Consider the following 56,321-nt stretch of genomic DNA (forward strand, 5'->3'; position numbering starts at 1 on the left):
ACAACACGAGGGTGAATCCACCCCCCTCCGCCAGTCAGAGACACAGACGCACACCCATGTGCCAGACGCTCACCCAGGTGCTAGCACCTGGCCGTGCACGTGACACAACGGCGAGCGTTTGAGGCGCAGGTCGAGCGAGGTCCTTTTGATACTCGTTCGTCCCGTTCTTCATCGCTGTTCACGTCGGCTTCATCGTCAAGTCGATCGTGTGCGTCGGTAAGTATTCTTTGCAGCGGAACAGTCGGGGTATGCCGATGAATCCGCGAGGAGAAACCGTTGCCGCCGGAGTTCCGGAGGCTCTTGCTTCTGATATGACCATGGCGGAGCAGCACGATTGGATTCGTTCGTTTCTGAAGCGGAATCCTGTATCCCGGAGACGCTTTCTGGTTGGCTCGGCTGCTACTGCTGCGGCGGCTGCCGTTGGGAATGCAGCGTGGTCCGGTCGTGCGTATGCGCAGGATGCGCCGCTTGCGGTGGGGGGTCGTCACACGTCGTTCGGTGTGGATTCGGCCACGCAGCTTCGATTCTCGGCTCAGTTGTCGCGAAATCCCGGGGTGACGGGGGTGTTCCTCGATCATGGGCCGACTCCGGTGCTGGGGGCGACAACTGCAGCGGAGGTTCGTAATCTGGTCAGTCAGGTGCCGCAGACTGACGGCGGCATCCTCGGTGCCGAGCAGTTCTACGTTCACGTGCCCGTCGACGGTCTGGCTCCCAAGAGTCCGCATTTCTATCGCTGGCGTACAAACGACGGCTACGTCAGTGACGTGCAGACGGTGTGGACAGCGTTGCCTCCGGGACGGAGTGCTCCGTTCCGCTTCACGATGATGGGCGATCAAGGTGTCGATGAAACACCCTCTCGGCCGCCGGGTCTGAAGGCAGGGGATTACGACGATCTGTACTACAAAGCCGACAACGAGCCATCTGTTCGTCATGCGGCGAACATCGTCGGGCAGATTGCGGCGCGCAGACCGGACTTTCATGTTTTGGCGGGCGACATCGCGTACGCGGATCCGTCGGGCGCCGGCCTCCCTGCTCAGTTCGCTCCCAGCGGGGTGACTCAGCCGAAAGGCTTCGACAAGTACAACCCTTTCGTGTGGGACGGCTACTTCGCTGCCATCGAGCGAAGTGCGGCGAGCACACCCTGGTTCTTCGCCACGGGTAACCACGACATGGAAGCGTTGTACGGTGCGAACGGGTACGGGGGACATGCGGCCAGGCTCGATCAACCCGAGAACGGTCCTGCAGGCTGCCCTTCGGTCTATTCGTTCGTGTACGGCAATGTCGCCGTGCTGTCGCTCGACGCCAACGATGTGTCGTACGAGATCAAGGCCAACACCGGCTACAGCGGCGGCAGGCAGAACACATGGGTGGAAAGGTCCCTCGAACGCTTCAGGGCGGATCCGAACATCGATTTCGTGGTGTGCTTCTTCCACCACTGTGCCTACTCGACTACCGAAGCCCATGCGTCCGACGGTGGTGTTCGCGACGCATGGACGAAGTTGTTCGACCGCTACGAGGTGGATGTGGTTCTGCAAGGGCACAATCACGTGTTCGAACGAACCGACCCCATCCGGGCCGGACGCCCGACACGGACGGCGGCCGACCACGCCGTCGTGTATCCGAAATCCGACGGGACGGTGTATTACACGGTAGGGGGTGGCGGCCGTCCTCGGTACACATTTCAACCCTCCGAGCAGGAGACATACAGAGGAAACGAGTTGCCGGACAACGCTGTTCCGAACAGCTACGTCTGGACGCCCGATGGCGAGAAGGCCACTGAAGCCGTCGGGTGGTCTCGGGTTCGCTTCAGAAACTACTCGTTCGTCTCCGTCGACGTCGCTCCCGGGATTGCCGGAATCACACCGAGCGAGATGACGATTTCCGCGATCGACGAGTACGGCCGCGAGTTCGATCGCGTCACCTATCGGCGAGATGTCCCGATGAGCGGTGTGTTCGGTTCGTCCTGATCGGAGTTGTGGTTCGATTCCATCCGTTCGAGCACCCACAATGCTGCGCTCGGAACGGGTTCGACGATCACTACGTCGGTACGGAGGGCGAGTTGCCGAGCTGAGTCGCTGAGCGGACCACCGCCGATGATCACGGCTTCGGCGCCCGCTGCGGCGGCGTCGTCGACGGCTGTGCCGAGTTCGAACACACTGGCGTCGTGGTCTCGGGCGAGTACGAGCGGGTCGGAGTCCGTCAGAAAGATTCCTGCGAAATCGGCATCGGGGCTGCAGTGTCGGACCAGCTCCCGCAACGACGGTTCCAACAGCGATGTGGTGGTCGCGATGGCGAAGCGTCGACCTCCACGAGCTGCCGTCGACACTGCGGCCTGCCCGATTCCGACGACGGGGATGTCGACGAGCTGCCGAAGGGCCGCGACTCCAGGATCGCCGAAAGCGCCGATGATCACTGCACACGGCCTGTGTACGTCGATACCGGAGAGCGCTGCAGCAACCGTATGTTCGGCCGCTTCCGCAAGAGCCTCGGCGTCGACGATCATGCGCGGACCCGACGCTGCGGTGACTCCGACGACGTCGTATCTCGATCCGTCCATGGCCTTCTCGGCAACCGCGACGAGCATGTCGGTGGTCGAGGCGTTGGTGTTGGGGTTGACCACCAGAATCGTGGGCACGCTGCTCATGAATCAATCATCCTCTGGCATGGGGTGTCCGAAGGTTTCTCGGGGGAACTGAACTGCGACCGCGCATACGACGAAGAGTGCGGTGAGAACGGCGAACATCGCGGGGACTCCTGAGCTGTCCAGTACTGCTCCGGCGATCAAGGGGAACAAGCCACCCGAGAGAGAGCCGATGGCAAGGATGACGGAGGTGGCAAGTCCGCGAATGCGAGTGGGGTACTGCTCAGGGGCGAACAGCCAGATGGTGGTGTTCAGAACGATCACCGAGAAGTTGAAGAGTGCACCGAAGAACAGCACCAGTCCGATGTCGGTGGCGAAGAATCCGAAACCGAGTGCCGCGGCGGTACCGAGGCTTGCGCCTGCCGTCAGGGTGATCTTGCGGGGAAGCTTCCGGGCGATCAGGGCCGCGGTGATCGCGCCGATCAAGGATCCCGACTGCATGACGAGCGTGTACCAGAGTGCGCTGGTGATCGACATCCCGCGTTCGGTGAGGATGATGGGAATGAGTGTCAGCATGGAAATTTGCGCGGCGTAGGACATGCAGACTGCGACACCCAAGGCGAGCGTGCTTCGGCGATAGCGTGCACCGAACATCTCGGTCCACCGAACCTTGGGTGCAGCCGTGTCCGCTGCGAGTGTTGCCTTGTCCAGATAGACCTTCTCGGAGTCGAGAGTTCCTCGGAGCTTGCCCTGAGCAAGGCGGTTGATGACGGTGTTCGCCTCGTCGATTCGTCCGGTGGCTGCGAGGTATCGGGGAGTCTCCGGCAGTGACCTCCGATAGAACACCACTGCGAGTGCGGGTAGGACCAGCATTCCGAACAGCCACCGCCAGCGATCCTCGCCGGTGAAGATCGCGAACACGATGACGCCGAAGAGCGGGGCGAGCATGTTGCCCAGTCCTGCCGCAGCGACGTTGATGAGGCCGACGGCTGTACCTCGGTGCCGAGCCGAGAAGAACTCCGACAGCATGATGACCGCAACGGCTATCTCTCCGCCGAGTCCCAGGCCGACGAGGAATCGCGCGGCGACGAGAACTTCGTAGTTGGGCGCGACCGCGCACAGGAGCGATCCGAACGCGAACACCAGAAGGTTGGCGCCCAGCAGAGTTCGGCGCCCGAGGCGGTCCATGACGACACCCGCGAGAATGCGACCGAGGGCAACCGCTGTGAACGTAGCGGTGTTGAGCAACCCGATTTCGGTGCCCCCGAGGCCCCAGTCGGCGCGGAGGACCGGTCCGGAGATGCCGACGGCGTTCTGCTCGATGGCGTCGAAGAAGACGCCGAACAACACCATGGCGACGATCCCGATGTGGGCGGAGGTGAGGCCGATACGTGAGTACGCGGATTCGATCTGTGTGCCGAGTGTCGTTCGTTCGGCGGGTGAATCCTGTGGAGAGTTCATCGACGAGGGCAGGGTGCTCATCCCGGTGTGCCTTTCGCGGCTGGTGGTCGATGGATACCGTCGTTGGTATACCAAGTGATCAGCGAGAATTTACGGCCGGATGTCCGCTGTTGGGTTTCCGTTCTGTTAAACACATGTAAGAGCCATGAACTGGTGGCGTAACACGGACTCGCCGGCATCGTGGGCTGGCGGGGCTACATCGTCGAGTTGGGCTCTTGGTATACCTAGGGTGGTGTTGCTGTCGGTGCTGGTACACATGGGCGAACGACGATGGAGGACAGTGCATGGAACAGGGTGCAGCGTCGGCGAGTCTGTCACGCCGTGTGTTCGACGAAATTCGCGCGCGCATTCTCGATGGACGCATACCGGCCGGTGAACCATTGCGCGAGAGAGATCTCAGCGCTGAACTCGATGTGTCCCGGGTGCCGATCCGTGAGGCGCTTCCTATGCTCGAGGCCGCGGGGCTCGTCGCGTTGTCTCCGCGTCGACCGGCCGTCGTGACGATGGTAACGCGGAGCGGGGTGAACGAACTCTACGATCTGCGCTCGGCGCTGGAGCCGCTCGCGGCCCGTAAGGCGGCGTCCGCGGTCGCGGTGGGCGCCGACGCGTCGGCGCTCGTCGATGCGGTGACGCGCGCCGGAGATGCGTTGCACGCAGGCGACCTACCGTCGTTCCACCGCGAGAGCGGCGGCGTTCACGCCACGATCGAATCGCTGGCAGACAACCGGCTTTTCGTCGTCATCATGGAGCCCCTACGGGAACGCAGCAACCGGCTCAACGTCGCGAACATGGAGCGCGACCCCAGCATCAGACACCGCGAACACGTCTCGTTGGTCGATGCAATAGCCGAAGGTAATCCCGAACTTGCTGCGGCCGTTGCGTACTCCCATGTCGAATGGGGAAGGCAACGCACGTTCGAGACACTGTCCTCGGTTCCGGGATTCGCTCCGACTGCATGATGCCAGTGGGGCGGCACGGCCACCTCTCGACGACCGCATCGAGGTGTCAGGTTGCGACGAATCTTGCGTGAACTTCGGCGCGAATGACGATGTCCTGTGGTTTGAGTTCGAATCCGTCGTCGGTTGCTGCGTAGGCTCGAGATGCGACCACATAGTCCTGATGGGATGCGGTTGCAACACCGAGAAGTCCCGGGTCCGCTATCGCACGGGCACTGACCGTCGATCGGCCCACGCTGTGCGCGAATACCTCTGCCTTGCTCAGTGCGTCCTGGACGGCACTCGCGCGGACCTGACGGGTGTTCTCGGCCGACGTCGCTTCGGTCAGCGACCAATCGAAGTGGCCGATGTCCACGCCGTCGAGTGCCGACACCGCATAGACGAACGCGTCGACCACGTCGATCTGGCTGAACTTCACCTCGATCGACGCAAGCGCCTGATAGACGTACGGCAACTGTTCCCCGTTGTGGTTGAACGGCCTGGACCGCGAGTGCCGCACCTGATCGAGAACCCATGCGTCGATCGGGCCGCTCGAAGGGTTGTACAGCGGATCGATCAAGCCGGTCAGCTCTCTGACCAGGCGGTGAGCGGGTTCGGCCGCAGCCTCGGCCGTGCGGCCGTCGGTTCGGACCGACAGGGACACCGTGCATCGCTCCGGCGGGTACGTCGCCTGGCCTCGGCCGACGACCGTGATCTCGACAGCGTTCGACTCCATGATGGGAGTGTGGCACACAAGGGGTAGCGCTTCGTTCGAGCGAACGACGCGTGTCTGTCCGGCCCGCGGCGACATCCCCGACCGGGGATCGACGCGCGGCGCGGGGGTGGCGCAGAATGGGCGGCATGACCGCATCTGTGCGCCGACGGTGGGTGTTGCATGTGGACATGGATCAGTTCATTGCGGCAGTGGAGGTGCTGCGCAACCCCGAGCTGGCGGGAAAGCAGGTGGTGGTCGGCGGTAGGGGCGATCCGACGGAACGGGGAGTGGTGTCGACGGCCTCCTACGAGGCGCGGGCGTTCGGCGTCGGATCGGGGATGCCGTTGAGGGTCGCTTTCAAGAAGCTGCCCGACGCGATCTTCCTGCCGGTCGACGGGGAGGCATATGCGGCGGCGTCGAACATCGTGATGGACGCACTCCGAAGCTTGAACGTGGTGGTCGAAGTGATGGGTTGGGACGAGGCGTTTCTCGGCGTCGAGACCGAGGATCCGGTGTCCTTCGCACGCGGGGTCCACGACACGGTGTTGGATGCGTCCGGGCTGCATTGTTCAGTCGGCATCGGGGACAACAAGTTACGCGCGAAGATTGCAACGGATTTCGGCAAGCCGCAGGGTATCTACACCTTGACGTCCGCCAACTGGTTCGAGGTGATGGGAGACCGCCCGACGGATGCGTTGTGGGGAATCGGGAAGAAGACCGCGAAGAAGCTTGCGAGTCTCGGTATCACCACGGTGTCGGAGTTGGCGGCGACCGACGATTCGGCCCTGGCGGCTGCGTTCGGTCCGAAAACCGGGCCGTGGATCGGAACCAAAGGGCGAGGGGTCGACCTGTCCCCGGTGTCCGCAGCGCCGTGGATCGCTCGTTCTCACAGCCGGGAAACCACGTTTCAGGAAAACCTGGAGGATTGGGAGGCCATCACTGCCGAGGTGAGGTCTCTGGCGCTGAAGGTGCGTGAGGATCTCGTCGCAGAGGACAGACCTGCCGTGCGAGTGACGCTGAAGGTGCGTTACGCGCCTTTCGAAACCCACACCACCACAGCTGCACTCGACGGACCGCCTACCTTCGATCCTCGGATCATTTCCGACGCGGCGGCAGCATTGGTGCAGAGGTTGGACCACTCTCGCAAGGTTCGGCTCATGGGCGTCCGCCTCGAGATGACGCCTCCCGCTGCGTCAGATTCGGGCGAAGAGCGCGGGTGACGAGCCGGGGACCTGGGCAACCTGATTGCGAGACACCAGGCTTCGAAGGTGCGCGGCGGCTTCGGACAGTGCGAGGGTCTTGTGGAACGGGGAGATATCGCTCCAGGGTTTGTACCACTTCATGCGTTCGGCGACCTCCCAGACGGTGATCTCGTCGTCGGCGAAAGCCTCGTACAGATGGTCCAATCGTTCTTCGTGGTGCTCGATGAGTTCGCCCGCGCGCACTCCGACGTCGTCGATACCGATTCCGTGAGAACCCAGTCCGCGCGTCACGTTCATGGACTGCACGTGACGCAGCGAGTCGAAGAACTCTGCAAGTGCGTCTCTCTCCTCGAGCGGGTAGACGAAGTTGCCGACGTGAGGTGTCGTCTTCTGCAGGACGTGGTCGCCGGTGAACATGACGTCGGCGTCGGGCAGGTGGAAGCACACGTGACCAGGCGTGTGACCGGGGGTGAAGACAGCGCGCAGTCCTCGTCCGGTCAGGTCGATCGTGTCTCCGTCGCGCAGTATGCGATCGGGCGCCGAATCCGGTCCGGTCGGCGGCTGTAGATCGAGTTCCTGCCAGGCGGCTATGTCGGCGTTCGGTGCACCGGCAGCGATCATGTTCGCTCGCTGACGATCGAGCCATTCGGGGCCCCGCGGTGCGGTCATCTTGTGGAACTCGGCGTGATCGGCCTCGTGCATCGCGACCCACGCTCCCGACGCCGCGCGGACTCGACCGCACAGCCCGGTGTGATCGGGATGGAAGTGCGTCAGCACTACGCCCTCGACGTCGGTGATGGAGTGTCCGACGGCTTCCAATCCGGAGGTGAGGCCGGCCCATGCGTTGTCGTCGTCCCATCCCGCGTCGACCAGGACGAGGCCGCCGGGCGACTCCATGGCGTACACCAGCGTGTGGCCGAGCGGACTGTCGGTGATGGGGACGGGGATCTGGAGGATCCCGTCGCCGATCGCTGCTGCGTCGCTCATGCCTACCTCGTTGCTTGGTCCAAGTAATCAGTTCCTTCCTTCATACTGACCCCGGCGAGAAGCACAAGGGAATTCGGGGTGCCGATCAGTAGATCAGCGGCGACGCCACTCGATGGCCGGGCAGGTGTCCATCACCATCGGAACTCCGGCAGCGAGAGTCCGGGTGAAGGCGGCTTCGTCGATGACGCCCAGTTGAAACCACACGCCCTTCGCGCCCACGGCGACAGCCTCGTCGGCGAACTGGCCTGCTTGCTCTGATCGACGGAACACGTCGACGACATCGATTGGAAACGGCACCTCGGCGAGCGTCGCGTATCCCTGTTCCCCGAGAACCGTCGGCGCGTTCGGGTGAATCGGGACGATGCGTTTGCCCCTGCGTTGAAGGAGGGAGGCAATGTCGTAGGCGGTGCGCTGCGGATTACCGGACAGTCCCACAACGGCCCAGGTCTCGAGCTCGTCGAGCATGAGATTCACCGACTCGGAGTCTCGCCAGGACGTCATGATCGCGACGCTACTCTTCGGTGTCGTCCTATCGCATCGGTACACCACAGCGCCCACACGATCAGCAGGGGCTGAAACAGCAACCGGATTCCGCGTGCGGCGTCGGTATCGAGGCCGAATGCATCGGTGTGTGTCAGGAACTGGCTGATGTTGCCTGGAAACACCGCCACGAAAAATGCTGCGACGATCCAGCCCACTGCCGGCCTGCGGACGAACACGAGCGCAAGCCCCAGGGCAATCTCGACGACGCCCGACGCGAGAACGACGAAGTCGGTGTCCAGAGGAACCCAGGTCGGTACCTGTGCGGCGAATTCTGTGCGCGCCCAGAACAGATGGCTGAAGCCTGCGAACATGAGGAATGCGCCGAGCAGTAGTCGAGCGATGGCCTTCATGACCACATGGTGCCAGGGTTCGTTCAGTTCGTGTGCAGTCGCGCGGCGAGGACGGCTCCCGCCGTACCCAGTGCCAGCACGACCGCCGCCACCACGAACGCGATGGAGTAGGAGTCACCGAGCGCTGGGGCGACGACGAGTGGACCCATGACCTGTCCGATGCCGTAGACGGTCGTCAGTGTTGCTGCAGTTCTCCCGATGGGCAGGCCGCCGGCCATGCCCATGGTCAGCATGGTGATGCCCATGAACGTGCCGCCGAAGAGAACTGCGGCGACGAGTGCGACCGCGGGACTGTCGCTGACTGCAGGCAGGATCGCGGACACGGTCTGTAGGCCGAATGCGGCGACGAGTGCTCGCGACGGTGTGACGCGTTGGGCGACCGCGTGCCACAGCACGGTTGCCGGAACTGCGGCGCAACCGACGACGATCCATACCGCGGGACCGACCGACGAGCTTCCGTGTCCGCCGACGGCGGCGACGAGGAAGGTACCGACGATGATGTATCCGAGTCCTTCGAGGAAGTACGCAGCGAGCAGCACTCGCCAGATTCGGCGTTCCTGCGGCGAGGGCCCGACGTTTCCGTCGGTCCGCCTGGACTCGGCGTGAATATCGAGCGCGAGCGTGGGGGCGATGACGACGGCCGTCAGTACAGCGGACGCGATCCACAATGCCTGCCACGAAAGGTGAGGTGCTGCAACGAGAGTGAGAATGCCGGACGCGGCGATTCCCGCTCCGACACCGCCGAACGCGATGCCGGGTGACGCGCCGACGTGCCGCGCGACGGTGCTCGCGCAGCCGAGGAACACGGCGGCGCTCGCCAGACCGGCGACGAACCGGAGCATCGAGAACGCGAAGGTGCCGTCGGCGAACGCCATCGCAATTTCGCTGACGACGAGCAGAGCGACCCAGGTGCGGAACGCTGTTGTGCTGTTGAGGGTGGGTCGGAGCGACAGAAGTATCGCGCCGACGAGGTAGCCGGTGTAGTTGGCCGTCGCGATGACCGCACCGCTGCTCGGCGTGACTCCAGCCGAATCGACCATGATCGGTAGGAGCGGGGTGAAGACGAACCGGCCGACGCCCATAGCAGCGGCAAGACCCGCGGCTGCCGTGAGTGAGACGCGGCGGCCACCTGCGATTCCGTTCACTCGGCTAACTATACGTGGGGGTGCAGTTCACTCCGACGGCACGATGATGCCCTCCCTGAGCAGCCGTTTCGCCACCACCAGCGCGCTGTCGGGGTCGAGACCGCGCATGTCCGCGACACGGCGGGGTTGTCCGCTGCGGAGATCGTCGAGTGCATCGGCGCACTCGTCGGGTAGGGAGATCGTCTTGTCGCGAAGGCCGACGTGGACCCGTCCGTTGCTGCGGGTGATGCGAGGGGACAGCCCCTGCCTCCATGTGACTACGGAAGCAGCGTCGAGGGAGGCGATGAACGCGACCGTGCGCAGCGGATCGATCGGTGCCGGTCGAGTGATCGCGACCAGGCGCGCGGCCAATTCGTCGGCGATCGAGCGTCGTTCCTCCGGATCCGATCGGATGCGTTCCAATGCCGCTGCGACGTCGTCGAGTACTCGGTCCACGTGAGGTGCGGTTGCGTCCGGATCCGTCAGGTCGAGCCCAGCGGGCAATGGCTCGCGAATGCGCGCGTCGTCCTGGAGAGCGCCGAGAACGCGATGTGCGATGTCGTAGTTGTTGAACGACGCCACGCCGATGGTGAGGTGGATCGTCGTGTCGCCCAATGCTTCCGCGGAATGAATCCATCCCCGCGGCAGATAGAGGACGTCACCGGGCGTCAGGACGGTGTCGAGGTACGGCGTGTTGCTTACCTGCTTCTCGACGGCTTCGCGCCGGTCGGACCACGGTTGGTTCGACAATGGATGCGTGTGGACGGGAGGGTGAATCATCCACCGCTTCTCGCCACTGATCTGTAGGACGAACACGTCGTGCACGTCGTAGTGCGGCGAGAATCCCGTCGAGGCGGCGGGGGTGATGTACGCGTTGACTTGACTGGGATGGCCGAGATCGTCGACCAGATCACGGGTGAAGTCGATCAGGGGCGGCCACAGCCGATGAAGTCCTTGCAACACCAGCGTGTGTCCGTCGGCGAACGCGGACAACACAGCGGACGAGTCGAGCTGATCGGGCATCTCGGCCCCGAAGCCGGCCGACGACGTGAACTCGGACTTGTCCAGGAGCGCTCCGTCTTTGGCCATCCGCGCAAAGGGCGTACGGACGCCGCGGTGGGACACCAGTTCGTCGACGTCGGAGGGCGTTAGTAGATCCTCGAACGTGCGATTCAGTTCCGAGGCGCGGGTGAGCAACGGCGTGCGCCCCCATACCTCGTCGGCGAAAGCACGCTCGGGAATGGAGATCAGACGACCGAGCGCGGACCGGAATTCCGGTCCGCGCTGGTCTGCGTGCATGTCGCTCAAGCCGAGCCGTCCGCACCGCCGTCGTGTCCGTTCGGGTTGGAACCGCCGTCTGCGGGTCCTTCGCCGGGGCCTGCCGTGCCGTCGGCTCCGCCGTCGTGGCCGTTGGGGTTGGATCCGCCGTCTGCGGGTCCTTCACCCGGGCCTGCGGTGCCGTCGGCTCCGCCGTCGTGGCCGTTGGGGTTGGATCCACCGTCAGCGGGGCCTTCTCCGCCGGATCCGCTGGTGGTGATGTCGTCGTCGTTGATGCTCATCGAAAACCTTCCGGTCGACCTGACTTCTGGGAGCGAGGGGCTGTCCCCGCTCGAAACCGTGGATTGACGGTTCGACGGGCTTCTAAACACGGTGAGGTGAGCGTTCCCGCTGCGCGTGGAAATGTAGGCCAAGGCCTACATTTCCACGCACGTGCGACGGAGTCGGCTATTCGCCCGGTGCGTCGCCCACGACTGCGGGCCGGGCGATGGCCCAGGCGCCGAAGATCAGTGCGATTGCGAGCATCACCAGTCCGACCCACAGGTTGGCGCTGGTACCGACGCTCATGTCGACGACGTTGTTGGACGGCGACGAGTGGGTCTTGTTACCGAAAACCGACGGAAACAGGCCGGCGAGGGTCAGCAGGATCCCGTAGATGCCGAGCAGTGCGCCGATGACGGAACGGATGTCGAACAACCGCGCCACCAGGCCGGGGTTCTTGTCGGGTGTAGTCATTTCCGGTTCTCCTCTAGTGGAAGACGATGTTGAGGACGACGACGAGGCCGAGCGCGAAGCCCGCCAATGGAACCGGCCGCTTGTACCAGGGGCTCGTGGCATCTTCGGGGTCGGTGAACATGTCGCGCGGAGTCTCCGAGTAGACGAATCCCACGAGTTCCTTCGCCGGTTTCGGCTGTGTCACCATACTGACGCCGATGCTGACCACGATGTCGACGACGAATGCAGCCGACGCCGCGACGAACGGCATGCCCTGTCCTGGAAGGTTGATCACGCCGACTTCCGACAGAATGAACACCAGGACCGCTGCGGACGTGCCCGAGACGAGTCCGATCCATCCCGCTGCGGGCGTCATCTTCTTCCAGAACATACCGAGGATGAATGTGGCGAACAGGGGAGCGTTGAAGAAACCGAACAGCGTCTGCAGGTAGTCCATCAAGTTGGAGTAACCCGACGCGATGAGCGCGGTGAAGATCGCGAGAATCGTTGCGGCGACAGTCGCGACGCGACCGACGGTTATGTAGTAACCGTCCTCGCGATTCTTGACGATGTACTGCTGCCACAGGTCGTAACTGAAGACGGTGTTGAACGCGGAGATGTTCGCCGCCATACCTGCCATGAATGCAGCCATCAAGCCGGCGACGGCCACGCCCAGCAGGCCGTTGGGGAGGATGTCTCGCATCATCAACAGCATCGCGTCGTTGTACGTGATGTCGCCGGTCCCGTTTTCCTTCAGGTTGATCATGTCTCCGATCGCGGCGGCGGCGATCATGCCGGGGACCACGACTACGAAGGGCACCAGCATCTTCGGGATCGCACCGATGATCGGTGCGCGGCGCGCCGCGGACATCGAACTCGACGCCATCGCGCGCTGGACCTCGACGAAGTTGGTCGTCCAGTATCCGAAGGACAGGACGAATCCGAGACCGAACACGATGCCGATCACGGACAGGATCGGTGAGTCGAACCCGCTCAGCGCTTGCCCCGGCCACGACGAGAGTTGTTCTCCCGTCGAGGCAGTGACGGTGCCGTCGGTGACCGTCGGTACGACCTTGTCCTTGAGGCCGGACCACCCGCCGATCTTGATCAAACCGATCACCGTCAGCGGAACCAGGGCGGCGAGGATGACGAAGAACTGCAGCACCTCGTTGTAGATCGCTGCGGAGAGGCCACCGAGGACGGTGTAGGTGAGCACGATGGCTGCGGCCACGATGAGCGAGACCCACAGTGACCATCCGAGAAGGACTTTCACGACGGTGGCCAGAAGGAACAGGTTGACGCCCGCGATCAGGATCTGTGCGACGGCGAAACTGATGGCGTTGACGAGGTGGGCTTTGGTGTCGAATCGTTTGCGCATGAACTCGGGGACGCTGCGCACCTTGGAGCCGTAGTAGAACGGCATCATCACGATGCCGAGGAACAGCATCGCAGGGATAGCACCGATCCAGTAGTAATGCATGGTGGCGAGGCCCAGCTGGGCGCCGTTCGCGGACATGCCCATGATCTCGACGGCGCCGAGGTTCGCCGACACGAAGGCGATGCCGGTGACCCACGCGGGAAGTCTGCGTCCCGAGAGAAAGAAGTCCAAGCTGGTGGAGAGCTGTCGGCGGGCTACGTAGCCGATCCCGAGAACGAACACGAAATACACGGCGATGAGCACGTAGTCCAGCGCGTTCGTGTTGAACGAAAGCACGCCTTCTGCCGCAAGAGTCGACGTCACGCGTCAACCTCCCTGGTTGAGTGAGCTGGCTCACTGGTGTGAGCGATGTGAACACAAAGTAACAGGTTCAAACAATTGCGTACATCCGTTCCCGCATTTGTGTCCGGTTCTGTTTGGTAATGTTCGATTCATCAAGGTCGCTGGTGCACCGATTCAGTCGTGCCCCGAATCAGAGGTAGGTGCCGATGCTGGCAGCGGAACGCCACTCCGCGATCCTGGCGGCGCTGCATACCGACGGCGCAGTCAAGGTGGTCGACCTGGCAGATCTCCTGGGTGTCTCGGAGATGACGATCCGGCGTGATCTTGACGTTCTGGACGAGCGTCAAGTGCTCCGCAAGGTCCACGGCGGAGCAATCGTGCGGGGGAACCGAGGAATCGAACCACCGTCGACGGCGAAGGCAGCTCGGCAGCACGCCGAGAAGGTCGCTATCGGCCGTGCAGCCCTCGGTGCAGTCGAGGACGGAATGACCATCGCCGTCAGTGCCGGCACCACGACGCTGGAACTCGCGAAACTGCTCAGGGGTCGTGACGCCATCACCGTTGTCACCAACTCGATTTCGATCTTTCAGGAGCTCACCGGACATCCCGACGAGCCCAATCCTGTCGTGTATCTCACCGGGGGCTCGCGCACCCCGTCGGACGCGCTCGTCGGGCCGATCGCCAATGCGGCTCTCAACGTGTTCCGCGTCGACGCAGTGTTCCTCGGTGTGCACGGTTTCGACATCGAATCCGGCTTGACCACACCGAACATCGCCGAGGCCGAGACCAATCGTCGGCTCATCGCAACCAGTCGACGGTTGTTCGTGTTGGCCGACAACACCAAATATCGAGAAGTGGGCACCAACGTGTTCGGGCGGATGTCGGACATCGACACACTCGTCGTCGACGACGGTCTCGCCGTGGCCGACAGGGCCGCGTTGGCACCGCACGTGGAGAACATCCTGGTAGCCGAGACGGAGAAATCATGACCACGCAGCACCCCGTTCGTGCCGAGCTCGCCGACGGCCGGGAGATCCTCTTCTTCTCGTTGCCCGGCAACGTCGCTCACCCTGTTCCGGATGTTCGGCCTTTGGCCGCACGACCGAACGGGGCGCAGTCGGAGGTACGGCGTGACCGTCAGACCGGCGACTGGGTTGCGATCGCGGCGTTGCGGCAGGACCGTACGTACAAGCCGCCCGCGGATCAGTGCCCTCTGTGTCCGTCGCCGGGCGGAGACAGAAGTGAAGTTCCTGCAGCGGATTACGACGTGGTCGTGTTCGAGAATCGCTTTCCGAGTCTGTCGCACGCAGGACTCGATGCACCGATTCTGCACGACGGTGATCTGCAGGCCCTCGGAATCGGGCGCTGCGAGGTCATCTGTTTCTCCAGCAACCACACGGCGTCCTTCGCTGATCTCCCTCACGACCATGCTCGTCTCGTCGTCGACGTGTGGCGCGAGCGAACCGCAGATCTGTTGGGACGCGACGGCATCGAGCAGGTCTTCTGTTTCGAGAACCGAGGGGAGGACATCGGCGTCACGCTGTCTCATCCGCACGGGCAGATCTACGGGTACCCGTACCTGACGCCGCGGACGACGTCGATGCTGCGTCAGGCTCGCGAGTTCGCCGCGGTCCACGGACGAAACTTGTTCGGCGATATCCTCGCGCAGGAGATCGCCGACGGCCGTAGGGTGCTGGTGTCCGGCGAGCACTTCACGGCATTCGTCCCGTTCGCGGCTCGCTGGCCCGTCGAGGTGCACATCTACCCGAATCGACACGTCCACAGTCTGGTGGATCTGACCGAGGACGAACTCGACTCGCTGACCGACGTCTACCTCGACGTTCTGGGCCGTTTCGACCGGATGTATCCGGCACCGCTGCCGTACATCTCGGCCTTGCATCAGTATCGGTCCGACGGAATCCAGGCGGACGGGTACTTTCACATCGAGCTTATGTCGGTGCGACGGTCGGAGACCAAACTCAAGTACTTGGCCGGATCCGAATCGGCAATGGACGCGTTCATCACCGACGTCACCCCCGAGCAGATGGCCGACAGATTGAAGGCATTGTGACCACGTACACGGCGTACGCGCCAGGGCGGATCAACCTGATCGGCGAGCACACCGATTACAACCTCGGTTTCGCGATGCCCATCGCACTCGAGGAACGCACCACGGTGACGTTCGAGCCGGACGGGTCGGACCGAATCACGCTGAGCAGCGACGAAGAGGGCGCCGGTTCCGCGTTCGACGTGACTGCGCAGCCCGGTGACGTCGACGGCTGGGCGTCCTACGCGGCCGGTGTGGTCTGGGCGCTCGCGCAGGCAGGACACCCCGTCGTCGGAGGCGCGATGAGCGTTCACAGCGACGTGCCCATCGGAGCGGGTCTGTCCTCCTCGGCGGCCCTCGAATGTGCCGTGCTCCTAATCATGAACGCGGCCACCGGAACCGAACTCGAACCTCTGGACGTCGCACGGCTCGCGCAGCGCGGTGAGAACGATTTCGTGGGTGCGCCGACGGGGCTGATGGATCAGCTGGCGTCGTTGGGCGGCGAGGTCGACCGGGCGCTGCTCATCGATTTCGAAACCTCGTCCGTCGAACCGGTTGCGTTCGAGCTCGACGCGCACGATCTGGCGCTGTTGGTCGTCAATTCCAATGCGGCGCATCAGCACTCGACAGGGGAGTACCGGGCACGTCGCGAGTCGTGTACCCGCGCGGCGCGGGAGCTGGGCGTCGAAACTCTGCGAGAGGTACAGGGCGAGGACGTTCTGGATCGGATCGAGGATGCAGTCGATCGGGCGAGAGCCCGCCATGTCCTCAGCGAGAATCAACGTGTACTCGAGTGCGCGAAAGCCATGGCGAGTGGTGACTTTCGTCGGGTCGGTGCTCTGATGGACCAATCGCACGCCTCGATGCGCGACGACTTCGAGATCACCACACCCCACATCGATCTCATCGCCGAATCGCTCGGTGCGCACGGAGCTCTCGGCGCACGCATGACCGGAGGCGGTTTCGGGGGATGCGTGATCGCACTCGTTCCGGCACCCGACGTCGACCGCATCACCGCAGCGGTCGAGAGCGACATCGAGGACGGCGGCTTCCCTGCGCCGACGGTCTTCACCGCCCGGGCCGGAGCGGGCGCGTCGCTGGCAAGCTGGAACTTCTAGCTTTTCATCTCGGCTCCACGAGGTGGTCCCGCCAGCTGTGAACGGGTTTCCAGCCGAACAACCTGCGCGCCTTGGTGATGTCGTATCCACCTGCATCCGCGCGTTCGATTCGATCGATGGTGACGTCGGGATACGCCGTTTCGATTGCGTTCCGGATGTCACGTCCGCCGATGTTGTCCTCGGCGGCGGCGAAGACGACTTCGTGTCCGGAGACAGGCTGCTCGGTGGCGAGGACTATCAGGTCGGCGAGGTCGCGAACGTCGATGTAGGACCAGAAGACCGCACTGCCGATCGTTGGATCTGCGGTGATGGGTCCGAGGTTGGCGGCGTAGGTCTCGGGTGTGATCACCCAGGTTGCGCGGATGGAGACGGCATCGATTTCGGCTCGCCTGCATGCGGCGTCGCACAGTTGCTCGCCGAACAGTTTGGACAGTGCGTACGGGTCGATGGGTGAATTCGCATGCGTCTCGTCGATGGGGTACCTCGACGGCGTGATTCGGCCCCCCGACCAGGTGTATCCAGGGACACTGTCGCTCGAGATGTTGACAAGGCGTGACACCCCAGCGGCGACGCAGGCTTCGATTACGTTGAAGGTCCCCATCGTGTTGGTAGAGAAAACCTTGTGCGCAACGTCTTTGGTCGGCTCCGGGATTCCCGCTGCATGTACCACTGCGTCTACGTTTCGGATGACTGCGAACATGTCGGCGGCTTCGGTGACGTCAGCTCGAACGTAGGGCAAGGGGTCGTCGTAGTTCGGAGACGCCAGGTCGACGCCGTGGACGTCATGGCCTGCGTCGCTGAGCGCCTTCACTGCTGCACGACCGACTTTTCCTCGCGAACCGGTAACCATCACTCTCATACGAACGAGCCTTCGTCGAAGGCGGACTGGAGGAGAGTGACCCCGAGTCCCGGTCCGTCCGGCAGAGCGAGGCATCCGTCGTCTATCGCGGCGATTCCCAAATCGTCGCTCCCGGATTGGGTGCGCAGCACTGTGTCCAGATGTATCGGGTACTCGAGCAGATCGACGTCGGGTGCCGAGGCCGCGACCTGGAGCACTGCGCCCAGACCGATAAGGCCCGCGTGGTAATGCAAGACGGCCCGAACGCCGAATGCTGCGGCCATCGCGGCGATCTGCCGTGCCTCGGCGATACCGCCGGAGATGCATGGATCGGGTTGAACGACGGAAATCTCACCCGCGCTCAGCGCTGCCGAAGCTTCCTCCGCGCTGAACAGATGTTCGCCCGAGGCGATCGGAATGCGGCTGCGAGTCGCGGCCACCGCGAGTGCCCGGTGCCGAGACTGCAGTAGCGGCTCCTCCAACCACCGAATGTCCAGCTCGGCCATCCTGTCCGACAGCCTCGCAGTGGTCGGCAGGTCGAGAGACTCGCTGGCATCGACCATCATCTCGATGTCATGCCCGAGGAGCCGACGCAGGTCTGCGAGCGTGTCGACGGCTGCGTCGGGGCGGGGCCCGGTGCGCAGCTTGACGTGGCGCACTCCGCGGTCGAGCATGGGCTCGAGTTGCTTCAAGTGGAACTCCGCGGGGTGGTCGTCGAGGAACGGACTGCTGCCTGCGTACACGGGGATTCGATCCCGCACACGGCCGAGCAGTGAGGAGACCGATCTCCTCTGTTCCTGGCCGACGAGATCCCATAGCGCAATTTCGATTGCGCTTCGAGCCTGCGCGCTCGCCCAACTCTCGCCCAGTTCTCGGCGGGTAGCGCGCCTGATCTTGGTGATCAGCGGTTCGACGGCATCGAGTGTCTCCCCGATGATCAACGGAGCGAATGCATCTCGGATCACAGCAGCGTGCACAGTGGGGTAGGAGATGCCGAAGCAGTCGCAACTTTCGCCGAATCCGACGAGCCCTGTATCGGTCTCGATCCTGACGACGAAGAATGTCATCGGACCGTTGGCGGACAAGCAGCGCATCGGCAGCGGGGTGACCGAGGTGATCTTCACGGGCGTTCAGTCCTGTCTTCCGTGCGCGGATCGCGCTTCGAGATCGGCGTCGTCGTGGGGTCCCGCCTGCACCACCAGTGCGCGTGCAGGCCACTTCCCAGTGATTCGCCAGCGGTGATTCAATCCGCCGGGAACGTAGAGCGAGTCGCCTGTTGCCAGCACGTGGGTGCCCTCGGTGTCGAGGTCGACCATCAGCGAACCCGACAGAATGTGGATGAACTCGGCGACGGAGTGCGTCCAATAGGTCTGCTCGTAGATGTCGGACGTTATGTGGAACTCGAGCGGATTGAGGCTGCGCGTGCCGCGAACCAAAGGCCTGGTGTATCCCATTTCGTGGGTGCTGACGAGTGGATCGTCGGCGCGCACGATGCATATTTCCGATTCTGCGCTCGACGAGTGGGCGCTGGCTGTGAGCATGGGGATGGTGGTGCCGAGGGCGTCGGCGATGCGTCGCAGGGAATCCATGCTCGGTTGTGCCTTACCCCGTTCGACCTGACTGAGGAACGGATTGGACAGTCCGGACAGCTCGGCCAGACGAACCAGCGTGAGTCCCTGCACCTGCCGCACGGCCCGGATGGTCTGTCCCATCTTGGTGCGTTCGGCCATGTCCGACGGCTCGGGGCTCATGCGTTGACCTTTCTGGCGGGGACCTGAACAGCTGTGGGCGTTGCGACGCTTCCGGAGTACATTCTGGCCGAGAGCTTCTCGAGTATCCCGACCGCTGCATAGACGGCGAACGTCATTGCGGTGACGAGAACGACCTCCGCCCACAGCATGTCGTACCGGGCTGTCGTCATGGACAGGATCATGTCGTAACCCAGGCCATCGCCGGTGGCGAGCCACTCTGCCAGCAATGCTCCGGTGAACGCGAGCGGCGCTGCAATCCGAAGTGAGGAGATCAACCCCGACGTGGCCATGGGGACCTGGACCGTCACGAACGTGCGCCAGCGAGACGCGTGCAACGACGCCATCAGGTCGGCTGCGTCCTTGGGGATTCGCTCGAGCGACAGGAGCACTGTCACCAGCGTCGGGAAGAAGGTGACGAGACCACCGATGACTGCGACGCTCCAGGCGCCGCGGCCGACGACAAGCACGATCAGCGGTGCCATCGCTATCAGCGGCACAGTGCGAACCGCAAGAACGACTCCCATGAACGCGCTCTTGACCGAGGGGGACAACGCGAACAGTGCGGCGACGACGATGGCAGCCGACATTCCGGCACCGAGCCCGACGACGGCATCGCGAAGGGTCTGTGAGGCCAGTGGCAGGAGGTCCGATCGAGTGTCTGCGCCGGTCGCCGGTCCGTCGAGGAGGAATTGTGCGACGTCCGTCGGAGACCGGCCGATGAACGACGAGACACCGGTGACGGCGAGAAAGCCGCTCCAGACGATGCACACAGCGAGTACTCCGATGATCGCGCTCGACACGGCGCGCGCCGCGGCCTTCGGCCCGGTGCCGGTCGCTCGATTCGGATCGAGCGGTGAGGCCGCCATGGCACGAGCGCTGAGGTCGGACGACCACGGAACAGCTAGGCGCGCCAGCACTCCGATCAGCACATACGCGACCCCTGCGATGAGAGCCCCGGCGAGCGCAACTGCCCATGTTCGCGGTATCTGCATGGACTGTTGCGAACTGATCATGAGCACACCGAGTCCATTGTCGGCGCCGATGTATTCACCGATGATCGCGCCGAGGAGTGCTGCAGGCGCCGCGATCTGGAGGCCGGTGAACAGCGCGGGTAGTGCAGAGACGAAACGAACCTTCCGCAGAGCCATCCAGGCACCACCGCCTTGTGCGGTGACGACGTCGATGCTGGCCGAGTCCGCGGCGCGCAGACCCGTCGCCACTCCGACGAGAGTGGTGAAGAAGACGGACATCCCGGCGAGCACCACGCGGGACATGCCTTCCTCGAACACGATGGCGAAGAGCGGTCCGATCGCAACGATCGGCAGACAGTACGAGAACACGCCGATCTGCATGATGGGCTTGGCGAACGGGGGAACCACGAGGGCGACCACGGCCAGCGCGACTGCACAGAGATTTCCCCATAGATAACCCTGCGCCGCCGCGCCGACCGTGACCAGTGAATTGTCGACATAGAGACCCAGTCCGTCGTCGAACACCTGAGACACGATTTCGATCGGTCCGGGAACGGTGCCTCCAGCCCTCAGCAACGTCAGCGACAGAAGCTGCCAGACGACGAGGACCGAGATCATGCCGACGAGGGCGGTCGAACGCGGACGGCGCAGCACCGTCATGGCATGGAGTCCAGAGCGTCGTCGATCGATTCGCCCGGGTACGGTGACGAATACCCGCCCTCTGCGGCCGGATCGTGCCCGTCACCTCCGAGAAGGCTGCGCACGTAGGCCGACCACGGCGAACCGTCGGGATCGATCTCGTCGACCAGCTTGTAACCACCTGCCGCCCACCAGAAATCGGTGTCGCGACCGGCCTTCACACCGCGCCGGGTGTGGTGGTCGACGTGCATGTCGAGAATTTCCACGGACCGTTCCCCGCTGTCGATCTGTACCGACGCCCAGAACGCCAACTCCATGGTGCTGCGATCTTTCGGAGCCGAAGCCAACAGTTTGACTGCGTGCGCCGAATACATCCACCGTTCGAGGTCGGTTGTCTGGCGGACACGCTGCTCGTTCATGGCGTGCAGCAGCGACGGGGCTGCGGGTAGTCCGGCGCCGACGTCCTCGACTGCGATGATCTCCAACCGTCGCCACAGCAACTCTTCGGTTTGGACTCCGGTGCGGAACAGCTCGTAGGCAGCGAGCGCGGCTTCCTCGACGAGTCCGCGTCGTATCGATTTCTGTAGGACGGAGCGGACTTCGTCCACTCGGAAACCACCGACCGTGACTGCGCGGCTCCAGATGTCGTCGTTCTGTTCGGGTTGAGGCATTGCAGGCGTGTCCTTCTTGTGAGGGTGGCGTGTATCAGGAAACGGTGGGGCCGTCGGCGTAGATCTCGTCGAGGATGCTCATGTCGAACAAGGTCTCCGAGGCAGTGATGCCACCGGCTCCCAAGGTGCGGACGGACTGCGCGATCAGATCCGGGGTCATCGTGAACAAGCCGTTCGCCGTGGTGTCGGGCGTGACCATGAGATCGTTCGAGGCAACGCAGGACGCAGTCTGGGCGGACAGGTCCAGGCCGTTGTCCTTCCCGTAGACCTCGACTGCGAGCTTCGCCCCCGCGGCGGGATCGGCGATCGCGTCCTGCCATCCCCGGATGTCCGCCTTCATGAATGCGATCACTCGTGCCCGCTTGTCCGGATCCGTCAGTGAATCGGATCGCACGGTGTACGTGCCCGTCGGCAGGAGGTATCCGTGATCGGCGAGCAGCATGATCGTGATCGCGTTCCCCTTCTCGCGCAACTGAACTGCATCGTCGTTGGAGTAACCCCAGAATCCGTCGACTTCCCCGGAGATCAGTGGGGTGAGATCGTGCTGGACCGGAACTTGGGTGAAGGTGCTCGAGTCGATCTCGTTGAGTCGCAAAAACGCATCCCACGCAGTTTGGTTCACTGCCTGGATGCCGATCGTCTTTCCCGCGAGGTCTGCGGGTGAAGTAATGGGAGTGGCCATCGAGATGATCGAGAACGGGCTTTTCTGGTAGCTCGCACCGATGATCTTCAGGTCTGCACCGGCCCCGACCGCGTTGGCGGTGAAGTCGGGGGAGCTCTGCGTGACCAGGGCCTTGCCGGATTCGGCGACCGCGTCTACCGCGACGTTCGGTCCACCGGCGAGCAGATCGACGGTCAATCCTGCGTCGCGGTAGTAACCCTTGTCGTCGGCGATGTATTCGCCGGCGAATTGGAAGTTCTTGATCCAGCTGAGTTGATATGCGATGTCGCCCGATGCTGCGGACGATCCGGCGCTCGAACTGCTGCCGCACGCAGCGAGGACGGGGCCTGCGGCGATGAGGCCGGCGCCGGCGGCACCGATACGTAGGAAGGCGCGACGATCCATGAGGTCTCCTATGAGAGTCGCTTATCTGCGCGTCCCTGAGCAGAAGCGGCGAGTGGAGTCGAAGAATTTAATCTTGACCAGAGCAAGATTGGCAGTGAATCGTTTCCATGATGTTTCGTCGCGTAAACCTTGATTGAACTGCGTATGAGCCGTAGCTTCACGTCAATGCTGGGCGTAGGGTTCGTGATCGGAGCAAGATTATGTTTGCCGCACGGCGAACCAACCACAAGGACACAACCATGGAGAATTCCGTCGCGAAGTCCGTCGTACCGCTGCGCCCTCCCGGTACCGGAATCGATATCAGCGGCCTCACCAAAACGTTTTCCCTCGGCCGCGAGCAGGTACACGCACTCGACGACGTGAACATCAAAACATCGGAGGGGCAATTCTTGTCGCTTCTCGGACCGTCAGGATGCGGCAAGTCGACTGTGCTTCGAATCCTGGCAGGACTGGACACTCCTACAGCAGGTGTCGCCCTGATCGACGGCCGCTCGCCGAAGGAGCTGCAGCGTGACCACGAACTGGGTATCGCGTTTCAGGATTCCGCGCTGTTGCCCTGGCGCTCGGTCGAATCCAACATCCGCCTACCGCTCGAAGTTGCCGGACGCGACGTGGACGCCACGGCCATCGCCGACCTGATCGGGCTCGTGGGATTGGGCGGTTTCGAGAAGGCCAAGCCTGCCCAGCTGTCGGGTGGAATGAGGCAGCGGGTGTCGATTGCTCGAGCTCTTGTTCTGCGGCCGTCCGTCCTGCTGCTCGACGAGCCGTTCGGCGCGCTCGACGACATGACGCGGCAACGTCTCAACATCGAGCTTCTCCGCATCTGGACGGAGAAGCCCGCCACCACCTTGATGGTCACGCACGGCATTGCCGAAGCAGTGTTCCTGTCCGACGTCGTCGCGGTGATGGGTGCGCGCCCCGGCCGTGTCGTCGAGATGGTGCCGATCGATCTTCCTCGCCCACGGACGCCGGAGATGATGCGTTCTCCGGAATTCCATCGGCTGCACGATCATTTGTCGGATCTTCTCTTCGGTGCCGGGGATCGCTTGTCCGCCTGACGCTGCCGTGCGGAATGCGCCGCTGTATATCCATCTCGGGAGAACTAGGGTTGCGGTCATGCTTACCGCTGTCGAGGAGTCCGTTCGCGAGCGAATTGCGGCTTTGGACGTGGATGCGCTGGCGTTGCTGCTGCGGCGCCGGCATGTGGCGCGGACGGATGCTCCCGAGGATCTCGACGAGCTGGCACGTCATCTGGTCGGGGGCGATTCGTTCGCAGATGTCTACCTGACGCTTCCGCGGCCGGCGGTGGAGGTGCTGTCCGCTGTTGCGCTGTGCAAACAGCTGCGGATGCCGGCGACGGTCGATGCCGTCCGTCGGTTGCTGGGCCATCCGGAGTCGGGCTTCGCGGTTGTACTGGAGGATCTGTCCGAGCTGCAGATCGCGTGGGTGTCGGATGGCGTGCTGACGGCGGTGCATCCTCTCCCGGTGTACGCGAATCGGAGTTACGGCACGGATGTTCGTCGGTCCTTCGATGCGGCTCCGCTGCCGGTGTTGCGTTCGGTCTCGACGAGGTTGGGTGTTCGCGGAGACGGGGCCCGGCCCGAGGTGGTGGAACAACTCGTGTCGTTGTTCGACGACCCCGATGCGCTGCGGAGCGTGGTGGAGACTGCGCCGGATGCCGAGAAAGAGTTTCTGTACGAAGCTGCGCGCCGAGACTCGATCCTCTACGCGGATCCGGTGTATCTGACGGCCGCGCGTCCCGGCGCATGGGCAGTGCAGCGGGGATTGGCATGGCAGGTCGCGAACGGACCGGTGTCGATGCCGGTGCAGGTGACTCGGGCGCTTCTCGGTGCCGATTTCGTTCTACCGTTCAGCCCGACTCCGCCCGAGTTCGACTCCGAACCGGTCGATGCAGGGCACGTGCAGGCGGAAGCGTCGGCGCGCGTTCTTCGCATGGTGGAGGTGGTGACCGGGGTGATCGAATCCGCATCGACCACGCCGATTCAGTTACTCAAATCCGGTGCCGTCGGCGTGCGTACAGTGCGCGCGATAGCCAAGGACCTGCACGCCGAGGTCGACGCCGTCGAAGTAGCTCTGGAATTGGCGTTGAGCGCTCTTCTGCTTGGCTTCGAAGCTCTGCCGACGCCGAAAGGCCGAAGACGCGTTCCGGCCGGGCACGTTCTGGTCGCGACGGACCGAGCGGCGCAGTGGTTGGCAAGTGATCCCGGAACCCAGGCAGCATCACTGCTGCAGACATGGTGGAACGCCGACGCCGTGTATCTCGCGACGTACGAAGGCATCGCCGACGACTCGCGCCAGATCCCGCCGAGATTGCTGCGCCGCGCGGTCGTGTCGGCACACGACCTCGTTCAGGAGGGACACGCCTTCGCCGACGACGGCGCAGTGGTGACAATGCTCGGATGGACGTTCCCGTGCTTTCCCGTCGAGGAGGGCCTGGACATACTGCAGATGACGCAGCGTGAGGCGGAACTCGTCGGCGCCCGGGCGCTGGGCGCCGGCACCGATCTGGGTCGAGCTTTGTTGTCCGAGAACGTGTTCGACGCAGTGGAGCGGGCGGTGTCCACGGCGCACACGCGTGCGACCGTCGGCGCAGATCTGACGGCTGTGGTGTTCGGGCCGCCCGGCACCGCGCTGGCCCACTTCTTCGACAGTGTCGCAGTTCGCGAGGCGACCGGAGCCGCCACGACGTGGAGGTTCGATCAGGTCAGTGTTCGTGGAGCTTTCGACGACGGCCTCACCGTCACCGAGGTGCTCGACGGTCTCGCCAGATACTCGACCGGTGACATTCCGCAGGCGTTGAGCTACCTGGTGAACGACGTGGCCCGCACGCACGGCAGCATCGGTGCCTACGCACTCGCCTGCGCAGTCGTCGCGCCCGACGAAGCGTTGATCTCGGAGATCACCGCGAACAGGCGGTTGTCGAAGCTCGGTCCGGTTGTTCTCGCGCCCACGGTTGTCGGGTTCACCGCGCCGATCGAGACCTCGCTCGAGGCGCTTCGATCAGCGGGATATGCACCTGTGCGTCGTGATTCGGACGGACAGGTAGTAATCGGGCGCACGCAGGCGGCGCTGAATGCAGAGCCGGCGCCGTCCTACGCCCTCGGTATGGCGCCGTCCTACGACGAACTGGCCGAAACGCTCGCTGCGGCCGGTGACTAGCCGCCGAGCGCAGAGGCGACGGCTTCGACCTGATCCGCGACGCGCGGACCCCACCGGCTCGACAGATCCTCGTCCATCGTGACGATCGAGCCGTCACGCACAGCGGTGGTCGACGCCCAACCTGGCCGAGCTGCAACGGCTTCGGCCGTCACGCCGCAGCACTGGGAGTCGGCGAGGAAGACGATGTCGGGGTCGGCGGTGACGACACCTTCGTCGGACATCTGCGGATAATCGGTGCCGGCACCGTCGGCGATACTGGTCAAGCCGAACAGGCCGTAGATTCGGCCGATGAAGCTCTCGCTCGTCACCGTGTATAGCATCGAATCGAGTTCGTGGAAGTAGGTTGCGTTCGACTGCGGAACGCTCGCCACCGCGGCATCGATGCGAGTGCGCATGTCGGCGACCACTGCGTCGCCTTCGGCGTCGTGACCGGTGGCGTCGGCAATGGTCTCGATCTGGGCGTAGGTGTCGTCGATACTCGTCGCGGCGGGAAGCAGCAGTACTGGTACTTCGGCTGCGTCCAGACCGGCGACGAGGCCGTCGATGTCGTCGGAGGCCACCACCAGATCAGGGTCGTAGCCGATGATCGCCTCCAAGCTCGGTGTGTACGCGGACAGCTCGGTTCTCGGAGCGTCGGTCGGGAAGTCGGACTGACTGTCCACCGCGACCACCTGCTCGCCTGCACCGACGGCGAACAACGTCTCCGTCGCCGTCGGGCTCAGTGAGACAATGGATGTCGGCCTCGACTCGATGACTACGTCGGCCCCAACGGTCCTGGGAAACGTCCCGTCACCGGCGAACTGGTCCGCGGTTTGTTCGTCGGTCGTTCCGCTCCCGCACCCCGAGACAACCAAGGCAACGGCTGCCGCCGTCGCGGCCAGGACTGTCGGTATGCGCACCGGTCGATGTGTCATGTTCTCCATTCCTCCGACGTGTCAGTCGACGGTAGCGTCGTCGGCGTCCCGCAGCTGCCGATAGGCCTCGGCGAGCAGGTCGCCGGCGAGGTCGTCGTTGTGGCCGGTGGTGTCCGGTGCGCGGTCGGTCATCGAACGTGAGTTCAGGGCGTAGGCCAGGTCGTCGAATTCGTCGTCGGTGATTCCGAAGTCGATGCCGGCCTCGTCGGTCAAGAGTGCGCCGATGTCGATTCGCCACGACCACACGTCCGTGGTGCCTGCCGTTGCTCGTGCGGCGCTGACCAGGTCGGTGGAGAAGTCGAGCTGTTCGTCGGAGTACCCGTCGGCCATGTCGGTGTTGACGGTCATTTCCAGTTCGATCGAGTCGTCCTCGTCGTTGCTGAATTCGGTGACGACGAGAGTGTCGACTCCGCCGCAGGTGAGGGTCAGGAGGCGACGCTCGTGGGCGGGGGAGTCTCCCGCGGGAAGCGCGGCGACGGTCCACCCGTGCCGGACGGTGTTCGCCGGGTCGGAGATGGTGGCGTTGACGTAGTCCGCGACGATGTTGCGGATGTCGGGATAGGCGATGTGATCGGACAGTTCCCAGTACCTCGTTCGGTGGCCGGATACCGTGCCGGTCAGCACCGTCGTGCGCTGGGCTCGTTCGGTCGGAAAGGTGAAACGCTCGGTTGCCGCCATGACTGACGATCCAACTACATGCGGGCAACCATTCCCAATCGATCGTCCTGTCGGTACGAAATTCGACTGCAGCTGGTTCATCCACAGGCGTTCTCGTTATCCACAGGCGGCCGTTCGCCGAGGGTTGGACGCGCCGACGACGGTGCAGAGTGACGAGCCATGGGGGTCTACACGCGTGCACAACTGGAGAGTCAGGGGATTGCACGGTCCGGGATCGCACGGAGGGTACGGACCGGTCGCTTGATCAGGGTCCTTCCTCGGATCTACTCGGATCCCGATCCGTCCTACTTCGACCTGTGCACCGCCCTCACCCTGTGGCGGAGCGATGCAGTACTCAGTCACGACAGCGCAGCGTGGCTCTGGGGCCTGCTCGACGACGAGCCGTCGACGGTTCACGCGACCGTGCCGGTATCGGTACGGGTCAGCCGTGTCGACGGATTCGTGCTGCACCGCCGGTCCGTGTCGTCGACCGAAAGGCACGGGCTACCGGTGGTATTCGCCGCGCAGTGCTTCGTGGACGTCGCGTCCACATTGGCCGGTGATCCGCTCGACCAGTTCTTCGACCGCAATATGGGCGCACGGGTGTCATGGCGAGCGGTCACCGACCACATCGTTGCCACGAAAGGAATGAAGGGCATGCGTGAGGTTCGTCGTCAGTTGGAACACTGTTGCCCAGGCACGTTCTCCGAACCGGAGCGGATGGTCGCCAGGGCCGTCCGCGCTCGCGGTGTTCGGATGAACATCAACGCACCCATCGGCCCGTACTTCGGAGATCTCGTGGACTATCTCGCCAAGGTCGACGTGGAGATCGATGGGCGTGAATACCACATCGCGCCCGGACCTTTCGACAACGACAGGGTCAGGCAGAACTGGATGATCCTCGACAACTGGTTGGTGCTCCGCTACTCCGCTGCGACGGTGTACCGCGATGTCGACGCCGTGGCGGATCAGATCGTCGGCGTTGTGCGGCGCCGTAGACGCAACAGGGGTGCCTGACGCTCCATTCTTTCGACGAATCTGCGGTTTTCCGCGCTTTCGACTCGATAGTGGAGCATCAGGATCGGGCCTGAACTGGGCCAACTTACACGGATGTCATTCTGCTGCTTGTGTATTTGTCGTGCGCGGACGCCTTGCAAGAAGCGAGGATTTACGTAACACTCACCCCATCAGTCTCATGAGTAACACGAGTCACACGACACGGTGGGGAGCGTTCATGCGCGCACGTACTCGGCAGATGGCGATCGGCGCTGTACTTACCCTCGCGGCGAGCGGACTCACGGTTCTCTCGTCACCCACCGCCAGTGCAGAACCGTGCGGAGGCATCGGTGGACCGGGCTCGTCGCCGCTGTTCGGGTCGTCGGGCAGTGCGGGTGGTGGCCCCGAGAAGAATCCGCGGGGCCCGCAGGGCCAGCTTCCCGCGATCTCCGGCAACGCGACGTCGGTTGCATGGGTCACCGGGCCGTTGAGCCCCAACAACACCTACGACCGGTTCGGCATCTCCGGGACGGATTTGGGCATCAGCTGGGACAACGGGTCCGGGCAGACGCTGATGGCGTTCGGTGACACGTTCGGCAATTGCTCGGTGACCGGGGCGCAGTGGCGAAGCAACGTTCTCCTGCGGTCGGACGACAAGAATCTCGCCGACGGCATCACCGTCGCCGACGGAGTTCCGGGCGATTCCACGTCGGGCGCGGTCGTGGAACCGGCAGGATTCGCCAGCGAGGTCGTTCCCAGCCTGGGTGTCGCAGGCGTCGAGGACACCGTCATTCCTACTGCGGCCATCTCGATCGGCGCTGTGCAGTACATGAACTACATGTCGGTGCGCTCGTGGGGAGCGCCCGGTCGTTGGGTCACCAACTTCTCCGCGATCGCGATGTCGAGGGACAACGGGCAGACCTGGCAGACTGCGCCCGCGACGATCCGGGTCAACGCAGGCATCACGATTCCAGCGTTCCCTCAGGTCGAGGAGAGCAACGGCAAGTATCAGATGAACGCGTACGCGAAGGGTCAGGACGGCTACATCTACCAATTCGGTACGCCCAACGGTCGTTTCGGTGCCGCGTTCGTTGCCCGCGTGAAGCCGGAGGAGATCCTCGACCTGACGAAGTACGAGTACTCGACGCAGGATCAGGCCAAGCCCTGGTCGACGAATGTGGCCGATTCGAAGTCGGTGGTGACGGAACCCGTCAGCGAATTGTCGGTGGCCTGGAACGAGACGTTGAAGCGGTATGTCATGTTGTACGGCAACGAGGTGGACCGGACCATCGTGGCCCGCACATCGGAGAAGCCCGAGGGGCCGTGGAGTGCGCCGAAGACGCTCCTGAACAGCTGGCAGACCAACGGCGGAATCTATGCGCCGTACATCCACCCACTGTCCAGCGGCAACGACCTCTACTTCACCGCGTCACGATGGTCTGACTACAACGTGCTGCTCCTGCGGACCAACGTCGACGTACTGAAGTAGCCGAGTCCCGCACCGGTTGATCCGATCGTGTCACCTCACACATGAGACGGCTGTGTCGTCGTAGGGGTACAGACACAATCGGAGGCGGGACATGACAGAGATCCTCATCGTCGGCGGCGGATACGCCGGGCTCTACACAGCGCTGAATCTCGAGAAGAAGCTTCACCGCGACGAGGCGCACGTGACTCTGGTGGATCCTCGCCCCTACATGACCTACCAGCCGTTTCTACCCGAGGTGGTCTCCGGTGCGATCGAGCCGAGGCACACCGTCGTGTCGCTGCGGCGGCACCTGCGTCGAACCACCCTCGTTGCTGCCACCGTGGACCGGATCGATCATGCACGCAAGACCGTCCGAGCTCACGGCCTCGACGGCCGCGACCTCGAACTGAACTACGACATCGTCGTGGTCACGGCCGGTGCCGTCACGCGGACGTTCCCCATTCCGGGCCTCGTCGACGAAGCAATCGGCATGAAGAACGTCGAGGAGGCCGTCGCGATCCGGGACAGGCTGCTCACCGCATTCGACCGGGCAGCCGCTCTGCCCGACGGCCCCGAGCGTGCCCGCCTGCTGACGGTGACGTTCGTGGGCGGTGGATTCTCGGGAGTCGAGGGCTTTGCAGAGGCGCTGTCTCTGGCGACGGAGCAACTGCCGTACTACCCGGAGATCGGAGCCCGCGAGCTTGCATTCCACCTTGTCGAGGCGCAGGGCAGGATCCTGCCCGAGGTGAGCGACGGGTCGGGACGCTGGGTCGTCCGGCATCTGCGGGATCGCGGTGCGCACGTGCACCTGAACGCCCAGATGGTGTCGGCCGTCGGCGGACACGTGGTGTTGTCGACGGGGGAGGAGTTCGACTCGGATCTGATCGTCTGGACTGCAGGCAACGCCGCGAACGGCGTTGTTGCACGGCACACGGACCTCCCCGTCGACGCACGAGGATTTCTCGTGACCCGCGCCGACCTACGCGTCGGAACCGAGGAAGAGATCGTCGCCGACGCGTGGGCGGCGGGCGACAACGCGGTAGTGCCGGACCTTGCCGTCGGGCACGGAGCGACGACCGTTCCCAATGCGCAACACGCGGTTCGGCAGGCAAAAAGGTTGGCGTCCAACATCGTCGAGAGCGTGCGAGGTCGTGAACCGAAGGAGTACGTGCACAGTAGCCTCGGGGTCGTCGCCACTCTCGGACGAGGACACGGTCTGTTCCAGTACAAGTGGATCGTCGTCAAAGGATGGCCCGCATGGGCGATGCACCGCGGGTATCACGTCCTTGCGGTACCGACGTGGGAGCGCAAGGTCCGCGTTCTGCTCGGCTGGGTCGGCGCGTTCGTCGGACGCAGGGACATCGCGTCGCTCGCGGCGACCGTCGCGCCTCGCCGGGCGTTCACCAGTTCAGGAGTGGAGCCCACCCCGCCCACCGAGAGGGTGGCATGATCCGGTGATGGCCGACGAGACCGAGTCCTTGCCTGCACATCTCGGCGACGTCCACGACGAGCGACGCAGGTTGTTGTCGATGGCCTATCGGATGACCGGAACGCTCTCCGACGCCGAGGACGTGGTGCAGGAGACGTATCTGCGGTGGTATCGACTGAACGAGGAGGAACGGGCGGAGATCGTCAATCCGGCTGCGTGGTTGACACGAGTGGGTAGTCGGGTGGCACTCGACCTCCTCGGTTCTGCGCGGGCGAGGCGTGAACGCTATGTCGGTGAGTGGCTTCCGGAGCCTGTGCCGGCCGACTTGTTCGCGGGAACGGCGACGGAGGTCGATCCGGCAGACCGCGTCACCCTCGACGACGCCGTCAGCACTGCGCTTCTGGTGGTACTCGAAGCGATGACTCCTGCCGAACGTGTGGCGTTCGTACTGCACGACGTGTTCGCGGTGCCCTTCGACGAGATCGCGGGTATCGTCGGCCGCACTCCTGCAGCAACGCGGCAATTGGCGTCGGCCGCTCGACGGCATGTCCGCGAGCAACGCTCGACGCTCGTGGCGGAATCCGATCATGATGCAACGGTTCGCTCTTTTTTGGCGGCCAGCCGCGGCGGCGACATCGGCGAGCTGATGAAGGTGCTGGCCCCTGACGTGACTTTGCGTTCCGACGGTGGAGGATTCGTCAGTGCTGCCAGACGGCCGGTTCTCGGCTCCGACCGCGTGGCGCGGTTCGTGCTCGGTGTCGTCGCGAAGCAGCCCGCTCTGCGTGTCGAGGAGACCCGGATGGCGGACGGCCTCGGTTATCGACTTCTGGCGGATCATCGGACAATCGGGACGGCCAACTTCCGCGTCGTGGACGGCCGCATCGTCGACGTCTGGTTCATGCTGAACCCGGAGAAGTTGACCAGCTGGCTGCCGCGAAACATCTGACTCACCAACGACTTCGGATCACAGAATCGTGTAACCACCGTCGACGAGGATGTCGGCGCCGTTGATCATGGCCGCGCCCGGGGAGGCCAGGAAGACAGCCACCGTGGTGATGTCCTCGGTCTCGGCGAAGCGGCCCACCGGGATACGCGCGCGCAGAGCGTCGCCCTTCGGATTGGTCCACGCGTCGCGGCCCAATGGTGTCATCACGACGGTGGGGGAGATGGTGTTGACGGTGACTCCGCGGCCGGCCCATTCGGCGGCAAGGACTTTCGTCAGACCCAGTACGCCGAATTTCGACGCACAGTAGGCCGCGTGTTCCTCGATGGCTACTGTTGCCGCCTGGGACGCGATGTTGACGATCCGGCCGCTTCCCGCAGCCAGCATGACGCGTCCGAATTCCTGACACACGAGGAACGTTCCGGTGAGGTTGACGTTCATCGTCAGATTCCAGAAGTCGTCGGAGAGGTCCTCGGCGGCTGCGAGCCGAGCGACACCAGCGGAGTTGACCAGGATGTCCACGCGACCGAAGTCCGCGACGACGTTCTGTGCGGCGTGCGCAACCGATGATCGGTCGGCTACGTCGCACGCGACGCTGTGAGCGCCGATCTCGGCGGCCTGCTTCGCTGCCGCATCGCCGTCGCGATCGACCAGTACGACGCGTGCTCCTTGCGCGGCGTAGGCCGCGCCGATCGCTGCGCCGATGCCCGACGCGCCGCCGGTGACGACGGCGACCTTGCCGTCGAGGGAAAGATCGACGGGAGCGGGCAGTGCGGTCATGGAGGCGGGCCTTTCTCTACGGATGGGTGGAATTCGAGGCGGGGCGGGCTGGAGGGGGAGAGCTGCCGCCCCGCCTCGAAGATCGGAACCGGGTAATTACTGTCCGGGGATTCCCTCGTTGGCGATGTTGCCGGTCTCGAGGTTCTGGGCGGTCAGATCCACCAGCCCGTCCAGGAATGCCTGACGGTCGGTCACGACGTGCTCGATGGCGACATCGACGTTGTCGGCCGTGATGGCGGGCATGACGTACACCGGTGCGGTGTCGACGTCTTCGCCCTTGGCGATCTTGTTGGCAACCGCGAGACCCGCCGAGAGTTCGACAGTGCCGTTCTGCAGCGAGGTGCCGATGAATTCACCGCTCTTGACCGCGTTCAGGCCGTCCTCGATGCCGTCGATGCCCACGATGGGGACGTCGGTGCGTCCGGCTTCCTTGAGTGCTTGCAGCGCGCCGAGGCCCATGTCGTCGTTCTGTGCGACGACGCCGTCGATCTGATCGCCGAAGCTCGAGAGCCAGTTCTTCGTCTTGTTGACGGCTTCGTCGCGCTTCCAGTTGGCGGTGTCCTTGGCGAGCACCTTGATGTCCGGGTACTTCGCCAGAACCTGGTCGATGCCCGCGCCACGGTTGATCTCGCCGGAGCCACCGAGCGGTCCCTGCAGGATGACGATGTTGCCGCGCCCGCCGAGCTCGTCGGCCATCATCTGCATTTCCTGCGCGCCTGCCGCCACGTCGTCGGGCTGAACGTTGCCGGAGATCTGATCGGTCTCGAGTTCGGCGTTCACGGCGATGACCGGAATGCCCTTGTCCTTGGCGGACTGGACCTGAGGTGCCAGCGAATCAGCCTGTGCCGGAACGACGATGATGGCGTCGACACCCTGATTGATGAGGGAGTCGACCTGGCTTGCCTGGACCGAGACGTCGTTGTTCGCCGAGTTCCACAGCAGCTCGATGTCGTTGGCCGCAGCGTAGGTTTCCATTCCTTCCTTGCCTGCGGTGATGAAGGAACTCATGTCGTACACGGTGACGCCGATGCGCGTCTTGCCGTCCTGGGCGCTGGTGTCGCCTGCGCCGCAGGCAGTGACGCCGACGGCGAGGAGGCCCGTGGCCGCCACGGTCAGCATCTTGGAAGCAAACTTCATTGTTCTTCTCCGGATCGGTGGGTAGTGATGTGAGGGACGAGAGCGGTCAGGTTCTTCGCTTGGACGACCAGACGTCGACCGAGACGGCAGCGACGATGAGTACGCCCTTGATGACGTCCTGCCAGTACGCGGGGACGACGAGCAGGTCGAGACCGTTGTTGAGCGTCTGGATCATGAACAGGCCGAGCGCAGTTCCCCAGATGGTGCCGCGTCCGCCCATGAGGCTTGCGCCTCCGATGACGACCGCCGCGATGGCGTCGAGTTCGTAGCCCTGGCCCAGGTTCGGTGGACCGGAGATGACACGGGACGCCAGCATCACGCCGGACAGTCCGGCGAGCACACCGGACAATGCGTAGACACTGAAGAGAACGTTCTTGGCATTGATTCCCGCGATTTCGGCGGCGGTACGGTTGCCGCCGACTGCGTAGACACGCATGCCGTAGGCGGTTCGCTTCATCACCACTGCCAGGACGATGATGCCGATGATCATCACGAGGACTGGGATCTGAAGGCCGAAGATCTTGGTGTTGGCGATCTGGCCGAACTCTGCCGGAAGGCCGTTGATCGGTGCGCCACCACCGATCACGTACGCGAAACCCGAACCTGCGGTGAGCATACCGAGTGTCGCGATGAACGGGGGAACATTGATGCGAGAAACCAGAAATCCGTTGATCGAACCTGCGACGAGGCCGACGAACATTGCGACCAGCACTGTCAACCAGACCTGGCCCGGGTTCGCTTTGGCCACAGCAGCGGACGCCATGGCGGACACTGCGATGACACTGCCGACCGAGAGGTCGATTCCTCCGGTCAGGATCACGAGAGTCTGGCCGAGTGCGATCAGCGCGAACGGTGCAGCCGCGACGAGAATGGTCTGCAGGTTGTCGACGGTGCCGAATCGGGCACTGCGGTAGGAGAAGTACGCGATCACCAGCAGCATGACGATGACCATCGAGTAACGCAGTGCGAGTGCGCCGGCCCACGCGCTGGAGAACCGACGAACGGGCTCTCCGGTTACGGCCGATACGGACGTCTTCTCGTCCGGTTCAGCGACGGGTGTTGTCACTGTGGTGCCTCCTCGAGTGGCGACCGTTGCTCGGTCGCAACGATTTCGCTTGGTGTATCGGTGGCCCGGGTTTCTGCTGCCCGGGTGTCCAGAGCCGTTGCCAGTCGGAACACGGAATCCTGGACTTCGGGGTGATCGAGCGCATCGCGGTCGAGTTCGCCGACGAAAGCACCCTCGCGCATCACGAACGCACGATGCGACAGGCCCACGATTTCGGGCATGTCCGACGACGCCATGACGACAGCCATTCCGCGGCTGGCGAATTCGGTGATGATGCGATAGATCTCGGAGCGAGCTCCGACGTCGACGCCGCGGGTGGGCTCGTCGAGCAGCAACACGTCGACGGTACCGGTCAGCCAGCGTGCGAGTACTACTTTCTGCTGATTTCCGCCCGACAATGTGCCCACGCTCTGGCCGAGTCCACGGCTACGGAGTCGGACCGAGTCCATGGCGTCGGACACTGCCGTGGAGCGGGACTTGTTGCGAAGCCATCCGGCGATGCTGAACGAGGACAGTCTCGGCAGAGAACCGTTGTCCAGCACGCTCATCGACAGCACGACACCGTTGACCTTGCGGTCCTCGGGCACCATGGCCATCCCTGCGGTGATCGCCGCCGCTGGTTTACCTTTCGGAACCGTCTTGCCGGATACCTTCACGGTTCCCGACGCCACCGACCGCATCCCGAACAATGCTTCGAGCAACTCGGTGCGGCCGGCGCCGACAAGTCCTGCGAGGCCGACGATCTCACCGCGGCGGACGGTCAGGTTCACCGGCTCGGATGCGCCGACCACCTGAAGGTTCTCGACTTCCAGAACGACCTCCCCGGTGTCTTTGCCGACCGAAGGGAAGAGGTTCTCGAGTTCACGGCCGATCATCGCGGTGACGATCTCGTCGTCGGTGATCTCCGTGAGCTTCTCGTCGGTGATCAACTTCCCGTCACGCAGGACGACGACACGGTCTGCGATCGCGCGGATCTCGGCCATCTTGTGCGTGGTGTAGACCATGGCGACACCGCGGTCACGGAGCTGCTGCATGACCTTGTACAGGCCCTCGACCTCCCGCTCGGAGATAGCGGAGGTCGGTTCGTCGAGCATGACGACCTGGGCGCCCGTGCGGGCGGCCTTGACGATCTCGATGATCTGTCGAAGGCCGACCGGTAGCGAGCCCATGCGTGCGGTGGGGGAGATGGATACGTCGAAGACACTGAGTGTCTCGGCGGCTTCCTTGATCATCGCGCGACGGTCGAGGAAGATACCGCGACGCTTCTCGCGCCCGACGAACATGTTCTCGTAGACCGTCATGTCGTCGATCGACGCCAGTTCCTGCGGGACGATCGCGACGCCGTGACGAACCGCGTCGCGTGGGTCACCGGAAGAGAGTGTGTGCTCGCCGATCGTGACCGTGCCGGTATCGGCGCGCAGCTGCCCGGTCGCGATCTTCATGAGCGTCGACTTACCCGCACCGTTCTCACCGGCCAGAGCCGTGACGGTGCCGGGTTCGAGCTCGAGGGTGATCCCCTTCAGCACAGGGACTCCACCGAAACTCTTTGTCACGTCCTGACACTCGAGGAGCGCGGTCATGGCCGGTCACCGACGGTGATCAGGACCTTGACCTGCTCGGGATCGGTCGAGGCGGTGAACGCTTCCGCAGCGCGTTCCAACGGAAATTCCGCCGTGACGAATTCGTCGATCGGTACCGCGCCCTCGGTGAGCATGTCGATTGCTTCCTGGACGTCCTCTCGCACGTACATCAGGCATCCTGCAACGATGATCTCGCGGTCCTGAATCAGATCGAGGGGGACCGGGGTAGCACCCGCGGCGACACCGACGATCAGCACGGCGCCGCCCTTGTCGACGATGTCGATCGCCTGCGCAACCGACGATTCACGGGACACGCAGTCGATGACGACATCGGCCGGTCCGCCGAGTGCGGCCTTCGCCGCAGCGACGGCGTCGCCCGAGGCCGGGTCGAAGCTGCCGACGGCCCCGAGGCGTTCGGCTCGTGCGCGCTTGGAGTCGAGCAGATCGGCAACGACGACGGTGGCACCGGCGCGTCGGGCGGCGAGGAGTACGAACAATCCGATCGGGCCCGCGCCCACTACCGCGACACGCTTGCCGTCCAGACCGCCGACGAGTCCGGCCGCTCGACGAACTGCGTGCACCGGGGTGGCGAGCGGTTCGATCAATGCGGCATGGCGGTCGTCGAGCCCGTCGGCCAGCGGGATGACACGATCCTCGGCGATGGTGAACGCGTCGGTGAGTCCGCCAGGGGTCTGACATCCGAACACGGCGAGTTCGGCGCAGATGTTGTAACGACCGGCCAGACACTGCGTGCACCGGCCGCACGCGAGGTTCGGTTCGACGACGACACGACGTCCGACGAGAGAGGGATCGACCCCGTCGCCTGCGGCATCGACGATCCCGACCACTTCGTGACCGGGGCGGAAGGGAAGATCGATGAACGGATGACGGCCGTGCGCCGCGTGAATGTCGGAACCACAGATCCCGACGACCGTGCTGCGCACACGTACTTCCCCGCTCCCGGCTTCGGGAACGGCAACGGTCTCGACGCTGACGTCGTCGATTCCCTCGACGAGAATGCGTCGGACGGTTGCAGTTTCGGTACTCACCATGCTGTGTAGCCTCCGTCTGCGACGAGAACCGACCCGGTGATGAAACTCGCGGCGTCGCTCGCCAGGAACACGACGCTCGGTGCGATTTCCTCCGGCATGGCGTAGCGCTGCATCGGAGCATCGTCGATCCAGTAGCGCTTGAGGTCGGGGCGGTCGACCGGCGCCATTTCGGTCTTGCAGTAACCGGGGGCGACTGCGTTGACACGAATCCCCAACGGACCCCATTCGGCCGCCAGTGATTTGGTGAGGTGATGAACTGCCGCCTTGGACGCGTTGTAGGCGGGCTGCATCTGCGGGCGGTTGACGATGATGCCGGACATCGATCCGATGTTCACGATCGAGCCGGTGCCCCGTTCGCGCATGTGTGCGCCGACGGCAATGCTGCACTCCCACAGTGCTTTCACGTTCAGATCGAAGACGTTGTCCCACTCGTTCTCGGTGACGTCCCACGAATCGTTGTGGTAGCAGGTGCCGGCATTGTTGACGAGAATGTCGATCTTGCCGAGCTTCTCGATTGCCTCGACGGTCATGCGTTCGATGTCGGCATGCTCGGTGATGTCGGCGGTGATGGCCTCGAATGTGAACCCTTCGGCTGCCGCCTCGGCGACGACCTTCTCGTTACGTTCTGCGCTGCGTCCGGCGATGGCGACGTGCGCGCCGGCGGCAGCGAGACCGAACGCGAACGCGCGTCCGAGTCCTTGGTTGCCGCCGGTGACGATTGCGGTTCGTCCGGTCAGATCAAAAGGATTGTTGCTCATGCAGGCACCACTATCGACTTGAGGCTGGCAGGGTCGGTGTCGCTCTCGAGCGCGTCGGCGACATGCTCGAGGTCATAGCGTCCGGTGACGAGTCGATCCAGATCGACGAGTCCGGTGGACGCGAGATGGATTGCCGCCGGCCATGTATCGGTGTAACGGAACACGCCGGTGACGGTGATCTCCAAGTTCTGGATGTGGCTGACGGGAAGCGGGTAGTTGTCGGCGCCCATGCCGACGAGGACGACACGGCCGGCCGGGCCGACGGCGCGGATGCCGCTCTGAACGGCTGGAACTGCTCCGCTGGCGTCGACGAAGGCGTCCACCTGAGGGTCGAGTGCTGCGACGTCCTGGGTCATCGGGTCGATGACCTCGGTCGCGCCGAAGGTGAGAGCGCGCTCGCGCCTCGACTCGACGGGATCGGAGACCACGATGCGTGCCGCCCCGAATGCACGCGCCGCTTGGGCGGTGATGATGCCGATGGGCCCGGCTCCGGCGATCAGGATCGACGATCCCGGCACGATGCCGGCCTTGCGCATGGTCGTGACTGCAACCGAGAGCGGTTCGAGAAGAGCAGCAGCCTCGTCGGACAACGAATCGGGGACTGGATGCGCGAAGTCGGCGTCGATGGTGACGTACCGGCAGAACGCGCCGTCGATCGGCGGTGTCGCGTAGAACTTCATGTCGGGGCAGAGGTTGTAGCGGCCGGCCATGCATTGTGTGCAGCGACGGCACGGATGCTGTGGTTCGACGGCCACTCGTTGGCCGATGCGCGCGGCATCGACACCGTCGCCGACAGCGGCGATACGGCCGGACAGTTCGTGGCCGAGCACCATCGGGTCGTGGACGACGAAGTCGCCGATCCGGCCTTCACGGTAGTAATGCACATCGGAGCCGCAGACGCCGACAGCAGCGACCTCGATCAGAACTTCGTACGGTGCCGGGGTGGGGACTGGGCGGTCCTCGATCTCCAGCGTGCGCACGCCGGTCATCACGCTCGCGCGCATCGAGGATGCGGGAGGTGTGGGGGTGGCGGTGGTCATGATTGTCCTTCCGGCAGTGTGTGATCGGTGAGTAGGGCGCGGCCGACGACGAGCGTCGTGGCGCCGGCGGAGCGGCAGCGAGGTATCAGCTCGGGTGTGACACCGCCGTCGACGGTGACGTTGCCGTGGGCGGAGAACATGCGCACGAACCCGAGTCGATCCGGGTCTGCGGTGCCGGAGGTTCCCGGCTGCAGAAGCATGACGAGCACCCCGTGATAGCCCTTCAGATCCGCGGCCGTCGGCGCAGTGTCGTCGAACTCGTCCCAGACCGCTGCCCAGAGTCGGCAGTCACGTTCGTCGCGAATTCCGATAGGTACGTACAGATCTCCGCAGTCCGGGATCGTCGGGAGCAGCTTTCGAACTCCTGCGGCGCTGCCGATGAGATGGATCCCGAGCATGCTCTGCGGAACCACGTGGGCGAGTTCGGCGAGCTCGGCTGCATCGATGCCGGACGGCAGATCTTCCCCGGGTGCCATGACGTCGACGTGCACCGAGATGCCCGCATCGACGAGGGCACGCGCGGCGTCGACGCGTGAGCCGGATGCCGCAGCGTAGATGCTTCCCGCCAGGACGCTTTCGAGGCCGGTGTGCCAGGGCGCAAGTGCGACGGTCATGACGCGTCGCTCCGATCGAGTACGTCCACAGCTGCTGCCCGACGCCAGTTCTCGCGAACCGCGGCGATGTCGCGCCCGGTCTTGCGAGGAGCAACCGTCGCGCGGGCCGCGGGCGTCCAGCGCTGAGAGAGCTCGACCATGCCGTCGATGTCGTGACCCGCAGCGACCGCTGCAGCCTGTACGCACGCACCGCGAGCGGTTGCCTCGTCGGCATCCGGGACGGTCACGATGTCGCCGGCGAGATCCGCGAGCAGTTGCAGTGTCGCTCGTGACCGGGCACCGCCCCCGACGACCGTCAGGGGGCCGTCGCAGCGAATGCCGAACGAACGCAGCGCGTCTCGGCCCGAGAGCAGGGACAGCAGCGGTCCTTCCAGGAATGCGCGTGCCATTTCCTCCCGCGTCGTCGCCGACGTGATCTCGGACAGCAGACCTCGAGCGTGGGGGCGGTTGGGGGTGCGTTCACCGTCGAGGAACGGGACCAGGGTGGGTCCGACCGTCGGTGGCGCTGCGAGTGCGAGATCGGCGAGGCCGGCGTGATCGGTTCCGAGGATTCTGGCCGCGGTGTCCCCGACCCGCGCCGCATTGAGGGTGCAGATGAGCGGTAGGTAACCGCCCGTCGTGTCGGCGACCCCGTTGACGATGCCGCCTTCGTCGAACACTGGGGTGCGAGTGGAGGTCGCGACGACTCCGGAGGTGCCGAGACCGACGTATTGATCGCCGTCGCTCAGGCCGAGACCGAGGTAGGCGGCGTGCTGATCGCCCGCACCTGCGCCGACGAGTACCGGTCCGGTGATGCCGAGCTCGGTGGTTGCGCGCTCGGTCAAGTAGCCTGACGCGTCGGCGCCGCCGAGGACAGTCGGCAGCATCGGAAGCCAGTCACGCGCGCCTGCGGCGGCATCGAGGTACTCGGGTAGCCAGGAGTCCGTGGTGGCGTCGAAGTAACCGGTGCCGGACGCGTCGGAGCGGTCGGTCACGGCCCGGCCGGTGAGGCGGTAGGTCAGGTAGTCGTGGGGAAGGAGAACGCGTCGTGCTGAATCCAGTACATGGGGCTCGTGCTCGGCCACCCAGGCCAGCTTCGCGATCGTGAACGCTGCGGTAGGCAGGGATCCGATGGAACGTACCCACTGCGGGCCGCCGATTCGCTCGACGAGTTTCGCGAGTTGATCGGCACCGGTCGTGTCGTTCCACAGCTTGGCCGGACGCAGGGGTTCGTCGTCCTTGTCCAGTAGAACCAGGCCGTGGCATTGTGCCGCCACCGACATCGCGGAGACCGAGACCTCGCCTGCTGAACCGAGAGCAGCGCGGACGGCGGTGACCAGGGCGTCCCACCACGACGGTGGATCCTGTTCGCTGCACGGCGGGAAGGCGGGCGTGTGCGGCGCAGCGCCCGAGGCCAGAAGCTCACCGGTGTCGGCATCGCGGACCTCTGCCTTGCACGACTGAGTGGACGAGTCGACACCGACCACGACGGTCCGGCTCACAGTCCCACCACCGGGGCGTCGCTGCCGGCCAACACGTCGACGCGGGTGCCGACGCCACCTGCGGGATGCGAATCGACGACGTCGTGGAGTGTGTGGCCGGTGAGTGCCATGGCGACGACACTCACAGCGTCGCCCCACGCGCCGACAGCCAACGTGCTGGCCAGGGCAATCATGTTGCCGGGGTCTGCATCCGGCGCGGTGGCGGGTAGTACGGCGACGTCGGTTGCTGCCTGGGCGAATGGCGAGTCGGCTGCTTCGGTGACAGCGATGACTCGGATTCCGCGGGCCACGAGTCGGCTCGTCAATTGGGTGAGTTCGGTCGATCGGCCGGTCTTCGAGATCGCGAGAACGAGGTCGTCGTTGCTGATCGCGGCCATGCCGCCGTGCAGTGCGTCCATTGCTGGGAGATACAACGACGGGGTACCGCATACGGAGAGCAGATGTGCCATTCGTTCGGCCATGATCCCGGACGTCCCGGATCCGGTGGTGATGACCTTGCCTGTTGTGTCGACCATTGCCCGCGCGACGCGGACGACGCTGGGTTCGACGGTGTCGGCGAGGGTGCTCAGGCCCGAGGCCTCTCGAACCAGCACCGTGTGCGCGAGACGCTGCAGAGCGGCGTCGTCGAGCTTGCTCATATGTAGTACCTCACTGCTCACGTGATTTGTGAACAGGATCATGCATGGCGGATTGCTCATATGTCAACGAGGTTGCTCATATGAGCATGAGGCATCATGATGGGGCTCATGTGAGCCGAAGGGAGGGGTCATGCCGGAGCAGAATGTTCCGCGAGTTGGTCCGGAAGAACTGACTCAACGCGGACTGGTCGCGCGGCGCTACTACCTCGACGGACGGACCCGAATACAGATCGCCGACGAATTGGGTCTGTCCCGGTTCAAGATCGCGCGAATACTCGAGGATGCCGTGACGTCCGGCATGGTCGAGATCAAGGTTCACGCACCGGAGTCGATCGACATCGAACTGTCTCGTGCACTCAAGGACACGTTCGGGCTACGTATGGCATTCGCGGTTCGCACGGGAGGGGATGAGCAGGACGTCCTGTGGGATGCGGTCGGCCGTGTCACCGCCGATCTGCTCAGTGAAATCGTCACGTCCGCGGACGTACTCGGGGTGGACTGTGGACGAACGCTGTCGAGGATGACGACACATCTGGATTCCATCGCGACGTGCGACGTGGTGCAGTTGACCGGAATGGCGGGAGCAGTCAGCTCGACCTCGGCCGAGTTGGTGCGTCGGATCACCGAGCTCGGTAGCGGACACGCGTGGTCGATGTATGCGCCGCTGGTGGTGGCCGACTCCAGAACCGGCGACGCGTTGCGGGGGAGTCGTGGCATTCAGGAGACGCTGAAACATCATGCGTCGGTGACCAAAGCGGTTGTGTCCATCGGGGCGTGGAAGCCTGGCCTGTCCCAGGTCTACGACCTGCTGTCGCCGGACGAAGCGCAGGAGCTCACGGCAAAAGGTGTGGTTGCCGAGTCTTGTGCGCTACTGCTGGACTCCGACGGAAACCGCGTCGATGGATTGGACGATCGCCGGATCGGGGTCTCGGAAGAGGACTTGAGGGGGATCGCCGACGTCGTTGCCATCGTCGCGGGCGAGAAGAAACTCGCGGCTGTTCGGTCGGTCCTGAAGTCCGGGCTGGTGTCCTCGCTGATCATCGATGCGACCACCGCAGCAGGGCTGCTTCGCTGAGACGCCGCCTGCAGGATGTCGAAGTGGCCGCCTCTAGCGATCGAGGCGGCCACGACGGATCCTGAGGTCAGCTGTGTGCAGGTTCCGGAGTTCTCGCCGGGGCCAGCTTGTCGTTCAAGCCCTCGCCCTCCACGTCCAGGTTGGGTAGGAGGCGGTCGAGCCACGCGGGCAGCCACCACATCTTGTCGCCGACGATGGCCATGACGGCCGGGACGATCATCATGCGGACCAGGAAGGCGTCGGCGAGAATGCCGATGGCCAAGGCGAATCCGATGGTCTTGATGATCACCTGATCTGTCAGTGCGAAGCCGGCGAAGACGCCGAACATGATCACGGCTGCTGCGACGACGACGCGCGCACTGTGCTGGAAGCCCACGACAACGGCCTGTCGCGCCGGGGCGCCGTGCACGAAGGCTTCACGCATTCGGCTGACGAGGAACACCTCGTAGTCCATGGCCAGACCGAACAGGATGCCGGTCAGCAGCAGCGGGAGGATGAAGATCACGGGTGACTGGGTGTCGACGCCGATGAGGTTCGCCAACCAGCCCCACTGGAACACTGCCACGGTCGCCCCGAGCGAGATACCCACCGAGAGCAAGAATCCGAGAGCGGCTTTGAGCGGCACCAGGATCGAGCGGAACACCAACATCAGCAGAATGAAGGCAAGTCCGACGACGACCGCCAGGTAGAGCGGGAACACCGAGGTGAGCTCGGCGGCGATGTCGACTCCCACTGCCGTCTGTCCTGTCACGAGAGCGCGAGCTCCGGTTTCGGAGGGCAGATCCGACATGGTCTCGCGGATGGTCGACACGAGTTCCTTGGTGGCCGCGTCGGATGGTGCGCTGTCGGGAATGATCTGGACGGTCGTGAATCCGACTGCTGCGAGCTGAGGTTCGAGTATCTCGGGGACCGGAGGCACGATGGCCGCGATGTCGGTGCCGATGCCGTCCAGCTTGTCGACGGCGGTGCCGACGGCCGCGACCGGATCCGCTGCGTTTTCGGTGTCGATGACGACGACGAGAGGGCCGTTGGCGCCGGGACCGAAGTTGTCGGCGATGGTGTCGAATGCGACGCGGTTGTCGCTGCCGGTAGGAGCTGTGCCGTCGTCGGGCAGTGCAAGTTCCATCGAGGCGATCGGCAGTGAGACGACGGCAGCAACGAGCAATCCTGCGACGAGCGCAGGCCATTTGAACGCGCTCACCTTCTCGACCCACCGCTGCCCGTTGGTGCGTGTTTCCGGGTTCTCGGGATCGACAACCTTCAGGCCCTTGATCTTTCCTCCGAGGACCTTCTTGCCGGCGAATCCGAGGATCGCGGGCAAGAGAGTCAACGCGACGAGCACCGCGATGAACACCATGAAGGCGCCGCCGATGCCCATTTGAGTGAGGAATCCGATGCCGCACACCGACAGTCCGGCGAGCGCGATGATGACGGTCAGTCCCGCGAAGATGACCGCCGACCCTGCAGTTCCGACGGCCTTGCCTGCCGCCTCTTCCATCGAATGTCCCTGTCTGACTTCGCTCTGGTAGCGAGACATGATGAAGAGTGCGTAGTCGATTCCAACAGCGAGCCCGAGCATCGTGCCCAATGCGGAGGTCACCGAACTGAGTTCGACGAATGCGCCGAGCACGGTGATGCCCATGATGCCGATTCCGACGCCGATGAGTGCCGTCAGAAGTGGCATGCCTGCAGCAACGAGAGATCCGAAGGTGATGGCGAGAACGATGATCGCGACACCGATGCCGATCAACTCGCCGAGCGGAACCTCGCCCGTGGCGGTGACGGCGTCGCCGCCGACGGCAACGGTCAGCCCTGCGTTCTCGCCTACCGTCTTCGCGTCGTCGAGGGCGTTGCGGTCCGCGTCGACGAGGTCGACTGCGGGCGTCGTGTAGGTCACGGTCGCGTAGGCGGCCCGGCCGTTCTCCGAGATGGTGCCGGTGGTGAACGGGTCGGTTGCGGAGGCGACGTGCTCGGTCTGGGCGGAGGCGATGGCGTCGGCGACCGCGGCCTGGTTTGCCGGGTCGGTCAGCGATTGTCCTTCCGGCGCCTCGAACACTATGCGGGCAGTTGCACCGTCCGCCGATTCGCCGCTGCGTTCGGAGATGAGTGAGAACGCTTCGGTCGATTCGATGCCGTCGAGCTCGAACGAGTCGGAGGTCTGGGTGTTCAGTGTCGACGCGCCGAGCACTCCGAGGAGTAGCAAGACCACCCAGATCCCTGCGACGAGTTTTCGGTGCAGGAAGGACCAGCGGCCCAGCCTGAACAGTTGCCATGCCATGGGAGGCACCTTTCGATTGGAAGTGATCTCTGATCAAGGAGCGTAAACCTAGTTGGTAGTGACTACCACATTCTGAAGTCGTGATGGTAGTCACTACCGATAAGGGGGCAGCTGCTACATTGCTGGCATGGGGCTACGTGAAGTGCACGCGGCGCAAACGCGCGAATTGATACTGGATGCGGCGTTCGCGCTGTTCCTCGATCGCGGGTACGACAAGACGACCATGGAGGACATCGCCGCCAAGGCGGAGATCGGCACGACCACGCTGTACCGCTACTACCCGACCAAGGACTTACTGGTGGTCGGGCCGCTGGAACTGAACGGTCAGATGGCGGACGAACTGCGCTCGCGACCCGAGGACGAGCCACTCGAAGTTTCCTTGGGGCACGCGCTCCGTGCACTGCTCCTGACGCCCCGAGCGGGCAGTGAACGCTTCGTCCAGATTCAGCAGATTCTGGACGTGACGCCGTCACTCACGACACGGTTGTTCGAGCAGTACATGCACGAACGCATGATGCTCGAGCACGCAGTCGCCGACAGGCTCGGGCGCCCGCACGACGACCTGTACAGCAAGGCGACTGCGCGGATGACGACGACGGTGCTGGAACTGGTAGGTGAGCGCAGTCCGATGCGCGACCTGGGCGACGACGCAGAGGCATTGCCGCGAATTCTGGAAATAATGAAGTACGTGATGCAGCAATTGCACTCGGAACCACCGCTGTGGCCGCGGTTGGACAGCTAGCGTGTCCAGCGAATTCTGATGGGACCCTTGGCTGTCGACGGGTCCACCACCGACCCCTTCTGGGTGATCTGGACTTCGCCGGCATCGACCAGTCGTCGCGCGGCCCGGCGCACCGGCTCCATCAGATCGCGCCAGTCGTCCTCGGATACTGCGCGCGCAACATCGGACGGGCAGATCGTGGAGTCTCGGGAACGGGCGTCGAGTAGCTCTCGAATCTTGTCCTCCAGCTGACGGTCCGTCGCACTCACCTTGTGCCGCCGGCAGGAATCGCTGCAGTACTTGATGTCATCCCAGTTCTTCTCCCACTTCCTGCGCCACTCGATGCGCCGCCCGCACGACGCGCACGTCTTGTCCGCGGGTGTCGACTGCTTCGGTCGACGAGTGTGAGCCACCCTGTCGACTGTAGCTTTCCTCAGCGATGCGTCGTGGCGACGAATTGGCGCGTTGCGGCGTCGACGATCTGTGACGGGGTCACATCGATCTCGTCGTTCAACCAGGCGACGACGAGTTCGGCCAGGCCGCCGATGAACAGGAGGCCCGTGATTTCCGATTCGGGCTCGGGTAGCGCGTGGTCGCCGTAGAGCTCGTGTGCTTCTGCGGCGACGAGACGGGCGAATTCACGCATCGATTCTCGACGGTGCGCGCGCAGCGACTCGACGGCCGAGGACTCGATCATCGCGACGCGGCCTTTGCGGCGATCGTCGGTGAGGACGTTGACGAACGCGGTGATGGCGTGCCGAACCTGGGCTTCGACGTTGTCCGCGGGGGAGTGGAGTGCGTCCAGTGCGGCGGTGCGGATCTCGTCGGACACCGCGTCGACGACGCTGCGCAGCAGATCGTCTCTGCTGGTGAAGCTCTCGTAGAAGTAGCGTTCGGTGAGTTTGGCCTGCGCGCAGATCGCCGTCATGGTCGCGCCGTTTGCTCCCGAGGCCGCGAACACCTCCAGTCCGGCTTCGAGCAGGCGCGCCCGACGGTCGGCGGCACGGTCGTCGGCGCTCATGCCTGCGTATCTGCGGGTTGTGGACATGAATAGATGTTGACAGACGCGACAAGTGTGACGCAGACTACAGTTATCTGACAGAACGTCCTGTCAGATCGAGGAAGGTCTGGCGAATGGCACGAATCCTGGCGGAACCACCGGCTCGATCCCCGTTGAAAGCGGTCTCCGGTGACGGGGGACTGCCTGTTGTCGGTCACACGCTCGAGTACATTCGCGATCCCCTGACTCTGTTTCGTAGTCGATGGGACAAGTACGGCGACGTGTCGTGGCTGACGATGGCCGGGCAGCGATGGATCACCGTCCTCGGGCCGGACGCATGCCAGGAGGTCCTGCAGAACAAGGACAAGGCGTTCGTCAACAGCGACGGGTGGTCGCTGCTCATCGGCCCGTTCTTCCACGGCGGGCTCATGCTGTTGGATTCCGACGAGCACCTGCGTCATCGACGAATCATGCAGCAGGCGTTCACCCGCGAGAGACTCGTCAGATCGGTCGACTCTCTCAATCCGGTGGTTGCCTCGGGGCTCGACGGGTGGCACGCCGGCGACGCCGTGCAGGTCTATCCGGCACTGAAGGCGCTGACTCTCGGCGTCGCGACGTCGGTGTTCATGGGTGGAGCCGAGGACAGCAGCGATGCCGAGATCGACGTCGTGAACGCAAGTTTCGTAGCCTGCGTCCAGGCTGCCACGTCCATCGTTCGATACCGCCTACCCGGGACTCGATGGAAGCGTGGGCTCGACGGACGGAAGGTGCTCGACGACTTCTTCCGGCGTTATCTGCCTGCGCGTCGCGCCCGCGAGACCGATGATCTCTTCTCTGTCCTCTGTCACATCGAATCCGATACGGGTCAGCGCTTTTCGGACGACGAAGTGGTCGACCACATGATCTTCTTGCTGATGGCGGCGCACGACACCTCGACCATCACGCTGTCGACGATGATGCAGTACCTCGGGCAGCATCCGCAGTGGCGGGAGAAGTGCCGAGCCGAATCGCTGGCTCTGGGTACGAGTTCGGCGACGCTGGATCAGCTCGACGAACTGGTGAGCGTCGACCTGGTCATGAAGGAATGCCTGCGCCTCGTGTCGCCGACTCCCGTCGTGGCTCGTCGCGCTGTGAAAGACACCGAGGTGCAGGGAAAGTTCGTCCCGGCGGGAACATACGCATCCGTCGCCCCGCACTTCACTCATCACATGGCGCAGTACTGGCCGGATCCGGAGAAGTTCGATCCGGACAGGTTCTGTGCAGATCGACGCGAGGACAAGGTTCATCGCTACGCGTGGGAGCCGTTCGGTGGCGGAGTGCACAAGTGCATCGGAATGTTCTTCGCCGGAGCGGAGATCAAGACGATCATGCATCATCTGTTGCTCCGATTCGACTGGGAAGTCGACCCGAGATACGTTGCACCACTGAACTTCACGTCGCTGCCCTTCCCGGAGGACGGGCAGCCCGTGAAGCTCCGGCTCAGGTGAGACGGCTCGTCAGCCAGCCGACGATGTCTGCGGTGACCTCGTCCCTGTTCGTTTCGTTCAGGATCTCGTGGCGGGCTCCGGGGTAGATCTTGACCGTCACGTCGCTGAGCCCCGCCTCGCGGTAGCGTGCGGCCAGTTGCTCGATCAACTGTCCGCCGCCGGCCAGCGGGTCGTCGGATCCCGACGCAATCAGCAGCGGCAGGTCGGACCGGATCTCCTCGAGCTTGTGCGGGTCGGCAAGTGTGTCCGCCTCGGTGAACATTGCAGGCACCGTCGCCGCGGGCAGGTCGAAACCGCACAACTCGTCGGCGACATAGGCGTCGACTTCCGACTCGTCGCGCGACAACCACTCGTATCCGGTGCGGTGCTCGAAGGCGCTGTTGAACACGCTGAGATCGCCGGCCGGGGCGTCGACCATGCCCGCGGCGAGCACATCGAGGGTGGTGGACCCGGACAGGACCACACCCTCGTACAGGTCGGACCGCTCGATCAGAACATGTTGGGCGGCAAACGAACCCATCGAGTGCGCGAACAAGAACAGAGGTAGATCCGGGTAATCGTTCAACAGTTTCTCGCCGAGTTGTTCGATATCCGCCCACAGTGCGGGGAAGCCAAGTGACCCCAGATCGCCCGGTGTCTGCGCGATCGACGTGCCATGGCCCCGATGATCGGATGCCACGACGTGAAACCCAGCGTCGTTCAGCGCCCCGGCGAAGCGGGCGTACCGACTGCCGTGCTCGGCAAGACCATGGGCTATCTGAACGACACCACGAGCAGGAGTGACCGCAGTGGGCCAGGTATAGGTGCTGATCTCGAGCTGATCCTGCTTCGAGGTGTACGACGCTGCAGTGGGCACTGGTTGGTCTCCTTCGGTGCTGAGGGGTATACCCATGCTAGGCCCGAAGAACCGGCGAAAAGTGCTCGACGACCGGAAACGGGTCGTAGAAGTGGTGCAGCAACGCCTTCCACTCCTGGTACTCGGCTGATCCGCGGAAACCCTTGGTATGGGCTTCGAGGGTGTCCCACTCGACGAGCAGAAGATAGACCCCTGGTTGTTCCACGCCGCGTGAGAGGGAGAGCGTCACAAACCCCGGCATCGCAGAGATGAACGGCTTGGCGTACGCAAAAGCGGTCTCGAATTCCTCCGAGCGATCGGATGTGACGTGAAGTAGAGCATGCTCCAGAATCATCTGCTCATCTTTGCCGCAGTGCGTTGTACTCTGCCGGTCGGGGAGTGTCGTCAATGACGATGGTGGGGGATCGATGGAACAGAAGCCGTCGTTCGTGTGGCTGTGGCGGGAATCGCTCGTGGCGAGTGCTGTAGCGACCTACGGGGTGTGCGCAGGGACCGCGATTGTTGTCCTCTGGGTCTTGGCGGCAATGAATGGGGTGTTCTCGCCGGAGACTGCAGGGGTGGCTGTTGCCCTTGTCCTTATCTGGGGAACCTGGTACTTCGTCATGGTCGGATGGGTTCTGATCCTTGTCGTCTCGCTGCTGGTTGCGTGGGTGCGATACGTCATAGCGGTACGCAGGTATCGGCGGTGGCCACTACGTGAGAAACCCTCCCGCGCCTGACTGCACGGGAGGGTTTCGACGGAGCTGCGCTACGCCACGTTCAACGCGAGTTCGTCGTCCGCGACGTCGACGGATACGCTGCCGCCTTCGGCGAGGATGTCGTCCAGGAGCAGGTCGGCGATCTTGTCGTCGAGTGCCCGCTGGATGGATCGACGCAACGGCCTGGCACCGAATTCGGGCTGGTGACCGTTCTTCGCCAGCCAGTCGACGGCCGAGTCGCTGAACGTGATCTCGATGCCCTTGGCCGAGAGACGTTCCCGGCTTTCGGCGAGCATCAGATCGGTGATGCGATGCAGCTGCTCGGTGTCGAGCTTGCGGAACACCACGATTTCGTCGATGCGGTTGAGGAACTCCGGTCGCATCGCTTCACGGAGGCGTCCCATGACTCGTGCACGCAACGGCTTCTCGTCGAGGACACCGGTGTTGAACCCGGTGCCGCCGGACTTGCTGGAGATGATGTCCGAGCCGAGGTTGCTGGTCATGATAACCACGGTGTTCCTGAAGTTCACCGTGCGGCCCTGGCCGTCGGTCAACCTGCCGTCGTCGAGCACCTGGAGAAGCGTGTCGAACACGTCGGGGTGGGCCTTCTCGATCTCGTCGAGCAGCACCACCGAGTACGGATTGCGTCGCACCTGCTCGGTGAGCTGGCCCGCTTCGCCGTAACCGACGTATCCGGGAGGTGCACCGACGAGTCGGCTGACGGTGTGACGTTCACCGAACTCGCTCATGTCGAGGCGCAGCATCTTCTTCTCGTCGCCGAACAGAGACGCAGCCAGTGCTTTTGCGAGCTCGGTCTTGCCGACGCCGGTCGGCCCGAGGAACAGGAAGCTGCCGACGGGACGGTCCGGGTCGCTCATGCCGGTCCGGCTGCGCCGCACCGCACGGGCGATGGCCTCGACGGCCTCGTCCTGTCCGACGACGCGCTCGTGCAACTCGGATTCCAGACGCCGCAGACGTTCTTTCTCTTCCTGCGTCATCTGGCTTGCCGGGATTCCGGTTGCCCGCGAGACGATCTCGGCAATGTCCTCGGCGGACACCTCGGGGGCATCGTCATCGGACTTGCCGTTCAGACGGTCGTGCAACCGCTGTGCCTCGTCGCGAAGCTGAGAGGCGCGCTCGTAGTCTTCCTTCTCGATGGCCGTCGCCTTCTCGACTTCCACTGCGGCGATCTTCTTCTCGATCGCGTCGACGTCGATGCTCGGCCTGGCGAGTTGCTTGCGGGCACCTGCCTGATCGACGAGGTCGATGGCCTTGTCCGGGAGGAAGCGGTCACCGATGTAGCGATCGGAGAGTTCGACGGCGGCACTGATCGCCTCGTCGGTGTAAGTGACACCGTGGTGCTCCTCGTACCGACTACGCAGCCCGGTGAGGATCGCCTTGGCGTCGTCCACGCTCGGCTCGGGAACCGTCACCGGCTGGAACCTGCGTTCGAGGGCGGGGTCCTTCTCGATATTCGTGCGGTACTCGTCCAGGGTGGTGGCGCCGACGATGTGCAGTTCGCCGCGAGCGAGCTTGGGCTTGAGGATGTTTCCGGCATCCATGGCGCCCTCGGCACCTCCGCCTGCGCCGGCGATGGTGTGTACCTCGTCGATGAACACGATGAGCTCGTCGGAGTGCGCAACGATCTCGTCGATCACCTTGGTCAAGCGCTCCTCGAAATCACCGCGGTAGCGGGTGCCCGCAACCATGGACGACAGGTCGAGTTGCACGATTCGCTTGCCCGACAATCGATCGGGAACGTCACCGTCGACGATGCGCTGAGCCAGCCCTTCGACGACGGCTGTCTTGCCGACACCTGCCTCGCCGACGAGGACTGGGTTGTTCTTGGTGCGGCGGGAGAGGATTTCGATGGTCTGCGCGATCTCGTCGGCACGGCCGATGACCGGGTCGACACCACCCTCGCGGGCGCGCTCGGTCAGATCGATGCCGTACTTGTCGAGGGTCGGCGTCTCGGACTCGGACTGCGGTTCCACGGAACCACCCTTCAGTGCGGTCTGCAGGCCCTCGGGAGTGATGCCCTCGTCCGCAAGCAGCCGGCCGGCGATGTGCTCCGGATCGGCGGCGAAGGACAGGAACAGGTGCTCGGGATCGATGTACGTCGAACCGAGGCTTTGTGCGATGTGGTGGGCCTCGAGGATGGCGGTCTTCAGCGTGCTGCTCAGGGCGGTGGCGCTGACCGAGGTCTCGCGCGCCTGGGGAAGCCGAAGTTCCACGGCGTCCGCCACCGAGTCGGGGGTAGCACCCGCGCGCTGCATGAGGTCCTGGGTGGGGTCGTTCTTCGCCATGACGTGCAGAACGTGCAGTGCATCCAGTTCTGCATCACCGCGACCGGCAGCGAACGTGGCTGCATCTCCGATGAGCGACTGGGTGGCCGTGCTCATCAAACGGCTGATGTCGATACGGCGGGGACCCTGCGGACCCAGGTATGCCGGCATTCGTTCCTCCTACTGCAAGGTTGAGCGTATTCGGCTCAATTAACGTGCTCGCGACGATATCAATTCCCTCCGACACCAATAAATTCCCCCGGGCAGCACGAAGCCCCGCCGACCACGGTCGACGGGGCCTTGTGCGCGGAGACGCTCGGTCGATCAGCTCTTCTTCTTGGTGCCGGGCAGGATGCCCGCGTCGATGACGGCCTTGACGTACGGGCGGACACTGGTGACCAGGGCTTCCGCGTCGGGCACGTTCTTCCAGATCGACGACGCCAGCGCATCGGTCCGGGCCTCGATGTGCGCGTCCTGTTCGACGCCTCGATCGGTGAGGGCTTCCCGGCCGTCGGTGGTCGTGAGCAATCCGCGGGAGACCAGACGATCCGCGGCGGCGGCCCACTCCTCGTCCGACCACTGGCGGGTGAGCTGGGTGATGCGCTTGCCGAGCACTCGTCGAGCTTTCGGGTCCGGATGCTCCGCCTCGTGGAACACGACGGCTTCCGTCGGATCGAGTTGTGCGTCGACCAGTGCGGCCAGGTGGCCGTCGCCTCGCCATTCGCGGATCACGGCGATGGAGTGCCACAGCGCCAGATGTGGTGCGTCCGGTCGCTCTGTCGAATGCCATGCTGCAGACAACGGCCGACCTGCGAAACAGGCGGTGTCGCCGATGTCGCGCAGCCGATCGGCCACGCGGGGGAGATCGGGGTCGGACGCCAGGTCGCCCAGCGCGTCGCCGAGGACGGTGTCGAGCATGGTCCATCGGCGTTCGGTGATCTTCTCCAGTCCGGCGTCGACGGCCGCCGGCCACACGCGCTCGATCAGCGCAGGATTGAAGTTGTAGAACGTCGCCGCGACGACACCCGCCGTGGTCCGACCGAGCGGTGCGGCACGCGACCCGACGTACCACGCGTGCCCGTCCACCCCGGCGTCCGCGGAGACCGTCTTCAGCAGGGGATTGAAATAGGCGGTGATGTGGAACGGCTCGAACGTGGTGTAGGCGGCGCGCGCCAGGGCGGTCGATGTGTCGCTGCTCATGATCACCGAACCTACCCGCCGTCGGGTCAGCACCCCACTCTTACAGGGATCAGTACAGATAGTCCTCGCCGCTGGCGCGGACGGTGATGTCGCTGATGCTGATTCCCCAGGGCTGGTCGATGACGTGCACCACGGCGTCGGCGAGGTCGTCGGGCTTGATGAGCCAGTACTCGATGTTGTCGACGTCCTTCTGCTCCGGGCGCAGGGTGTCTGTGGTCGCGGCAGTCATGTTCTCGGTGAAGATGGCACCGCGCTGACCGGTCAGTCCGAGGATCGCCTCGTCGTTGACGATCCAACTCGCCAGGTTCGTGCCTGTGACACCTGTGGGCTTGACCGTCGTGACCTTGATCTTGCCCTTGGCCTCGATCCGCAGTGAATCGGAGATCGTGGTGACTGCGGCTTTCGTTGCGCTGTAGACGCCGGAACCGTCGATGCCGGCGTTGCCGAAGATCGACGAGATGTTGACGACCTGGCCGCGGCCCTGCTCGATCATCTGGTCGTAGACGGCGGAGATTCCGTTGACGACGCCCTTGATGTTGATGTCGATTGCCTTGTGCCACTTCTGCCATGCGCGCTCGTGGTCGGCGAAGTACGCCAGTGGCATCACGCCTGCATTGTTCACCAGTACGTCGATCGCGCCGAAGGTGGCGACGGCGTGTTGTGCTGCTGCGACTACCTGATCCATGTCGGTCACGTCGGCGACCGAGTAGGTTCCGGCGTGGCCTCGGGCCGCGATACCGTCGAACACGGCTTTCAGGCCTGCTTCGTTGATGTCGAGGCCCACGACCTTGGCGCCCTGGGCTGCGACTTTCTCGGCGATGAGCTGGCCGAAGCCACCGCCGGCGCCGGTGATCAGAATGACTTTGTCCTGCAGGTACTGCGACATTGCGTTCTCTTTCTTCGGGGGATGGTCGAATTCAGACGATGTCGATGGCGTCGAGGACCGACGCCACGAGCGTGCGATCACCGCTGACCGTGACGGCGGATCGCCATGCGGATCGTGTTGTGCCCCAGCGCAGAAACTCCGTCGCCGACGAGGTGGCGACGTGCTCGGGGAGGTTCTCGTCCTCGGTGACGACGACGGCATCGTCCTGCCGGGACAGGACGAATGTCCTGTCGGTGGCTCCGGTGAGGTGAAGGCCTACCGGTGATTTCAGCGAGGCGCCTACACCGTCGCCGCACATCTGGGGGAGTCCGGCGATCATCCAGTCGATCGCTGGATCGATCGCGGTGGCCACGTCCACGTCACCTGCGGTCATGGGGCCGAAGGGCTGCAACAGATCCGACGTGAGGTGCACCAGGTGATCGAAGGACAGGGCATCGCTCAGCTGGTGCAGCTTGTACGTTCCGAGGTCGAGCATGTCGAGGGTGTTGTCCCGCAGGTCGGGGGAGTTCAGTGCGGCCAGCGTGGCAAGTCCGGCCTCGGACTGCTCGCGGTAGTACTCGAGTATCTCCTCGTGCGGAAGATCGGCGCGTTCGCGGACGGCAGCGTCGTTGAGACGTTCGGACTTTCCGCTGGGATTCGGTGGGAACACCAGGTCGGGATCGGCGATGAAGTTGAAGAAAAATGCCATGTGGCCGATCAGGTCGTGCACGCGCCAGCCGTGGCAGGCGGTGTCTGCTTCCCACTCGGCGGTGCCGAACTGCTCGGCGATCTTCAGAGTGTCGGCGGCCAGTGCGCGGGCACCGGCGAGTCCTGCGTCGGACATCGAATCCTCGATTTCTTCTACGATGCGAGAAAGATGGACTTGAGTTGCTGGTACGCGGCCAGACCTTCCGGGCCGAGTTCACGCCCGAGGCCACTGGCCTTGACGCCGCCGAACGGCGAGCCCCAGTCCAGGTTGAAGGTGTTGACACCGAACGACCCCGTCTCGACGCGCCGTGCCACGCCGATGCCACGTTCTTCGTCGGAGGTCCACACCGTCCCGCCGAGGCCGTACTCGGAGTCGTTGGCCAGAGCGACAGCGTCGTCGACGTCGTCGTAGGCGATGACGGACAGAACCGGACCGAATACCTCCTGGCGTGCGATGGTGCTGGCGTTGTCGACGTCGGCGAACACCGTCGGCTGCACGAAGTATCCGACGCCGTTCACTCGTCCACCGCCGGTGGTGATGGTTCCGCCTTCCGCACGTCCCTGATCGATCAGCGAGAGCACCCTGTCACGTTGTGCGGCGCTGACCATCGGACCGATGAAGGTGGCCGGGTCCATGGGATCGCCGACGGGCAGGCTCGACGCCATGGCGGTGATGGCGTCGACGTAGGCCCGACTCTGGCTGC

55 protein-coding genes and 1 pseudogene (1 of these 56 running past the window's edge) are annotated in these 56,321 nt (G+C 64.1%); 16 read left to right on the forward strand and 40 right to left on the reverse strand.

What is annotated here, in order from left to right:
• The first annotated feature begins 248 nt into the window (after window positions 1-248).
• Entirely contained in the window at window positions 249-1,967 is a 1,719-nt protein-coding gene (locus CH293_RS18240) for a metallophosphoesterase (RefSeq protein ID WP_094721024.1), read from the forward strand.
• Here the strand turns inward: CH293_RS18240 and CH293_RS18245 are convergent.
• On the reverse strand, window positions 1,922-2,644 hold the full coding sequence (locus CH293_RS18245) for an aspartate/glutamate racemase family protein (protein WP_037110983.1): 723 nt from the start codon (window positions 2,642-2,644) through the stop codon (window positions 1,922-1,924). The two genes, CH293_RS18240 and CH293_RS18245, sit on opposite strands and share 46 nt — an antisense overlap.
• A gap of 3 nt (window positions 2,645-2,647) precedes the next feature.
• A complete protein-coding gene (locus CH293_RS18250) occupies window positions 2,648-4,063 on the reverse strand; it encodes an MFS transporter (protein ID WP_094721025.1) in 1,416 nt (471 codons plus the stop codon).
• A gap of 263 nt (window positions 4,064-4,326) precedes the next feature.
• Between CH293_RS18250 and CH293_RS18255 the strand changes: the two genes are divergently transcribed.
• A complete protein-coding gene (locus tag CH293_RS18255) occupies window positions 4,327-5,001 on the forward strand; it encodes a GntR family transcriptional regulator (protein WP_094721026.1) in 675 nt (224 codons plus the stop codon).
• A gap of 46 nt (window positions 5,002-5,047) precedes the next feature.
• On the opposite strand, the gene CH293_RS18260 is transcribed toward CH293_RS18255, so the two are convergent.
• Window positions 5,048-5,713 (reverse strand): SIMPL domain-containing protein, encoded by a 666-nt coding sequence (locus tag CH293_RS18260; RefSeq protein ID WP_094721071.1) that lies wholly within the window; start codon window positions 5,711-5,713, stop codon window positions 5,048-5,050.
• A gap of 125 nt (window positions 5,714-5,838) precedes the next feature.
• Here CH293_RS18260 and CH293_RS18265 point away from each other — a divergent pair, with 125 nt between their 5' ends.
• A complete protein-coding gene (locus tag CH293_RS18265; RefSeq protein WP_176460051.1) occupies window positions 5,839-6,912 on the forward strand; it encodes a DNA polymerase IV in 1,074 nt (357 codons plus the stop codon).
• On the opposite strand, the gene CH293_RS18270 is transcribed toward CH293_RS18265, so the two are convergent.
• The 8 genes from CH293_RS18270 to CH293_RS18305 all read right to left on the reverse strand — a co-directional run bounded on the left by CH293_RS18270 (window position 6,886) and on the right by CH293_RS18305 (window position 13,604).
• On the reverse strand, window positions 6,886-7,881 hold the full coding sequence (locus CH293_RS18270) for an MBL fold metallo-hydrolase (RefSeq protein WP_094721028.1): 996 nt from the start codon (window positions 7,879-7,881) through the stop codon (window positions 6,886-6,888). The two genes, CH293_RS18265 and CH293_RS18270, sit on opposite strands and share 27 nt — an antisense overlap.
• 93 nt (window positions 7,882-7,974) lie before the next feature.
• The gene (locus CH293_RS18275) at window positions 7,975-8,385 is read right to left on the reverse strand and encodes a CoA-binding protein (RefSeq protein ID WP_037111039.1); all 411 of its coding nucleotides are present in this window, start codon (window positions 8,383-8,385) and stop codon (window positions 7,975-7,977) included.
• Window positions 8,379-8,774, reverse strand: a complete 396-nt coding sequence (locus CH293_RS18280; protein WP_094721072.1) for a DoxX family membrane protein — start codon at window positions 8,772-8,774, stop codon at window positions 8,379-8,381. Before CH293_RS18280 ends, CH293_RS18275 begins: the two co-directional genes overlap by 7 nt.
• 23 nt (window positions 8,775-8,797) lie before the next feature.
• Complete coding sequence (locus CH293_RS18285; RefSeq protein WP_094721029.1) at window positions 8,798-9,919, reverse strand: YbfB/YjiJ family MFS transporter; 1,122 nt, start codon at window positions 9,917-9,919, stop codon at window positions 8,798-8,800.
• A gap of 27 nt (window positions 9,920-9,946) precedes the next feature.
• Entirely contained in the window at window positions 9,947-11,197 is a 1,251-nt protein-coding gene (locus CH293_RS18290) for a cupin domain-containing protein (RefSeq protein WP_094721030.1), read from the reverse strand.
• Between the two features lie 5 nt (window positions 11,198-11,202).
• Entirely contained in the window at window positions 11,203-11,457 is a 255-nt protein-coding gene (locus CH293_RS18295) for a hypothetical protein (RefSeq protein WP_019667678.1), read from the reverse strand.
• 166 nt (window positions 11,458-11,623) lie between these two features.
• Window positions 11,624-11,911: a hypothetical protein gene (locus tag CH293_RS18300; RefSeq protein ID WP_037111001.1), complete on the reverse strand. Its 288-nt coding sequence runs from the start codon at window positions 11,909-11,911 to the stop codon at window positions 11,624-11,626.
• A 13-nt stretch (window positions 11,912-11,924) separates the two neighbouring features.
• Entirely contained in the window at window positions 11,925-13,604 is a 1,680-nt protein-coding gene (locus CH293_RS18305) for a sodium:solute symporter family protein (protein ID WP_094721031.1), read from the reverse strand.
• Between the two features lie 212 nt (window positions 13,605-13,816).
• On the opposite strand from CH293_RS18305, the gene CH293_RS18310 reads away from it, so the two are divergent.
• The 3 genes from CH293_RS18310 to galK are packed head-to-tail and all read left to right on the forward strand — an operon-like array spanning window position 13,817 to window position 16,775.
• The gene (locus tag CH293_RS18310; protein ID WP_094721032.1) at window positions 13,817-14,599 is read left to right on the forward strand and encodes a DeoR/GlpR family DNA-binding transcription regulator; all 783 of its coding nucleotides are present in this window, start codon (window positions 13,817-13,819) and stop codon (window positions 14,597-14,599) included.
• Window positions 14,596-15,681, forward strand: coding sequence for a galactose-1-phosphate uridylyltransferase (gene galT / locus CH293_RS18315; RefSeq protein WP_094721033.1), 1,086 nt, complete (start codon window positions 14,596-14,598; stop codon window positions 15,679-15,681). The genes CH293_RS18310 and galT overlap by 4 nt, the downstream gene beginning before the upstream one ends.
• The gene (galK, locus tag CH293_RS18320) at window positions 15,678-16,775 is read left to right on the forward strand and encodes a galactokinase (RefSeq protein ID WP_094721034.1); all 1,098 of its coding nucleotides are present in this window, start codon (window positions 15,678-15,680) and stop codon (window positions 16,773-16,775) included. Before galT ends, galK begins: the two co-directional genes overlap by 4 nt.
• 4 nt (window positions 16,776-16,779) lie before the next feature.
• Here the strand turns inward: galK and CH293_RS18325 are convergent, their stop codons facing one another.
• The 6 genes from CH293_RS18325 to CH293_RS18350 are packed head-to-tail and all read right to left on the reverse strand — an operon-like array spanning window position 16,780 to window position 22,711.
• Entirely contained in the window at window positions 16,780-17,634 is an 855-nt protein-coding gene (locus CH293_RS18325) for an NAD(P)-dependent oxidoreductase (protein WP_094721035.1), read from the reverse strand.
• Window positions 17,631-18,737 carry a mandelate racemase/muconate lactonizing enzyme family protein gene (locus CH293_RS18330; RefSeq protein ID WP_094721036.1) on the reverse strand — a complete coding sequence of 369 codons (1,107 nt, stop codon included), beginning with the start codon at window positions 18,735-18,737 and terminating at the stop codon, window positions 17,631-17,633. Before CH293_RS18330 ends, CH293_RS18325 begins: the two co-directional genes overlap by 4 nt.
• A gap of 6 nt (window positions 18,738-18,743) precedes the next feature.
• Entirely contained in the window at window positions 18,744-19,364 is a 621-nt protein-coding gene (locus tag CH293_RS18335; RefSeq protein ID WP_080733011.1) for a helix-turn-helix domain-containing protein, read from the reverse strand.
• Entirely contained in the window at window positions 19,361-20,995 is a 1,635-nt protein-coding gene (locus CH293_RS18340) for an ABC transporter permease (protein ID WP_094721037.1), read from the reverse strand. The genes CH293_RS18335 and CH293_RS18340 overlap by 4 nt, the downstream gene beginning before the upstream one ends.
• Window positions 20,992-21,645: an AAA family ATPase gene (locus tag CH293_RS18345; protein WP_141217182.1), complete on the reverse strand. Its 654-nt coding sequence runs from the start codon at window positions 21,643-21,645 to the stop codon at window positions 20,992-20,994. The genes CH293_RS18340 and CH293_RS18345 overlap by 4 nt, the downstream gene beginning before the upstream one ends.
• A gap of 34 nt (window positions 21,646-21,679) precedes the next feature.
• The gene (locus CH293_RS18350) at window positions 21,680-22,711 is read right to left on the reverse strand and encodes an ABC transporter substrate-binding protein (RefSeq protein ID WP_052059317.1); all 1,032 of its coding nucleotides are present in this window, start codon (window positions 22,709-22,711) and stop codon (window positions 21,680-21,682) included.
• A gap of 239 nt (window positions 22,712-22,950) precedes the next feature.
• Between CH293_RS18350 and CH293_RS18355 the strand changes: the two genes are divergently transcribed.
• Window positions 22,951-23,769, forward strand: coding sequence for an ABC transporter ATP-binding protein (locus CH293_RS18355; RefSeq protein WP_037111048.1), 819 nt, complete (start codon window positions 22,951-22,953; stop codon window positions 23,767-23,769).
• Between the two features lie 58 nt (window positions 23,770-23,827).
• A complete protein-coding gene (locus tag CH293_RS18360; RefSeq protein ID WP_094721038.1) occupies window positions 23,828-25,891 on the forward strand; it encodes a helicase-associated domain-containing protein in 2,064 nt (687 codons plus the stop codon).
• Here the strand turns inward: CH293_RS18360 and CH293_RS18365 are convergent.
• Both CH293_RS18365 and CH293_RS18370 read right to left on the reverse strand, forming a co-directional pair.
• A complete protein-coding gene (locus CH293_RS18365; RefSeq protein WP_094721039.1) occupies window positions 25,888-26,814 on the reverse strand; it encodes an ABC transporter substrate-binding protein in 927 nt (308 codons plus the stop codon). The two genes, CH293_RS18360 and CH293_RS18365, sit on opposite strands and share 4 nt — an antisense overlap.
• A gap of 12 nt (window positions 26,815-26,826) precedes the next feature.
• Window positions 26,827-27,483, reverse strand: a complete 657-nt coding sequence (locus CH293_RS18370) for a hypothetical protein (RefSeq protein WP_094721040.1) — start codon at window positions 27,481-27,483, stop codon at window positions 26,827-26,829.
• 159 nt (window positions 27,484-27,642) lie between these two features.
• On the opposite strand from CH293_RS18370, the gene CH293_RS18375 reads away from it, so the two are divergent.
• From CH293_RS18375 to sigJ, 4 genes are all read left to right on the forward strand, one after another.
• Window positions 27,643-28,479, forward strand: coding sequence for a DUF559 domain-containing protein (locus CH293_RS18375; protein WP_094721041.1), 837 nt, complete (start codon window positions 27,643-27,645; stop codon window positions 28,477-28,479).
• Window positions 28,480-28,717: 238 nt separating this feature from the next.
• Window positions 28,718-29,947, forward strand: coding sequence for a DUF4185 domain-containing protein (locus CH293_RS18380; protein ID WP_094721042.1), 1,230 nt, complete (start codon window positions 28,718-28,720; stop codon window positions 29,945-29,947).
• Window positions 29,948-30,038: 91 nt separating this feature from the next.
• A complete protein-coding gene (locus tag CH293_RS18385) occupies window positions 30,039-31,376 on the forward strand; it encodes an NAD(P)/FAD-dependent oxidoreductase (RefSeq protein ID WP_094721043.1) in 1,338 nt (445 codons plus the stop codon).
• 7 nt (window positions 31,377-31,383) lie between these two features.
• The gene (sigJ, locus tag CH293_RS18390) at window positions 31,384-32,301 is read left to right on the forward strand and encodes an RNA polymerase sigma factor SigJ (protein ID WP_094721044.1); all 918 of its coding nucleotides are present in this window, start codon (window positions 31,384-31,386) and stop codon (window positions 32,299-32,301) included.
• Between the two features lie 18 nt (window positions 32,302-32,319).
• On the opposite strand, the gene CH293_RS18395 is transcribed toward sigJ, so the two are convergent.
• The 10 genes from CH293_RS18395 to CH293_RS18440 form a co-directional block, all read right to left on the reverse strand.
• Window positions 32,320-33,078, reverse strand: coding sequence for a GolD/DthD family dehydrogenase (locus tag CH293_RS18395; protein ID WP_037111034.1), 759 nt, complete (start codon window positions 33,076-33,078; stop codon window positions 32,320-32,322).
• Window positions 33,079-33,174: 96 nt separating this feature from the next.
• Window positions 33,175-34,215, reverse strand: coding sequence for a substrate-binding domain-containing protein (locus CH293_RS18400; protein ID WP_094721045.1), 1,041 nt, complete (start codon window positions 34,213-34,215; stop codon window positions 33,175-33,177).
• Between the two features lie 46 nt (window positions 34,216-34,261).
• Window positions 34,262-35,281 (reverse strand): ABC transporter permease, encoded by a 1,020-nt coding sequence (locus tag CH293_RS18405; RefSeq protein ID WP_094721046.1) that lies wholly within the window; start codon window positions 35,279-35,281, stop codon window positions 34,262-34,264.
• Window positions 35,278-36,861 carry a sugar ABC transporter ATP-binding protein gene (locus CH293_RS18410; protein ID WP_094721047.1) on the reverse strand — a complete coding sequence of 528 codons (1,584 nt, stop codon included), beginning with the start codon at window positions 36,859-36,861 and terminating at the stop codon, window positions 35,278-35,280. Before CH293_RS18410 ends, CH293_RS18405 begins: the two co-directional genes overlap by 4 nt.
• Window positions 36,858-37,913 (reverse strand): zinc-binding dehydrogenase, encoded by a 1,056-nt coding sequence (locus CH293_RS18415; protein WP_094721048.1) that lies wholly within the window; start codon window positions 37,911-37,913, stop codon window positions 36,858-36,860. The genes CH293_RS18410 and CH293_RS18415 overlap by 4 nt, the downstream gene beginning before the upstream one ends.
• Entirely contained in the window at window positions 37,907-38,671 is a 765-nt protein-coding gene (locus tag CH293_RS18420; protein ID WP_037105014.1) for an SDR family NAD(P)-dependent oxidoreductase, read from the reverse strand. Before CH293_RS18420 ends, CH293_RS18415 begins: the two co-directional genes overlap by 7 nt.
• A complete protein-coding gene (locus CH293_RS18425) occupies window positions 38,668-39,711 on the reverse strand; it encodes an NAD(P)-dependent alcohol dehydrogenase (protein ID WP_037105016.1) in 1,044 nt (347 codons plus the stop codon). The genes CH293_RS18420 and CH293_RS18425 overlap by 4 nt, the downstream gene beginning before the upstream one ends.
• Window positions 39,708-40,325 carry a hypothetical protein gene (locus CH293_RS18430; RefSeq protein WP_094721049.1) on the reverse strand — a complete coding sequence of 206 codons (618 nt, stop codon included), beginning with the start codon at window positions 40,323-40,325 and terminating at the stop codon, window positions 39,708-39,710. Before CH293_RS18430 ends, CH293_RS18425 begins: the two co-directional genes overlap by 4 nt.
• A complete protein-coding gene (gene xylB, locus CH293_RS18435) occupies window positions 40,322-41,806 on the reverse strand; it encodes a xylulokinase (protein ID WP_094721050.1) in 1,485 nt (494 codons plus the stop codon). Before xylB ends, CH293_RS18430 begins: the two co-directional genes overlap by 4 nt.
• Entirely contained in the window at window positions 41,803-42,444 is a 642-nt protein-coding gene (locus CH293_RS18440) for an SIS domain-containing protein (RefSeq protein ID WP_241483609.1), read from the reverse strand. The genes xylB and CH293_RS18440 overlap by 4 nt, the downstream gene beginning before the upstream one ends.
• 130 nt (window positions 42,445-42,574) lie before the next feature.
• Between CH293_RS18440 and CH293_RS18445 the strand changes: the two genes are divergently transcribed.
• Window positions 42,575-43,519: a sugar-binding transcriptional regulator gene (locus tag CH293_RS18445; protein WP_094721051.1), complete on the forward strand. Its 945-nt coding sequence runs from the start codon at window positions 42,575-42,577 to the stop codon at window positions 43,517-43,519.
• A gap of 67 nt (window positions 43,520-43,586) precedes the next feature.
• On the opposite strand, the gene CH293_RS18450 is transcribed toward CH293_RS18445, so the two are convergent.
• Window positions 43,587-45,797 carry an MMPL family transporter gene (locus tag CH293_RS18450; RefSeq protein WP_094721052.1) on the reverse strand — a complete coding sequence of 737 codons (2,211 nt, stop codon included), beginning with the start codon at window positions 45,795-45,797 and terminating at the stop codon, window positions 43,587-43,589.
• Between the two features lie 127 nt (window positions 45,798-45,924).
• Between CH293_RS18450 and CH293_RS18455 the strand changes: the two genes are divergently transcribed.
• Window positions 45,925-46,539: a TetR/AcrR family transcriptional regulator gene (locus tag CH293_RS18455; protein WP_094721053.1), complete on the forward strand. Its 615-nt coding sequence runs from the start codon at window positions 45,925-45,927 to the stop codon at window positions 46,537-46,539.
• Here CH293_RS18455 and CH293_RS28610 read toward each other — a convergent pair.
• The 3 genes and pseudogenes from CH293_RS28610 to CH293_RS18465 all read right to left on the reverse strand — a co-directional run bounded on the left by CH293_RS28610 (window position 46,536) and on the right by CH293_RS18465 (window position 47,566).
• Window positions 46,536-46,787 (reverse strand): DUF3253 domain-containing protein, encoded by a 252-nt coding sequence (locus CH293_RS28610; protein ID WP_255122905.1) that lies wholly within the window; start codon window positions 46,785-46,787, stop codon window positions 46,536-46,538. The two genes, CH293_RS18455 and CH293_RS28610, sit on opposite strands and share 4 nt — an antisense overlap.
• A gap of 15 nt (window positions 46,788-46,802) precedes the next feature.
• Window positions 46,803-46,931, reverse strand: a pseudogene (locus CH293_RS28615) (DUF2256 domain-containing protein); the annotation flags it as partial.
• A gap of 20 nt (window positions 46,932-46,951) precedes the next feature.
• On the reverse strand, window positions 46,952-47,566 hold the full coding sequence (locus CH293_RS18465; protein ID WP_255122901.1) for a TetR/AcrR family transcriptional regulator: 615 nt from the start codon (window positions 47,564-47,566) through the stop codon (window positions 46,952-46,954).
• A gap of 86 nt (window positions 47,567-47,652) precedes the next feature.
• Here CH293_RS18465 and CH293_RS18470 point away from each other — a divergent pair, with 86 nt between their 5' ends.
• Window positions 47,653-49,005 carry a cytochrome P450 gene (locus tag CH293_RS18470; protein ID WP_094721056.1) on the forward strand — a complete coding sequence of 451 codons (1,353 nt, stop codon included), beginning with the start codon at window positions 47,653-47,655 and terminating at the stop codon, window positions 49,003-49,005.
• Here the strand turns inward: CH293_RS18470 and CH293_RS18475 are convergent.
• Both CH293_RS18475 and CH293_RS18480 read right to left on the reverse strand, forming a co-directional pair.
• A complete protein-coding gene (locus CH293_RS18475; RefSeq protein ID WP_255122902.1) occupies window positions 48,998-49,861 on the reverse strand; it encodes an alpha/beta fold hydrolase in 864 nt (287 codons plus the stop codon). The two genes, CH293_RS18470 and CH293_RS18475, sit on opposite strands and share 8 nt — an antisense overlap.
• Window positions 49,862-49,898: 37 nt before the next feature.
• On the reverse strand, window positions 49,899-50,195 hold the full coding sequence (locus tag CH293_RS18480; protein ID WP_037105401.1) for an antibiotic biosynthesis monooxygenase: 297 nt from the start codon (window positions 50,193-50,195) through the stop codon (window positions 49,899-49,901).
• Between the two features lie 73 nt (window positions 50,196-50,268).
• Here CH293_RS18480 and CH293_RS18485 point away from each other — a divergent pair, with 73 nt between their 5' ends.
• On the forward strand, window positions 50,269-50,580 hold the full coding sequence (locus CH293_RS18485) for a hypothetical protein (protein WP_094721058.1): 312 nt from the start codon (window positions 50,269-50,271) through the stop codon (window positions 50,578-50,580).
• A 29-nt stretch (window positions 50,581-50,609) separates the two neighbouring features.
• On the opposite strand, the gene CH293_RS18490 is transcribed toward CH293_RS18485, so the two are convergent.
• The 5 genes from CH293_RS18490 to CH293_RS18510 form a co-directional block, all read right to left on the reverse strand.
• On the reverse strand, window positions 50,610-53,015 hold the full coding sequence (locus CH293_RS18490) for an ATP-dependent Clp protease ATP-binding subunit (protein ID WP_094721059.1): 2,406 nt from the start codon (window positions 53,013-53,015) through the stop codon (window positions 50,610-50,612).
• A 153-nt stretch (window positions 53,016-53,168) separates the two neighbouring features.
• Entirely contained in the window at window positions 53,169-54,050 is an 882-nt protein-coding gene (locus CH293_RS18495) for a hypothetical protein (RefSeq protein WP_094721060.1), read from the reverse strand.
• Window positions 54,051-54,093: 43 nt separating this feature from the next.
• Window positions 54,094-54,930: an SDR family oxidoreductase gene (locus tag CH293_RS18500; protein WP_094721061.1), complete on the reverse strand. Its 837-nt coding sequence runs from the start codon at window positions 54,928-54,930 to the stop codon at window positions 54,094-54,096.
• Window positions 54,931-54,961: 31 nt separating this feature from the next.
• Entirely contained in the window at window positions 54,962-55,753 is a 792-nt protein-coding gene (locus CH293_RS18505; RefSeq protein WP_094721062.1) for a maleylpyruvate isomerase family mycothiol-dependent enzyme, read from the reverse strand.
• Window positions 55,754-55,770: 17 nt separating this feature from the next.
• Window positions 55,771-56,321 carry the 3' portion of an aldehyde dehydrogenase gene (locus CH293_RS18510; protein ID WP_094721063.1) on the reverse strand. The gene runs 895 nt beyond the window's last position, so only the last 551 of its 1,446 coding nucleotides appear in the window; its start codon lies beyond the right edge, outside the window; it ends in the stop codon at window positions 55,771-55,773.

It is taken from the genome of Rhodococcus sp. 14-2470-1b, from assembly GCF_002259415.1.
Lineage (GTDB): Bacteria > Actinomycetota > Actinomycetes > Mycobacteriales > Mycobacteriaceae > Rhodococcoides.

What these genes read in the sequence shown, in the direction of transcription:
- CH293_RS18465 (WP_255122901.1), bottom strand. Translation starts at nt 47,566, where the DNA reads ATGTCCACAACCCGCAGATACGCAGGCATGAGCGCCGACGACCGTGCC.
- CH293_RS18415 (WP_094721048.1), bottom strand. Translation starts at nt 37,913, where the DNA reads ATGGTGAGTACCGAAACTGCAACCGTCCGACGCATTCTCGTCGAGGGA.
- CH293_RS18455 (WP_094721053.1), top strand. Translation starts at nt 45,925, where the DNA reads ATGGGGCTACGTGAAGTGCACGCGGCGCAAACGCGCGAATTGATACTG.
- CH293_RS18380 (WP_094721042.1), top strand. Translation starts at nt 28,718, where the DNA reads ATGGCGATCGGCGCTGTACTTACCCTCGCGGCGAGCGGACTCACGGTT.
- CH293_RS18290 (WP_094721030.1), bottom strand. Translation starts at nt 11,197, where the DNA reads ATGCACGCAGACCAGCGCGGACCGGAATTCCGGTCCGCGCTCGGTCGT.
- CH293_RS18360 (WP_094721038.1), top strand. Translation starts at nt 23,828, where the DNA reads ATGCTTACCGCTGTCGAGGAGTCCGTTCGCGAGCGAATTGCGGCTTTG.
- CH293_RS18255 (WP_094721026.1), top strand. Translation starts at nt 4,327, where the DNA reads ATGGAACAGGGTGCAGCGTCGGCGAGTCTGTCACGCCGTGTGTTCGAC.
- CH293_RS18340 (WP_094721037.1), bottom strand. Translation starts at nt 20,995, where the DNA reads ATGACGGTGCTGCGCCGTCCGCGTTCGACCGCCCTCGTCGGCATGATC.
- CH293_RS18270 (WP_094721028.1), bottom strand. Translation starts at nt 7,881, where the DNA reads ATGAGCGACGCAGCAGCGATCGGCGACGGGATCCTCCAGATCCCCGTC.
- CH293_RS18505 (WP_094721062.1), bottom strand. Translation starts at nt 55,753, where the DNA reads ATGTCCGACGCAGGACTCGCCGGTGCCCGCGCACTGGCCGCCGACACT.
- CH293_RS18250 (WP_094721025.1), bottom strand. Translation starts at nt 4,063, where the DNA reads ATGAGCACCCTGCCCTCGTCGATGAACTCTCCACAGGATTCACCCGCC.
- CH293_RS18420 (WP_037105014.1), bottom strand. Translation starts at nt 38,671, where the DNA reads ATGAGCAACAATCCTTTTGATCTGACCGGACGAACCGCAATCGTCACC.
- CH293_RS18245 (WP_037110983.1), bottom strand. Translation starts at nt 2,644, where the DNA reads ATGAGCAGCGTGCCCACGATTCTGGTGGTCAACCCCAACACCAACGCC.
- CH293_RS18500 (WP_094721061.1), bottom strand. Translation starts at nt 54,930, where the DNA reads ATGTCGCAGTACCTGCAGGACAAAGTCATTCTGATCACCGGCGCCGGC.
- CH293_RS18335 (WP_080733011.1), bottom strand. Translation starts at nt 19,364, where the DNA reads ATGAGCCCCGAGCCGTCGGACATGGCCGAACGCACCAAGATGGGACAG.
- CH293_RS18345 (WP_141217182.1), bottom strand. Translation starts at nt 21,645, where the DNA reads ATGCCTCAACCCGAACAGAACGACGACATCTGGAGCCGCGCAGTCACG.
- CH293_RS18280 (WP_094721072.1), bottom strand. Translation starts at nt 8,774, where the DNA reads ATGAAGGCCATCGCTCGACTACTGCTCGGCGCATTCCTCATGTTCGCA.
- CH293_RS18355 (WP_037111048.1), top strand. Translation starts at nt 22,951, where the DNA reads ATGGAGAATTCCGTCGCGAAGTCCGTCGTACCGCTGCGCCCTCCCGGT.
- CH293_RS18385 (WP_094721043.1), top strand. Translation starts at nt 30,039, where the DNA reads ATGACAGAGATCCTCATCGTCGGCGGCGGATACGCCGGGCTCTACACA.
- CH293_RS18400 (WP_094721045.1), bottom strand. Translation starts at nt 34,215, where the DNA reads ATGAAGTTTGCTTCCAAGATGCTGACCGTGGCGGCCACGGGCCTCCTC.
- CH293_RS18410 (WP_094721047.1), bottom strand. Translation starts at nt 36,861, where the DNA reads ATGACCGCGCTCCTCGAGTGTCAGGACGTGACAAAGAGTTTCGGTGGA.
- CH293_RS18325 (WP_094721035.1), bottom strand. Translation starts at nt 17,634, where the DNA reads ATGAGAGTGATGGTTACCGGTTCGCGAGGAAAAGTCGGTCGTGCAGCA.
- galT (WP_094721033.1), top strand. Translation starts at nt 14,596, where the DNA reads ATGACCACGCAGCACCCCGTTCGTGCCGAGCTCGCCGACGGCCGGGAG.
- CH293_RS18260 (WP_094721071.1), bottom strand. Translation starts at nt 5,713, where the DNA reads ATGGAGTCGAACGCTGTCGAGATCACGGTCGTCGGCCGAGGCCAGGCG.
- CH293_RS18395 (WP_037111034.1), bottom strand. Translation starts at nt 33,078, where the DNA reads ATGACCGCACTGCCCGCTCCCGTCGATCTTTCCCTCGACGGCAAGGTC.
- CH293_RS18265 (WP_176460051.1), top strand. Translation starts at nt 5,839, where the DNA reads ATGACCGCATCTGTGCGCCGACGGTGGGTGTTGCATGTGGACATGGAT.
- CH293_RS18365 (WP_094721039.1), bottom strand. Translation starts at nt 26,814, where the DNA reads ATGGAGAACATGACACATCGACCGGTGCGCATACCGACAGTCCTGGCC.
- CH293_RS18350 (WP_052059317.1), bottom strand. Translation starts at nt 22,711, where the DNA reads ATGGATCGTCGCGCCTTCCTACGTATCGGTGCCGCCGGCGCCGGCCTC.
- CH293_RS18425 (WP_037105016.1), bottom strand. Translation starts at nt 39,711, where the DNA reads ATGACCACCGCCACCCCCACACCTCCCGCATCCTCGATGCGCGCGAGC.
- CH293_RS18445 (WP_094721051.1), top strand. Translation starts at nt 42,575, where the DNA reads ATGCCGGAGCAGAATGTTCCGCGAGTTGGTCCGGAAGAACTGACTCAA.
- CH293_RS18430 (WP_094721049.1), bottom strand. Translation starts at nt 40,325, where the DNA reads ATGACCGTCGCACTTGCGCCCTGGCACACCGGCCTCGAAAGCGTCCTG.
- CH293_RS18375 (WP_094721041.1), top strand. Translation starts at nt 27,643, where the DNA reads ATGGGGGTCTACACGCGTGCACAACTGGAGAGTCAGGGGATTGCACGG.
- CH293_RS18470 (WP_094721056.1), top strand. Translation starts at nt 47,653, where the DNA reads ATGGCACGAATCCTGGCGGAACCACCGGCTCGATCCCCGTTGAAAGCG.
- CH293_RS18480 (WP_037105401.1), bottom strand. Translation starts at nt 50,195, where the DNA reads ATGATTCTGGAGCATGCTCTACTTCACGTCACATCCGATCGCTCGGAG.
- CH293_RS18440 (WP_241483609.1), bottom strand. Translation starts at nt 42,444, where the DNA reads ATGAGCAAGCTCGACGACGCCGCTCTGCAGCGTCTCGCGCACACGGTG.
- CH293_RS18295 (WP_019667678.1), bottom strand. Translation starts at nt 11,457, where the DNA reads ATGAGCATCAACGACGACGACATCACCACCAGCGGATCCGGCGGAGAA.
- CH293_RS18370 (WP_094721040.1), bottom strand. Translation starts at nt 27,483, where the DNA reads ATGGCGGCAACCGAGCGTTTCACCTTTCCGACCGAACGAGCCCAGCGC.
- CH293_RS18240 (WP_094721024.1), top strand. Translation starts at nt 249, where the DNA reads ATGCCGATGAATCCGCGAGGAGAAACCGTTGCCGCCGGAGTTCCGGAG.
- CH293_RS18300 (WP_037111001.1), bottom strand. Translation starts at nt 11,911, where the DNA reads ATGACTACACCCGACAAGAACCCCGGCCTGGTGGCGCGGTTGTTCGAC.
- CH293_RS18310 (WP_094721032.1), top strand. Translation starts at nt 13,817, where the DNA reads ATGCTGGCAGCGGAACGCCACTCCGCGATCCTGGCGGCGCTGCATACC.
- CH293_RS18485 (WP_094721058.1), top strand. Translation starts at nt 50,269, where the DNA reads ATGGAACAGAAGCCGTCGTTCGTGTGGCTGTGGCGGGAATCGCTCGTG.
- sigJ (WP_094721044.1), top strand. Translation starts at nt 31,384, where the DNA reads ATGGCCGACGAGACCGAGTCCTTGCCTGCACATCTCGGCGACGTCCAC.
- CH293_RS18450 (WP_094721052.1), bottom strand. Translation starts at nt 45,797, where the DNA reads ATGGCATGGCAACTGTTCAGGCTGGGCCGCTGGTCCTTCCTGCACCGA.
- CH293_RS18490 (WP_094721059.1), bottom strand. Translation starts at nt 53,015, where the DNA reads ATGCCGGCATACCTGGGTCCGCAGGGTCCCCGCCGTATCGACATCAGC.